Raw genomic sequence first — 46,346 nt, 5'->3', positions numbered from 1 at the left:
CGGCTAGCCCCCTCCACCGCCGTTCGGCGGTCCCCCTCCCCCAGAGGGGGAGGAAGGTGGAACTCAGAGCGCCAGCCTGTGGATAACTTTCGCGGCTCTTTCCCCGCCGCGCCCGGGGCGGCTAAGACTGCGGGCCATGGTTCAGTCCGCCGTCACCGCTTCGCCCACGCTCGCGTCCGCCGCGCCGCCCCTCGCCTCGCCCGCCCCGCGCACGCGGGCCGGCAAGCGGCTGTCGATCGTCGCGCCCTGCTTCAACGAGCAGGAGGTGCTGGACCTGTTCTTCGCGCGGATCGAGGACGAGCTGGCGGCGCTGGGGGTCGATTACGAGATCGTCTGCGTCAACGACGGCAGCCGCGACCACACCCTGGCGGTGCTGCTGAAGCACCATCAGCGGAACCCGCGCATCAAGATCATCAACCTGGCCCGCAACTTCGGCAAGGAGACCGCCCTGTCGGCGGGGCTGGACGCGGCGACCGGCGACATGGTCGTGCCGATCGACGTCGACTTGCAGGACCCGCCCGAGCTGATCGGCCAGTTCCTGGACGCCTGGGAGGCCGGGGCCGACGTGGCCTATGGGGTGCGGATCGACCGCAGCGCCGACTCGCCGCTGAAGCGGCTGACGGCCCAGGGCTTCTACAAGGCCTTCAACCGGATGTCGGACGTGGATTTGCCCTACAACGCCGGCGACTACCGGCTGATGGACCGGCGGGTGGTCGAGGTGATCCGCCAGCTGCCCGAGCGCAACCGGTTCATGAAGGGGCTGTTCGCCTGGGTCGGCTTCAACCAGGTGGCCGTGCCCTATGCGCGGCCCGAGCGGGCGGCGGGGAGCAGCTCGTTCCGCTATTGGAAGCTGTGGAACTTCGCCCTGGACGGCATCACCTCGTTCAGCACCGCCCCGATCCGGGTGTGGAGCTATGTCGGCCTGGTGGCCGGGGTGCTGGCGGTCGGGGTGGCCGGGATGATCGTGCTGCGCACCCTGCTGTTCGGCCGCGACGTGCCCGGCTATCCGTCGCTGATGGTGGTGATCCTGCTCAGCTTCGGCCTGCAGATGCTGGCCATCGGCTCGCTCGGCGAATACGTGGCCCGCATCTATCAGGAGGTGAAGGGCCGGCCGCTGTACGTGGTCATGGACCGCTACGGGTTCGACGCCCCCCAGACCCCTGGCCAGGCGCCAGGCCAGTGAGCGTGGCCGCCCTGCTGACCCCCGCGCGGCGGGAGCTGCTGCTCTCGGCGCTGCGCTATGGCCTGGCCGGGATCCTCAACACCCTGGTCGGGTTTTCGGTGATCGTCGGCCTGGACGTGGGGCTGCGCCTGTCGGCCCACCTGGCCAACGCCATCGGCTACGCGGTCGGGATCTGCGTCAGCTTCGCCCTGAGCAAGCTGTTCGTGTTCAAGGCCCGCCAGGCCAAGCCCCGCGCCTCGCTGCGCTATGGCGCGGCCGTGGCGGTGGCCTTCGCCGTCAATCAGGGGGTGCTGAGCCTGGCGCGGCTGGTCGCCCCGTCCGGCCCCGCCTGGGACGTCGCCGCCCAGGGCGCGGCCGTCGTCAGCTATACCGGAACCCTGTTCCTGCTGGCCCACTACTGGGTCTTCGCCCACCATCCGGACGCCGCGTCCGGCAAGGATACGCCTTCATGGACCGCCTGATCTACGACCGCATCCGTGAGCTGGAGAGCGACCACTGGTGGTTCGTGGGTCGCCGCAAGGTCCTGCGCCGGCTGCTGCGCCGCCTGGCCCCGCCGTCGGGGGCGCGGATCCTGGAAGTCGGCTGCGGGGCCGGCGGCAACGTGCCGCTGCTGCGCGAGTTCGGCGCGGTCGCGGCCCTGGAGCCGGACGACGAGTCGCGCGCCTATGCGTCCGAGCGCCTGGGCCTGGCCATCGACACCGGCCTGCTGCCCGACGGCCTGCCCTATGAACCGGAGAGCTTCGACCTGGTCTGCGCCTTCGACGTGGTCGAGCATGTCGACGACGACGTCGGCGCGGTGCGGGCCCTGGCGCGGCTGGTCAAGCCGGGCGGGGCGATCCTGACCACGGTGCCGGCCTATCCGTGGATGTGGAGCCACCACGACGTGCTGCACCACCACAAGCGCCGCTACCTGCTGCCGGCCTACCGCGCCCTGTTCGAAGAGGCCGGGCTGAAGGTCGAGAGCGCGAGCTATTTCAACACCCTGCTGTTCCCGCTGGCCGCCGTGCAGCGCACCGCCAAGCGGCTGCTGGGCGACAACAGCGCCGACGACGCCATGCCGCCGGCCTGGCTGAACAAGGCCCTGGCGGGGGTGTTCAGCCTTGAGGCCCCGCTGCTGGGGGCCGGCGCCGGCCTGCCGTTCGGCCTGTCGATCGCGGTGATCGCCCGGAAGGCTTAGGGCCCCTCTCCCCCTGCGGGAGAGGGTGGCCCGCCCCCGGGTCGCGCGAAGCGCGCGCCCGAGGATAAACTCCGCGGGTCGGGTGAGGGGGCGCGCCAACGGAAAACGCCGCGACTAGCCGAAAGGCCGGTCGCGGCGTTTGCTTTCTTCAACCCCTCATCCGGCCCTTACGGGCCACCTTCTCCCGCAAGGGGAGAAGGATGCTCGTCCCCTACGGCCGCAGGGCCAGCGGCGTCGGGATGATCCGCATCGCCTCCAGCCCCGCGCCCAGCAGTCGGGGGTCGGTCCCCAGGCCAAGCTCGGCCGGGGTCTTCGGATCCTTGATGTCGAAGACCACCCGCACCGACGCGCCCTTCAGCGCCGCGGGCGGCAGGGCCAGCAGGTAGTCGTGGCGGATCGCGTCCTGGCGATTGAAGGTGAAGGTCTCGGGCGGGCCGCCCGCCACCGACACCGCGACCGTGCGGCTGGGCGACTCGTCGGGCAGGAAGGCGAAGGCGGCGACCTGCAGGGTGGCGCTGGCCAGGGTGCGCTGGGCCGGCGAGATCGGCATGTCGACGATCGCCTGGCGGCCGTTCGACCAGACGCCGCCCGCTTCCGGCGCCGACCAGCCTTGAGTGAGATAGGGCACGCCGGCGCCCCCGGCCTTGAACAGCAGCGACGGCGGCTCGACACAGGCGCCGACCACGACCACCACGCCCCCGACCGGCGCGCCCGATCGGCAGCCCGGCTTGTCATAGAGGTCCCCGGGCCGGGTGACGATATAGGCCACGTCGCCCGGACGGTCGGGCCGGCCGTCGGCCATCAGGCTCAGCACATTGCCGCCGTGGGGCGCGCGCAGCATGGCGATGGTGGCCATGTAGGTGACGATCGGCGGGGTCTCGGCGGCCGAATACATCACCTGCTCGCCGGAGAGACCGCGGGTCAGGCGCACCTCGCGCACGTCGCGCAGCATGGCGGTGACCTTGGGCACGTCCATGACGCTGGGCCGCAGGAACAGGCAGGTCATCACGACCAGCTGCGCCACGAAGGCGGGCGCCGCCCCCAGTCCGCGGGTCCAGGCCGGCGGCGCGCCGAACGAGGCCGACCGCACGCCGAGCACCGTCATGCCCCACAGGGGCAGGATGAAGGCCAGCAGGCTGAATACGCCGAAGCTGTGCTTCATCACCGCATATTCCGACCCTTCGTGGCGCAGCATCCACATGGCGTACTGGGCCAGCATGGCGGCGGCGGCGGCGCCGCCGAGCGAGGCGAGCAGGACGGTCGAGGCGGTGGGCGCCTCGTCGTCCTCGACGGCGGCGGGCGCGCGGACCAGCTCGACCAGTAGCACCCAGGCCGACAGGGCCAGCAGCAGGCCGGCGGCGGCGGCCAGGCCGCTCAGCGGCAGGTCGGCCGCCAGGTGCAGGCTGCCGTTGTTGGTCGCCATCCAGCGCATGCGCCAGAAGTACGGGCTGCCCAGCACGCCGCCCAGGATGGCGAACAGGCCGACGAAGCTCACCACGTCGAAGCGGCGCGCGTGGATCAGGTCGCGCAGCCAGGCCAGGCCCAGCATGGCCATCAGGGCTCCGGCCAGCTTGAGCGTCGGCACCAGGTGGAAGCAGCCCGCCAGCAGCACGGCCGCCGCGGCGTAGGCCACGAACACCAGGCGCGAGCGGCGCAGCACCAGGCCGCCGCCCACCAGGGCCAGCATGGCCACGGCCTCGCCGACAATCTGGGGATAGAAGAAGTTGTCGATCAGCTCGGCCCCGAACGCCCCGCGCACGACATAGATATTGATCACCGTCAGCACGGCGCTGGTCGCCATGAAGCCCGCCGAAACGCGTCGCGCCTGGTCGAACAGGGTCAGCCAGACGACGGCGGCGGACAGGACGCCGACCATCAGCAGCGCGTTCAGCTCGCCCCATCCCAAGGTCGCCGCCAGCGCCGCCAGGCGGTGGCTCAGCTTGGGATAGATGACCATCTCGGCCATCCATTCGTGGCCCTGTTGCGGGATGACGAGCGCGTGGCGCACCACCTCCATCACCTGCAGGTGGTAGGAACTGTCCACCGACAGCGACAGCATGCGGTTGTTCGACAGCAGAGCCGCCAACAGAAGGCACCAGAACACCGCGCCGGCGCCCCAGGCCCAGGTCTTTTTCGTCCCCAACATTTCGCCCCAGTCTGATTCCGTCACGCCCGCCGCGTTGCGATTACTAGCAGCAAAGCGCGAGCGTGGAACCCCGCGCGCTGAGGTTGAACCTCCACGCCCGGCCGGGTGAGGAGGACGAGAAAGGCCAAGCCGAAGGACGCCGCTAAACCGGCGCCGTTTGGTTTTATACTTGTAATTTTCTACCCCGCGGCCGAACCTCCTTCCGAAGCGAACGAGGGGAAGGCGTGATGGCGGTCAAGGATTTCGGGACACGACGGACGCGGCGGCTGCTGGTCCCGCTGATCATCTCCGTCGTCGCCGTGGTCGGGATCCTGGGCGCCTTCCTGTTCACCGGCTTCGACCTGGCCCGGTTCGAGCGCGCCCAGGGCCTGCTGCCCTCGCCGTCCGCCGCACAGCAGGCCCGCTACCAGCCCTTGGCGCGAACCGAGTGGCGGATCGTGCGAGCCAATCTGGAGGCGCGGCTAAAGCAGACGAACCCGCTGGAACTGGGCGCGGTGTGGTCCACCCGCACCGGCCAGATCTGCGGCCTGGTCAACGGCCGCGGCAGCTTCGGCGGCCTGACCGCCATGACCCGCTTCTACACCGTCGACCAGCGGCCGGTGTTCCACCAGGACGCCGAGCACGTGCGCTTCCAGAAGGCCTGGTTCGAGTGCCGCCGCGACCAGTACGTGATGCTGCACCAGGGCACGGAGGAGCCGGGCTTCTGCGGGACGGAGCTCGGGCGGCGGCGGTGCTACCACGTGCGGAGTGGGGTCGCGGTGGATCGGCGGGACTGACGACAATCGACCAAACCTTGCCATACCCCTCACAAACAACTCATAGTTGCTCTGATTAAGAGCAATGATCCGGACCGATGAACTGGGAAATCCAGCAGACGCTCGTCTTCGAAGCGTGGCTGAAAGGGCTGAAAGATCTCGTCTCCAGGGCGATCATCGTGAAGCGCATCGAGCGCGTCGCCGCAGGCAATTTCGGGGACGTGAAAGCCGTGGGCGAGGGCGTCAATGAGCTGCGCGTGGACCACGGCCCTGGGTTTCGCGTCTATTTCGTCAGACGCGGGGAGACGCTGATCGTGCTATTATGTGGTGGCGATAAGGCCTCACAGGCGCGAGACATCGCCCGCGCCAAGGCCCTAGCGCAGGAGGTATGACTTGGAAACCCGGCCCTTCGATCCCGCCGACTACCTCGACAGCGAGGAAGCGATCGCAGCCTATCTGGCGGACGCGCGCGCCGGCGGCGCCGAGGAACTGGGGCGCGCCGTCGAGGTGGCTGCGCGAGCGCGGGCGCTGAACGAAGGCCGCATCGCGCGGCGACAGGCCGGAGGCCGATCTTAGGCTGTCCCTTCTCCCCTTGCGGGAGAAGGTGTCGTCCGAAGGATGACGGATGAGGGGTCGCGCTAACGAAAACCGCCGCGACGGCGGTGAGGCTGTCGCGGCGGATCCTGTCTTCAACCCCTCACCCGACCCGCGGAGTTTATCCTCGGGCGCGCGCTTCGCGCGACCCGGGGGCGGGCCACCCTCTCCCTCAAGGGGAGAGGGAAATCTTGAAGGCCTAGTAGCTCTGCAGCGGCCTCACGTCCAAGACCTCTTCGGGGGCCACGGCGATGGCTTGCGCCGCCGCCAGGGCGCCGGCCGAGGTGGTGTAGTAGGGCACCTTCATCATCAGGGCCGTGCGGCGGATCTCGAAGCTGTCTTCCAGCGCCTGCTTGCCCTCGGTGGTGTTGAACACCAGCTGGACGCCGCCGTTCTTCATCACGTCGACGATGTGCGGACGGCCCTCCAGGACCTTCTTCACATAGTCGACCTTGACGCCCTGGGTGGCCAGATAGGCCTGGGTGCCCTCGGTCGAGATCACCGTGAAGCCGGCCGCCTGCAGCAGCTTCACCGGTTCGACGATCCAGGGCTTGTCGCTTTCCTTGACCGAGACGAACGCCGCGCCCTTGGTCGGCAGCTTGACCCCGCCGCCGAGCTGGCTCTTGGCGAAGGCGCGGGCGAAGGCGGGACCCATGTCGGCCTCGCCGTCACGCTTCCAGTCCAGGCCCATGACCTCGCCGGTCGAGCGCATTTCCGGGCCCAGCACCGTGTCGACGCCGGCGAAGCGGGCGAACGGGAATACCGCTTCCTTGACCGCGATGTGGTCGTAGGGAACGTCCTTCAGGCCGAAGCTGGCCAGGCTCTCGCCGGCCATGATCTTGGCGGCGATGGCGGCGACCGGCTGGCCGATGGTCTTGGCCACGAACGGCACGGTGCGCGAGGCGCGCGGATTGACTTCCAGCACGTAGATGCGCGGGTTTTCCGAGTGCGGCTCCTCGATGGCGAACTGCACGTTCATCAGGCCACGGACGTTCAGGGCCAGGGCCATCTTGACGGTCTGGCGCTTCAGCTCCTCGACGGTCTCGGCCTTCAGCGAGAAGGGCGGCATCGAACACGCCGAGTCGCCCGAGTGGACGCCGGCTTCCTCGATGTGCTCCAGCACGCCGGCCACGAACACGTCCTTGCCGTCGCACAGGGCGTCGACGTCCACCTCGGTGGCGCGGCTCAGATAGTGGTCCAGCAGGATCGGGTGCTCGAACGAGATCTCGCCGGTGTTGGCGATGTAGCGTTCCAGGTGCTCGTGGTCGCGGATGATCTCCATGCCGCGGCCGCCCAGCACGTAGGACGGRCGCATCACGAACGGGAAGCCGATCTGCTCGCCGGCCGCGCGGGCCTCTTCCCAGGTGCGGGCGATGGCGTTCTCGGGCTGGGCGATGTCCAGGCCGTTCAGCAGCTGCTGGAAGCGCTCGCGGTCCTCGGCCAGGTCGATGGCGTCCGGGCTGGTGCCCAGGATCGGGATGCCGGCCTCTTCCAGGGCGTGGGCCAGCTTCAGCGGCGTCTGGCCGCCGAACTGGACGATGACGCCGGCCAGGGTCCCGTTGCGCATCTCGACATGCAGCAGCTCCAGCACGTCCTCGGCCGTCAGCGGCTCGAAGTACAGGCGGTCGGAGGTGTCGTAGTCGGTCGAGACGGTCTCGGGGTTGCAGTTGACCATGATCGACTCGATGCCAATGGCGTCGAGCGCGAAGGCCGCATGGCAGCAGCAGTAGTCGAACTCGATGCCCTGGCCGATCCGGTTGGGACCACCGCCCAGGATCACCGCCTTCTTGCGGTTCGAGGGCTCGCTCTCGCACTCGGGGACCTGGCCCAGGGCCCCGGTCTCATAGGTCGAGTACATGTAGGGCGTGCTGGCCAGGAACTCGCCGGCGCAGCTGTCGATGCGCTTGAACACCGGGCGGACGCTGAGCTCCTGGCGCAGGGCGCGGACCGCGCCTTCGTTGGAGCCGGTCAGCTTGGCCAGGCGGGCGTCGGAGAAGCCCTGGGCCTTGAGGGCGCGGAAGCCCTGGGCGTCCTTGGGCAGGCCGCCGGCCCGGACCCAGCCTTCCTGGCGGACCAGCTCGGCGATCTGGCGCAGGAACCAGGGCTCGTAGCTGCAGGCGGCGTTGACCTCTTCCACGGTCAGGCCGTGGCGGAAGGCCTGGGCGATGACGCGCAGGCGGTCCGGCGTGGGCGTGCCCAGGGCGCGGATCACCGCGGCCTTGCCGGTGTCGGGGTCGTCGGCGCCGTGGATCTCGACCTCATCGAAGCCCGACAGGCCGGTCTCCAGGCCGCGCAGGGCCTTTTGGACGCTTTCCTTGAACGTGCGGCCGATGGCCATGACCTCGCCGACCGACTTCATGGCCGTGGTCAGCAGGGGCTCCGAACCCGGATATTTCTCGAAGGCGAAGCGCGGGATCTTGGTGACGACGTAGTCGATCGAGGGCTCGAACGAGGCCGGGGTCGCGCCGCCGGTGATGTCGTTCTTCAGCTCGTCCAGCGTGTAGCCGACGGCCAGGCGGGCGGCGACCTTGGCGATCGGGAAGCCGGTGGCCTTCGAGGCCAGGGCCGACGAGCGCGACACCCGCGGGTTCATCTCGATGACGACCATGCGGCCGTCGGCCGGGTTCAGCGCGAACTGGACGTTCGAGCCGCCGGTCTCGACGCCGATCTCGCGCAGCACGGCGATCGAGGCCGCGCGCATCCACTGGTATTCCTTGTCGGTCAGGGTCWGGGCCGGGGCSACGGTGATCGAGTCGCCGGTGTGSACGCCCATCGGATCGATGTTCTCGATCGAGCAGACGATGATGCAGTTGTCCGCCGTGTCGCGGACCACTTCCATCTCGTATTCCTTCCAGCCCAGGACGCTCTCTTCGATCAGCACCTCGGTGGTCGGCGACAGGTCCAGACCCCGTTCGACGATCTCCTCGAACTCCTCGACATTGTAGGCGATGCCGCCGCCGGTCCCGGCCAGGGTGAACGACGGGCGGATGATCGCCGGCAGGCCGACGAACGCCAGACCCTCGCGGGCCTCGTCCATGTTGTGGGCGGCCTTGGACTTGGGGCTTTCCAGACCCAGCTTGTCCATGGCGTCGCGGAATTTCTGACGGTCCTCGGCCTTGTCGATGACCTCGGCCTTGGCGCCGATCATCTCGACATTGAACTTCTTCAGCGTGCCGTCGGCTTCCAGGGCCAGGGCGGTGTTCAGCGCGGTCTGGCCGCCCATGGTCGGCAGCAGGGCGTCGGGACGCTCTTTCTCGATGATCTTGGCGACCATCTCGGGGGTGATCGGCTCGATATAGGTCGCGTCCGCCACGTCCGGATCGGTCATGATCGTGGCCGGGTTCGAGTTGACCAGGATGATCCGGTAGCCCTCGGCCCGCAGCGCCTTACAGGCCTGAACGCCCGAATAATCGAACTCGCAGGCCTGACCGATGACGATCGGGCCGGCGCCGATGATCAGGATCGAGGAAAGGTCGGTTCTCTTGGGCATGGCTAACTCGCGCGAAGACACGGTCGCGCACATCCGCGCGCCCGCTGTCGACCATCTTGCTGGTTAAGCCGCCCGTTTAGAGACGGAGTCGGATCGGCGCAACCCCGGAAGCGAAGACCGTGGTTACCGCGCGTAAGGCGGGCCGGCTTGCGTGTCCTGCCCCGCTGAAATCGTGCCTCGGCGCTCGCTCAAAAGATGTGTCGGATTGTCGACTTATCCGCGCATCTATAGCAAAACACCGTTATGCGACCGCTTGCTCGCTAGGGGTGACGGCGGGCAGGCTTCGCTATTTCTGATGACACGGCCTCCGCCGCTTTCGAGCCAGAACGCTCAAGAGCCGCATGGCCGACGGGGTTCGTGGGGACAACCAGATGACTTACACCGCCAAGCAACTCGGCATGGCCTGGACGGCCGTCCACAACGGCGTCGAGCCGGATGCGGCGACCCTGGCCGAACTGCTGGTGCGGACCAACGCCTCGTTCAGCGACAAGGACGCCCTGGGCTACGTCATCAACAGCGGCGACAGCACGACGGCCCTGGCGGCGYTGAGCTATCAGTTCTTCACGGGCAAGAGCCCGACCAAGGCCGGCATGGACTACCTGGTCAATTCGCCGACCAACCCCAACGACCTGAACGACCCCTACTACGCCCGGTTCGGGCTGGAGAACCGCTACATCAACTTCGCCGCCAACCTGGGGGTCCAGGGCGAGGGCGCGGCGGCGTTCGCCAGCAAGTACGGCGCGATGACCTTCGCCGCCTATGTGGCGTCGATCTACGAGACCATCATCGGATCCTCGTACGCCAAGGCCGCCGGCCTGGATGCGGCCAAGGCCATCGCCGACATCACCAGCCGCCAGGCCGCCATCCTGGCCACCGCCCAGAGCGCGGGCATGATCACCCCGAACATGACCCAGGCCCAGATCGACCTGGCGGTGAAGGCCGCCACGGCCGGCTACCTGCTGGGCGAGGCGATCAAGGCGGACGTCGGCCTCTACGCGGCGGCGGCCAACAACTTCATGCTGGCCCTGGCCAAGGGCGAGGTGGTCTACAACACCGACCTCACCAAGACCTATGCGCCCACGGCCGGCTCCGGTTCGCAGGGCACGGGACACACGGTGGACATCGCGCCGGTCGCCACCGCCCTGCCCGGCCTGCCCGCCCCGCCCCCGACACCGCCCGAGCCGACGGCGATCAACCGGGCCCTGACCATCGGCGCCGACAAGTTCGACGGCGCCGATGACGACGACACCTTCACGGCCGACCACACGACGTTCGACGCCGGGGACCAGCTCAACGGCTACCAGGGCGTCGACACCCTGAAGCTCGTCGGGACCAAGGGTTCGACCTGGACCGTGCCCGGCGCCAGCGTGACCGGGTTCGAGATCGCCGAGCTCAGCAACAATGCCGGCCTGGTCGCCGACACCACGACCTGGACGGGCCTTACCACGCTGAAGACGACCAGCGTCGGCGCGACCACCTTGAAGGCGGCCACGACGACCGACGTCAGCACCACGGTAACCAGCCAGGCGGCCAACGCGATCACGCTGAACGGCGGCCACGACGTCACCCTCACCGCCACCGGCGCGACGACCGGAACCGTCAGCGTCGGCGGGACCACCGCGCCGACCGGCGCGGTGAGCGTCAGCCGGACCACGACCGGCGCGGTGAGCGCCGGCGCCATCGACGTCCACGGCGGCGCGACCATCAAGGTCACCCAGACGGCCGGCAACGCCGTCAACACCACCCAGACCAACGGCGCGGTCACCGTCACCGGCACGGCCCTGACCACCTCGGTGACGGTCAAGGCCAGCCCGGAGGCCACGGCCGACGTCTCCACGGCCGGGGTCGTCRCCAACACGGTGACCATCACCGACGTCAACGCCGGCGGTCCTGGCGCGGGAACGATCACCGCCATCGACGTCGACGGCTACAGCACGCTCACCGTCAACCACAGCAGCCTGAGCGTGCTGAAAGTGGCGCACGGCGGCGGCAACATCACGATCAACAACGCCGGCGCGACCAGCCCGGTCACCACCCTGAACCTGACGGTGAACGGCCTGACCGGCGGCGTGCTGGACGACGCCGACGTCTATACCACCCTGAACGTCACGACCGGGGCCCAGGCCTCGACCCTGTCCGACATCACCGACACCGCCCTGACGACGCTGAACGTCGGGGGCGTCAGTTCGCTGACCCTGAGCAGCATGGCGGGCATGACCAACCTGCAGACCGTGACCACCAGCGGCGCGGGCGGCCTCATCGCCGACTTGGCGCCCCTGACCACCCTCGCCTCGGTCAACACGACGGCCAGCACCGGCGCCAGCACCCTGACGATCGACCCGACCAAGACCACCTTCACCGGCGGCGCGGGCGGCGACACCGTCGCGCTGAGCGGAACCACCATCACCAAGGCCATCGACCTGGGCGCGGGCAACGACACCCTGGTCCTGGCCGACTTCACGGGCGTGCCCGGCGCGGCGATCAACGGGGGGGCCGGAACGGCGGACGTCCTTTCGATCTACGCCTGGGACGCCGTCACCCTCTCGGGTTCGGGCGCCTTCGCCGGCCAGGTGACCGGCTTCGAACGCCTCCTGGTCCGTGGGGGCAACATCCAGACGGTCGATGTCGCCCAACTGGGCGGCTACCACTACGTCACCAACGAGGGCGGCACGGGTACGATCATCAAGGGACTGGTCAGCGGCGACACCCTGGAAATCAAGGGCTTCGGCACGGCCACAAGAATCGACCCCACGACCTTTGGCGGCGCCACCGACACCCTGAACGTCGTGCTGACGGCCCCGAGCGCAAGCTTGGGGCACCTTCAGGGCACGGGGGTCGAGAACCTCGCGGTCAACCTCGTCGACGCCACCCATGGCGTCAGCACCTGGCGCGCGATGAACGTCGATGTGAAGACCGCCACGATCACCGGCGACGCGGGCCTCAATCTCACCCTGGACAGCAAGGCCCTGACCAGCGTCGACGCCAGCGGACTGACCGGCGCCTTCACGTTCACGACCAAGGCCCTCACCCAGGCGGCGACGATCAAGGGCTCGGCGACGGGCGCCAACACCGTCGATTTCAACGCCGCGACCGGCGGCGTGATCACCTACGAAGGCGGGGCCGGCAACGACACCGTCTCCGGCAGCAACGGCCTCTTCCAGAACGTCGTCCACCTGGGCGAAGGCACGAACTATTTCGACGGCTTCGCCGGCGGAGCGTCGGCGATCACGGCCGGGTCGGGCGACGACTACATCAAGATCACCAACGGCGCCGCCACGATCAATGCGGGCAACGGCGGCAACACCGTCATCGCGCTCGACCCCACCGGCTCGACCATCACCACCGGGACCGGCAACGACAACATCTTCGTCGGCGGGGGCGCCAATGTGGTCAATGTCGGCTCGGGCAATGACTATGTCGGGATCAGCGCCGCGACCGCCACATCGACCGACTACACGACGATCAACGGCATGGGCGCGGGCGACAAGATCGAGTTCTCCAACCTGACCTTCTCACAACCCACCGCCGGCGCGGCCGTGGCTACCCTAGGCTCGTACGCGGCCACCCTGGACGCCGCCCTCGCCGGCGACGGCTCGGCGACGCCGGTCCTCAAATGGTTCGTCTTCGGCGGCGACACCTACATCGTCGCGGACAACAGCGCGTCGACCACGTTCGACCCCGGTGTCGACTACGTGGTCAAGGTGACGGGCCTCCACGGCGCCGGCGCCGTCTCCACCTTCGCCGTGACCCTGACCTAGCAACAGGCCGCTCGCGCCTGACCGAACGCCGGTTGACAGGCCCGCGCCCTTCATTTAACAAGTCCGTTAATTAACACAGACGTTAAATGAATGACCGATCATCTCTCCACCACCTTCGCCGCCCTGGCCGACCCTACCCGCCGCGCCATCCTGGCCCGGCTGGCTGCCGGCGAGGCGTCGGTCAACGAGCTGGCCGAGCCGTTCGAGATCAGCCTGCCGGCCGTCTCCCGCCACCTGAAGGTGCTGGAAGGCGCGGGCCTGATCAGCCGCACCCGCGAGGCCCAACTGCGGCCCTGCAAGCTGGAGCCCGAAGCGTTGAAACAGGCGTTCTCATGGATGGAGACCTATCGCCGCTTTTGGGACGACAGCTTCGACCGCATGGCCGCCTATCTGGCCGAGCTGCAGACCCAGAGCGCCCAGACCGCCCAAACCAAGGCCTCGCAGCCCTCAAGTCTCAAGCCCCCCAAGCCCACGGAGCCCAAGGCATGACCGATGTCGCCTCCCCTACCCCCTCGCCGGCGACCTCGGTCGTGCAGGACGACGAACTGCTGATCGAGCGGATCTTCGACGCCCCGCGCGACCTGGTCTTCTCGGTCTGGACCCAGCCCGAACACCTGATGCGCTGGTGGGGGCCCAAGACCTTCACCGCGATCGGCATCGAGCAGGACTTCCGCGTCGGCGGCGCCTACCGCTTCGGGATGCGCAGCGAGGAAGGCCGCGAGATCTGGAAGTCGGGCGTCTACCAGGAGATCGTCCCCGGCGAGCGCATCGTCATGACCTTCAAGTGGGAGGACGGCGCCTGGGACGTCGACAACCTGGTCACCGTCACCTTCCTGCCGATGGCCAGCGGCCGGACGCTGCTGCGCTTCCACCAGACCCCCTTCAAGACCGTGGCCGCCCGCGATTCCCACATCGGCGGCTGGACCAGCCTGTTCGAGAAGCTCACCACCTATCTGGAGACCGTCCAATGAACGCCCAAATCTCCCTTGGGACCCAAAGCCCCCCCGTCGTTTCCGCCTTCGCCTGGGTGCCCGACTTCGCCCGCGGCCACGTGCGCGACCTCCGCGTCCGCTGGGCCCACGAAGAGGCCGGCCTGCCCTACGGCGTCCAGAAGCTGGCGACCGGCGAGAACGCCGGCGCCTATCGCGACCAACAGCCCTTCGGCCAGGTGCCGGCCTATCGCGACGGCGAGGTCGAGATGTTCGAGAGCGGCGCGATCGTGCTGCACATCGCCGAGCAGTCGGAAGTCCTGCTGCCGCGCGACCCGGCCGGCCGGGCCCGGGCCCTGACCTGGATGTTCTGCGCCCTGAACACCATGGAGATCCCGATCGGCAGCCTGGCCGACATCGACATCTTCAACACCGGCGCCGAGTGGACCAAAGAGCGTCGCCCGGCCGTCGAGGCCTGGGTCCGCAAGCGCCTGGCCGAGCTGGCCCTGCGCCTGGGCGACAACCTTTATCTGGACGGCGATAGCTTCACGGCTGGCGACCTGCTGATGACCGACGTGCTGCGCAACGCGCCCGCCGCCCTGCTGGCCGAGCAGCCCAAGCTGGCGGCCTATGTCGAGCGCTGCACGGCCCGCCCGGCCTTCCAGAAGGCCATGGCCGCCCAGCTCAGCGACTTCACCGGCGCGCCGCCGCCCGGGTGGAACTGAGGAGGCGAGGCCTTACCGGCTAGAGCTATTTTACGTGTCATCCCGGAAGCCTCGCAGAGGCTATCCGGGACCGCCGGAAGCGCTGAGCGTCTAGCGCTCCCGGCTCTCCGCTGCGCTGCGGCCGGGATGACAGGATATTTTGGATCGGCTTCGGGTGGCGCTCCGCCCAACCCGCACCCCCCAAACGAAAATAGGCCAGCGCGAGCGCTGGCCTATTCTTTTGGACCAAGGTCCAGATGCGAGGGTCGATTAGACCGCTTGCAGCTGGCCGGCCGAGGTCTTGCCGCTGCGGCGGTCTTGTTCCAGCTCGTACGAGACCTTTTGGCCTTCGTTCAGCGAGCCGAGGCCAGCGCGTTCAACGGCCGAGATGTGCACGAACACGTCAGCGCCGCCGTTGTCGGGTTGGATGAAGCCGAAGCCCTTGGTGCCGTTGAACCACTTCACGGTGCCGGTAGCCATGGATGAAATCCTTTTAGTCATAGGTGTTCGTCACCCGGGAACGTCCTGGCTGACGATCAAATTTCGTTGGAAGTTCGGGGGGCGCGTCCGGCGCTCCACAGGGGGAGCAAGGAATAGCAGGCCGAGCGGCAGCGAATTCGATGAGCCCATTTAGCCTCAACTTATTTTCGGAATCAAGAAGAATAATTTCGCCGACTTTTCGAGGATAGCCGCACCCAAAGCTCTGCTTCGCGCGTTTTCGTCTTGGGACGACCTTTTATGGCGGCGCCGGAGCTTTACCATGACCTTGATCGAGAAGATCCCCACGCTCAGTGACGCCGAGCTGAAGATTCTGCTGTCCAACGCCCGCCGGCTGGACGTCACCGGCACCCCGGCCCAGCGCAGCGAGGTCGCCATCGTGATCACGCCACTGGAACGCGAGGCCTCGCGCCGGCGCGCCCTGCGCGCGCCGCGCCGCTAGACGGCTCCCTCTTAGGCCTTGCGAGAGTCATAATTGCAATTCATTCTCAGGAGCATCATCGCGAAGGAGACGACGATGGTTCTGCGGATGACGGGCGCCAGTTGGCTGGCCACGATGATGCGATCCGAACGCGCGCCCGACGAACGGCCCGCGCCAGCGCCGGCTTGGCTGCTGGACGACGCCATCGAACCCGAGGTGCTCGAGGCGCTGGAGCGATTGGTGGCGGCCGACGCGCGGTGACCAAGATGCTCCCGCTCGCAGGAGAGGAGCTGGAAGGCGTTAGGTCAGCGCTTTGCGCGCCGCTTCCCAATATTGGGCGCCGGTGATCAGGGTGACCAGGGTGGCCAGCCACAGCAGGGCGTGGGCCACGATCGTGAAGCCGCCCATCAGGCTGGGCTCCGGCGGCAGGCCGAAGGCGCCCCACGACGCCAGGATCAGTTCGGCGCCGATGGCCACCAGCTGCAGGGTGGTCTTCCACTTGGCCAGCAGGGTCACCGGCAGCTTGACGCCCTTGCCGGCCCCGACCTCGCGCAGGGCGCTGACCGCGAATTCGCGGAACAGGATCAGGCCGGCGGGCAGCACGACCATGGCGTTGGGGCCCAGGGCCATCAGGCCCAGCAGGGCGCCGCAGACCAGGATCTTGTCGCCGATCGGGTCCAGGATCGCGCCCCAGACGCTGACCGCGTCCAGCTTGCGGGCCAGCCAGCCGTCGAAGAAGTCGGTCACCGAGGCGACGACGAAGGCGTAGAACGCCCACCGTTCCAGCCGCAGCTGGCTCTCCGCCGTCAGCTGGTCGCTCAGCCACGGCACGGCGCCGGCGGCAGCCGCCAGGGCGACAAACATGAACAGCGCCATCGCGAGGCGCGAGCCGGTCAGGATGTTGGGCAGGTTCTTCATGGCCGTCTCATAACGCACAACTCGCCGACACGGCTACGGCCCTGCTTGTTAACCGAGAGCGCCGATTTTTGGGACGCCGGCCGCGACTTGCTTCGCTATACAAGCTGGGAGAGCGACGGCGCTCTTGTCGCAGCGGGCGCGCCTAGCGCATGAAACGGCTCGGAGAGGGTGATTTCGGCGAGCGTCGCCGCATCGGTTCGGTGCGCGGCCGGCTCGTCCTCCTGACCGTCAGCCTGCTGGCGCCCGCCCTGATCTCGATGGGCTTCCTGCTGGCCGGAGCCGACCGGGAGTCGCGCGGACAGCTCTACCAGCAGCTGGTCACCACCGCCCGGGCCCTGTCCGGCGCCGTCGACCGCCAGGCCGCCACCGGCATCTCGATCGCCGAGACCCTGGCCACCGACCAGGCCCTGATCAACGGTGACTGGGCCGGCTTCCACGCCCGCGCCGAGCGCGCCACCGAGCGCCGTTCCGGCTGGATCGTGGTCGCCGACGCCGACGGCCAGCAGGTCGTCAACACCCTGAAGCCCTACGGGACGCCCCTACCCCGCATCAAGCGGCCGGCCTCCGAGGCCAGCGCCTATTCGGCTGGCCGCAGCAAGGTCTCGGACCTGATCGCCGGGCCCGTGGCCCGCAGGCCGGTGATCACCGTCGGCACGCCGATCATGGTCAAGGGCCGGCTGTACGTCCTGTCCTATGTCGTGGAGTCGGCCTCGTTCACCTCGGTGTTCCGCCAGCAGCGCGTGCCCGACCGCTGGGTCGCCACCCTGCTGGACAACAACCGCCACGTGATCGCCCGCTCGCGGCTGAACGAGAAGTTCACCGGCGCCCTGGCCTCCAAGGACATGGAGGAGAACCTCCGCCACTCGACCGAGGGGGTGAACAAGAGCGTGTCTCTGGAAGGCGTGCCGACCATGGTCGCCTACACCCGCTCGCCCCAGACCGGCTGGACCCTGGTGGTGTCGATCCCGCGCGAGGAGCTGACCAGCACGGTCAACCGCTCAGTCGCCCTGGGCAGCGGCGTCTTCCTGCTGCTGCTGATCATCGGCATCGGCCTGTCGCTGCTCTATGCCCGCCGCATCAATGACGAGATGCGCCAGCTGGTTCTGGACGCCAACGCCATCGGCCGCGCCGAGACCCTGCCGCCCGCCAATCCCGACGCCCTGGAAGAGATCGCCGCCGTCCACGCCGCCCTGCGCGCGGCCTCGCGCGAGCTGAAGGCCCGCGAGGAGCGCCAGGGGGTGATGATCAACGAGCTGAACCACCGGGTGAAGAACACCCTGGCCACCGTCCAGGCCCTGGCCCGCCAGACCTTCGCCAAGGTGAAGGGCGCGCCGGTCGAGGTGTTCACCGATCGGCTGATCGCCCTGTCCGGGGCCCACGACCTCTTGACCCGCACCGGCTGGCGCGAGGCCGAGATGGCCGCCCTGGTCGAGGTCAGCCTGGGCGCGCACGTCGACCGCGTCGATCGCGCCGGCCCCGACGTGGCCCTGGCCCCGCATACGGCCGTGGGCCTGTCGATGGTGTTCCACGAGCTGGCCACCAACAGCGCCAAGTACGGCGCCCTGTCGTCGCCAGAGGGCCGCGTCGAGGTGTTCTGGCGCGTCGATCCGGTGACCGACAAACTGGCCTTCACCTGGCGCGACATCGGCGGTCCGCCCGTCAGTCCGCCCAAGACCCCCGGCTTCGGCACCCGCCTGATCGAGAGCTCGATCCGCCGCGAGCAGAAGGGCCAGGCGCGGTTCGACTTCCGCCCCGACGGCCTGGTCTTCGAGGCCAGCCTGCCGCTGCCCGAGGCCGTGCGCTGGAGCAACGCCTTCTGATGGCCGACGAAGCCGCTTTGGTGGCGGCCTTCGCCCGCGACGAACGCCTGCCGCCGGCCTTCGCCGACCTCGCCGCCCGCCTGCATCGGCCGCTGGCCGCGCGGATCGCCGCGTGGGCGGCGAGACGCGAAAGCCCGCTGGTGGTCGGGATCTGCGGGCCGCAGGGCTCAGGCAAGTCGACCCTGACGGCGCTGGTCGCCTGGCTGCTGGACGCCCGCGGCCTCAAGACCGCCGTCCTGTCGATCGACGACCTCTACCTCCCCCGGCCCGAGCGCCTGCGGCTGGCCGACGAGATCCATCCGCTGCTGGCCACGCGCGGCGTCCCCGGGACCCACGATCCCGGCCTGGGCCTGGCCGTGCTGGACGCCCTCGCCCAGCCGGAGACTACCGCCCTGCCCCGCTTCGACAAGGCGCAGGACGACCGCGCGCCGCCGAGCGACTGGCCGTCGTTCGAGGGCCCGGCCGACGTGGTGCTGCTGGAAGGCTGGTGCGTCGGTACAAGGCCACAGCCGTCCGAGGCCCTGGCGGCGCCGGTCAACGCCCTGGAGCGCGACGAGGACCCTGACGGCGCCTGGCGCGGCTTCGCCAACGTCGCCCTGGCCGGATCGTACGCGGCCCTATTCGCCCGGCTCGACCGCCTGGTGCTGATGACCGCCCCCGACTTCGCCGTGGTTCGCCAGTGGCGCGGCGAGCAGGAGGCGCGGCTGCGCCAGCGTCTCGAAGCCCAAGGCCGCGACCCGGCCCTGGCCATGGACGAGGCCGCCCTTGACCGCTTCGTCGCCCACTACGAGCGCCTGACCCGCTGGATCGCCGACGACCTGCCCGCGGCCGCCGACGTGGTCGTGCGGCTGGACGCGCAACGGCGGCCGGCGGAAAGCCTGGCGCTTAACGCCTAGGTCGATCTCAAATCACTGCCTTCCTCGCCCTCGTGGCGAGGACCCATGGCGCGGCCGGGCTCAGCGGTCGCTAGCGGAGGCCGCCAGCGTGGACGCGCACGGCCTCACGCCCCGGCCGCTGAACGCTGGGCCCTAGGCACAAGGCCTAGGGAGGCAGGGTTTTGCTGGGCTAGGCACGGTCAAGCGCGCTCGCTAATCAGCGTTCCATGACCGCCTACACCAACGACGACATCGCCGCCTTGGCCGAGCGCCTGCTGGACCGCACCCTGCCCAAGGACCAGTGGACCCATGCGGCCCACCTGACGGCCACCCTGCGCCTGGTCCGCACGCGCGACGCGGGGCTGGAGCGCGACCTGCCGGGGATCATCCGCGCCTACAACGTCGCGGTCGGCGGGGTGAACGACGACCAGAACGGCTATCACGAGACCATCACCCAGGCCTATCTCGCCGCCATCCGCGCGTTCGTGGCCGGCCTGCCGGCCGAGATCGGCGACGCCGAGGCCGCGGCCCGGCTGCTGGCCACCCCGATGGGCGACAAGGCCTGGCCGCTGACCCACTGGTCGCGCGAGCGGCTGTTCTCGGTGGACGCGCGGCGCGGCTGGGTGGATCCGGACCTCAAGCCCTTGGACCACCCGCCCGAAGCATAGCTAAGGCGCGTAAGGCCCGACGCGCTCGTGCACGACCGCCTGACGATCGACATGGATCCGTCGCCAGGCGGGATTGGCGTCCAGGACCGCGACGGCCGGGTCATCGGGCGTGAAGATCGTCCAGGCGACACGATGGTCGCGGGCCAGCTTTTCCAGCGCGGCGGGGTCGGGGCTGACGGCGGCGAAATAGGCGGCGCTGAACGCGTCGCCGTACATGTCGGCGCGGCCGTCGATGAACGGCCGGACGCCCTTGTAGATCAGATAGCCGCCAAAGCCGTAGCCGTTCAGGACCGGCCGGGCCTTCAGCTCCGCCGGCACGCTGGCCAGCGCGGTGACCGGGCTGTTGAGGCCGTCGCCCCGCTGCAACGGCAGGGCCAGGCGCAGGCCGGCCAGGGCGAGACAGGCGACGCCGAAACCGACCAGCCAGGCCCGGGGCGTCCGGGTGCCTCGCGCCTCGTGCCCCAGCGCCTCGGCCAGCGGCCGCGCCAGCAGCAGCGGCGCGATCGCCACCAGCACCAGCTGGTGGCGGACGTGCTGCAAGGCCATGAACAGCAAGGCCAGCAGCAGCAACAGCCGGATCGGCGGAACCTTCACGCCTCGACCCAGGCAGACGAACAGGGTCGCCAGCAGAGCGGCCATGAACGGCGTGACGTGCGAGAAGTCCTGGGCTCGCCACTCCGTGATCTGGGGCAGCACGGTCATGGTCATCAGCTGGAACGGAAACAGCAGCGCCCGGGGCCCGTGCGGGGTGACCACCGCGCAGGCCAGGCTGACCAGGCCGAACAGGCCCCAGTCGCGCAGCACCTTCATCCGGTCGGCGCCCGGCGCGGTCAGGGCCTCCAGCCCGAACGCGCCGGCGACCACGAAGCCGAACACATAGCTGCCGTGCAGGTTGGCCCACAGCGTCATCAGCAGGGCGAAGGCCAGGCGCGGCGCCCGGTTCGCGTCGCGCGCCGCCAGCATCTCCAGGGTCCAGGCCAGCAGCAGCGGCAGCATGAACAGGTGCGGCCGGACCAGCAGGCTGCCGCCCATGCAGGCCAGGGACAGGGTCGTCGTCACGACCAGGGTCAGGCCGCCCAGGTCGCGCGACAGCCGCCGGGCCAGCAGCCAGGCCGAGCCGCCGGCGACGGCGGCGAACAGGACGACCACACCGCTCCATCCGGCGACGCGGGCGGCCAGGGCCATCAGCGCCTCGGACAGCCACTCGTGCGCCACCCAGGGATGGCCGGCCATTGTGTAGGAGAACACGTCGCGGTCGGGGACGCGGCCGTGGGCCAGGATCCACTCGCCGGTGGCCATGTGCCACCAGGTGTCGCCGTCGTTGAGCGCCTGGGGCGCGAACAGCACCACGGCCGCCATCACCAGCGCCGCCGCCAGCGGCGTGGCGAGGCGGGCGAGCGCGGTCTCGGACGGTTGGGTCACGGCGGCCTCCCCTTCGCCAAAAGGGCTAAACCCAAGGCCTGAACAGACCGTTGTCTGGCCCCCGGATCAGCGCGCGTCGGCGCCCTTAAGGGGATTTCTTGAACCGGCTGTACAAAAAACGGAAGGACCGCGCGACAGGCTCGGTCTATGTGCGATTTCCATGACCGATCGCCTCCACGCCTACCTGCGCGGCCCTCTCCTGCGCGGCAAAAGCCCCATCCGTCCGATCGACGCCCTGCGCGGCGGGGCCGGGGCCTTGCTGGGCCTGGTGTTCGCCGGGATCCTGGGACGCTTCGCTGTCGGAGGCGGCGACTGGCTGCATCCGCTGCTGGTGGCGCCGATCGGGGCCTCGGCGGTGCTGGTGTTCGCCGTGCCCGCTAGTCCGCTGGCCCAGCCGCGCGCGGTGCTGGGCGGCAACATCGTCTCGGCCCTGGTCGGGATCACCGTGGCCATGCTGTTTCCGCAGCAGCCTCTGGTCGCCGCGCCCCTGGCGGTCGGGACCGCGATCGGGATGATGATGCTGCTGGGGTGCCTGCACCCGCCCGGCGGGGCGGTGGCCCTGATCTGCGTGATCGGCGGGCCGGCGGTGACCAAGGCCGGCTATCTGTTCGCCTTCAATCCGGTGGCGGTGGACTCGCTGCTGCTGGTCGGCGCCGGGATGCTCTGGGGCAAGGCGACCCGGCACTCGTATCCGCACCGGGTCCCCGCACCCGCCAGTCCGCACCACACCCAGGACCCCGCCCCCGCCGCCCGCATCGGCTACAGCCCCGTCGACCTCGACCAGGCCCTGGCCCGCTACGGCGAGCTGCTGGACGTCAGCCGCGAGGACCTGGACGCCCTGTTCCGCGAGGTCGAGCTGTCGGCCGCCCAGCGCCTGCACGCCCAGATCCGCTGCGGCGACGTGATGTCGAGGGACGTGATCAGCCTGCACCACGACCAGTCGGCCGAAAGCGCTCTGGCCTATATGCGCGAGCACGAGCTGCGCGCCGCCCCCGTGGTCGACGCCGACGGCCGGGTCATCGGCATGGCCCGCCGCGCCGAGCTGCAAGCCAACCGCCGCCGGACGGTCGAGGCGGCGCTGGATCCGTTCGTGCACAAGGTCATGGAAAGCACGCCGATCGCGGCCCTGCTGCCGATCCTGTCCAGCGGCCACACCCACGAGGCCATGGTCGTCGACGGCGACCGCCGCCTGATCGGCGTGATCACCCAGACCGACCTGATCGCGGTGCTGTACCGCGCCCATATCGTCGAGGCGGTGGTGGGGGCTTAGGGTTTCATCCCAGCGCCCCCTCCGTCACGCCGCGTATTCGCGGCGCGCCACCTCCCCCGCTTCGCAAGGGAGGAGGAAACCGTCCCCCTCCTCACCCGTGAAACGGGGGAGGTGGATCGACGCCGAAGGCGGCGAGACGGAGGGGGCGTCGGGCCACGCCCGCCATGCATTTCCCACGCCAAGCCTTGCCGAACGCCGATCCGGCGACCATCGTTCGCGCGACAAAAAACAAAGCGGGAAGCGTCCGAATGATCGTCGTCCACCACCTCAACAACTCGCGCAGCCAGCGCGTCCTGTGGCTGCTGGAGGAGCTGGGCCTTCCCTACGAGATCAAGCCCTACCAGCGCGACGCCCAGACCATGCTGGCCCCACCCGAGCTGCGGGCCATCCATCCGCTGGGCAAATCACCGGTGGTCACCGACGGCGACAAGGTGATCGCCGAGACCGGGGCGATCGTCGAATATATCCTGGAGACCTATGGCCAGGGCCGGCTGATCCCGGCCGTCGGAACACCCGAACGCCTGCGCTACACCTACTGGCTGCACTATGCCGAGGGCTCGGCCATGACGCCGCTGCTGCTGAAGCTGGTGTTCACGGCCCTGCCCAACCGCGCGCCCGGCCTGCTGAAGGGCTTGGTCAAGGCGATCGCCGCCAAGGCCCAGGCCGGCTTCGTCGATCCGCAGCTGAAGGCCCATGTCGACTACTGGGAGGCCGAGCTTGCCAAGTCCGAATGGTTCGCCGGCGCCGAGATGACCGGGGCCGACATCATGATGAGCTTCCCGTTGGAAGCCGGCGCCGCCCGCGCCGGGGCGTCGAACCGACCGCGCGTCAAAGCGTTCCTGGACAAGATCCACGCCCGCCCCGCCTTCCAGCGCGCCCTCGAGCGCGGCGGGCCGTATGCCTACGCATAGAGGGTTGCTGCCAAAAACCATCATGCGCCCGCGCTAGCGTCCGGACTCAATTGAGCGACTACATGACTGAGAGACATCAAAGCTCTTAAACCTCGTCATCCCGGAAGCCTCGCAGAGGCTATCTGGGACCCAGGGGCCGACGCACTGCGGTGGCCCCTGGGTCCCGGCTCTCCGCGCGACGCGCTCCGGCCGGGATGACGAGGGGATGGGCGTTGTTCAATTGATCACGGACCCTAGCGTCCGCCACCCCACAAGGAGGACCTCATGAAGATCGTCACCAGCCTCAGCTTCAAGGGCGAATGCCGCCAAGCCTTTGATTTCTATGCCCAGGTTCTAGGCGGCAAGGTCACCGCCGCCTTCCCGTTCGGCGAGGGCCCGCCCGACATGCCGGTCGATCCCCAGTACAAGGATTGGCTGATGCACGCCTGGCTGGACGTCGGCGACCAGTCGATCATGGGCGCGGACATGCCGCCCGAGTTCGCCCCCAACATCGACAAGCCCAAGAACGGCTTCGACGTCACCTACCACACCGACGACCCGACCGAGGCCCGCCGGGTGTTCGACGCCCTGTCCGAGGGCGGCAAGGTCGGCATGGCTTTCGCCCCGACCTTCTGGTCGCCCGGCTATGGCAGCTTCACCGACAAGTTCGGCATCCCCTGGATGATCAACACGGTGCCGAAAGAGGGCTGAGGCTGTCGGCACTATCCCGCGACAACCGAGGGAACGGGGACAGCCGGGCGACGTTTAGCTTCGCCGACATCGCCCGGCGCTCGCCCCTATAGCCAAGCTCGCCCCTTGCTTATCGGGAACTGGGCGCCTATCCTCCCAGCCCCCGGTGGCGTGCGCCCGCGACCGGAAGTCTTTCCTCCCAAGGCGTCCGAGCTAAAATCCGCAATGGAAAAAGTGCCGATGACCGTCGCGGGGTATCAAACCCTCGACGAAGAACTGAAGCGTTTGAAGACCATCGAACGACCGGCCGTGATCGCCGCGATCTCGGAGGCGCGCCAGCATGGCGACCTGTCGGAAAACGCGGAGTATCACGCCGCGAAAGAACGTCAGGGCTGGATCGAAGGCCAGATCGCCGAGATCGAGGACAAGATCGCGCGCGCCCAGGTGATCGACGTGTCGAAACTGTCGGGAAAGCAGGTGAAGTTCGGCGCGACCGTGTCGGTGATCGACGAGGACACCGAGGACTCGGCTCGCTACCAGATCGTGGGCGAGCACGAGGCCGACGTGAAATCGGGCCGCATCTCCGTGTCCTCGCCGCTGTCGCGCGCGATGATCGGCAAGGAGGTCGGCGAGGTGGTCGAGGTCAACACCCCCGGCGGCACCAAGGCCTACGAGATCCTCAAGGTGGAGTGGCTGTAAGGCGGTCTTCCGCCCCAGCTGCGCCATAAATACGGTTCAATGGAGCGAGGCCGCTTTTCGAGCGGCCTTGTTTCGTTTGCGTGTCCAGGGTCGGTGATTTGACCGAAGCTCCCAAAACCGCGTCGAAGGCTCCGCCCCTCAAGATCTGGGCCGTGTCCGACGGACGCGCCGGCATCGAGGCCCAGGTCGTGGGCCTGTCGGAAGCGATCGCACGCCTGGTCCCCTGTGAGGTCGAGATCAAGCGCGTGGCCTGGAAGGGCCGCGTCGGTCGGCTGCCGTGGTGGCTGAACCTGCTGCCCAAGCGCTGGCTGACGCCCGAAAGCGGCATTCCCCAGAGCAAGGGGCCCCAGGACAAGGACGGCGAGTGGCCCGATCTGTGGATCGCCGCCGGCCGCGCCACCCTGCCCCTGTCGATCCGCGCCAAGCGCTGGTCCGGCGGCAAGACCTATGTGGTCCAGATCCAGGATCCTCGCGTGCCGGCCACCATGTTCGACCTGGTGATCCCGCCCAAGCACGACCGCATGTCGGGCGACAACATCCTGGCCATCACCGGCTCGCCGCACCGGGTGACGCCCCAGCGGCTCGCGGCCGAGTACGAAGCGTTCAAGGCCCTGATCGATCCCCTGCCCCGCCCGCGCGTGGCGGTGCTGGTCGGCGGCCGGTCCAAGGCCTTCGACCTGTCCAGCGAGCGCGCGGCCCAGATCGCCCACTCGATCCAGATCCCGCTGGAGCAGGAAGGCGGCTCGCTGCTGATGACCTTCTCGCGCCGCACGCCCGACGCGGCCCGAGCCCTGATGACCGCGCGCCTGCGCCACCTGCCCGGCATGATCTGGAATGGTGAAGGCGCGAACCCCTATTTCGCCTTCTTGGCGGCCGCCGACTACATCCTGGTCACCGAGGACTCGACCAACATGGCCACCGAGGCCGCCTCGACCGGCAAGCCGGTGTTCGTGCTGAAGATGGACGGCTCCAGCCTGAAGTTCCGGATGTTCCACGAGGAGCTGGAGAGCCAGGGCGCGGCGCGGCCCTACGGCGGCGCCTTCCATGGCTGGACCTACGAACCTGTCAACGAGACCGACCGCGCGGCGCGGGAAGTGCTGGCGCGGATCGGAGTGGCGATCCCGGAGGCGGCGATCCCCGAGGTGGCGATTGAGGCGCCGGTGGTCGAGGAGGTTCCGAAACCGAAGCGCAAGCCTCGGGCGAAGGTGATTGAGGCGGTCGTCGAGGCGCCCACGAAAAAGCCCGCGCCGAGGCCGAGGAAGCCCCGGGCGGCCAAGCCGAAAGCTTGATTTTTCCGGTTGCGAGGACGCGAATGTTCGCACAATGTTCTCGCCATGATTGAACTGCCGATCATACGCCCGCCAAGCAAGGCCGCCCGAAACGAGCAGCGCAAAGCGTTGGCGGCGACTTGTAATGCGGCAGCCGTGGCGCTTCTGGCTTCGGCGCTCCTCCAACCCCTGGTGTCAGGTCACGCCAATTCCTGGCTCGTCGCGGGCGCTCTGGTGGGCTTCATTGCCCTGCAAGGCGCTCTGCACTACATTCTGTATCGAGTGGAGGACTGAATGGATCCCGTCTTTCAATCGTTGCTGATCCTTCTGGTGTTCATCGGCTCCGCTTTCGGCGTCCATTGGTTCTTCATGCGCGGCTACTACCGCGAGCAGAAGAAACAGCGCGATCGAACGCTCTAGAAGCCGCCTTGTCCTGGTGTCCTTCCCCAGGCGATACCAGCGTATGATCCTCGCCATTCTTCAGGCCCGCATGAGCTCCACCCGCCTGCCGGGCAAGGTGCTGATGCCGATCGTGCGGCAGCCAATGATCGTGCGGCAGATCGAGCGCGTGGCGCGCGCCAAGCGCATCGACAAGCTGGTGGTGGCCACCTCCGACCGTCCCGAGGACGACGCTATCGAGGCCGCTGTCTGTCGCGAGGGGATCGCGGTGTTCCGAGGCTCATTGGACAACGTCCAGCAGCGCTTCATCGGGGCCCTGGACGCCCATCCGGCCGAGCACGTCGTGCGGCTGACCGCCGACTGCCCGTTGGCCGATCCCGACCTGATCGACGCGACCATTACGCTATGCCTGTCCAAGGCCGCCGACTACGCCAGCAACACGCCCGAAGGCCACGCCCACCCCAAGGGCACGGACGTCGAGGTGATGACCGCCGCCGCCTTGCGCCGCGCCGCCGCCGCCCCGACGCCGGAAGCCCGCGAGCACGTCACCTGGGACCTGAGACGTCAGTCCGGGAGCAGCGCCTGGCTGCCGTGCTTCCCCGACCAGGGCGCGGTGCGCTGGACCGTGGACCGGCCAGACGACTACGCCTTCGTGGCCTCGGTCTACGACACCCTCTATCCGAAGAACCGGGCCTTCACCTCGGACGACGTCCGGGCCTTCGTGCGCGGCCGTCCCGACCTGGCCGACTACGGCGGCGATCGGCGCGTATGACCAGGATCCTGTTCATCTGCGCCGCGGGCGCCAGCGTCGGCGGGGGGCACGTGATGCGCTCCCTGACCCTGGCCCGCGCCCTGGCCAAGCGCGGCGCGGTCTGCGCCTTCAAGGCCACGCCCGAGGTCGCCAAGGTCCTCGACGCCTTCGCTCCAGAGATGCCCCGCGCCGAGGACGACCAAGGCTTCGACGCCCTGGTGTTCGACAGCTACGCCCTCGCCGCCGACGACCACCGCGCCATGGCCAAGGGCCGGCCGACCCTGGTCATCGACGACCTGGCCGACCGCCCGCTGGCCGCAGAGCTGGTGCTGGACTCCGGCCCGGCGCGACGGGCGCAGGACTATGCCGGCCTGGTCGCCCCCGAGACGCGGCTGCTGCTCGGCCCCGCCTACGCCCCCGTGCGGCCGGCCTTCGCGGCGCTGCGCGAGGAGGCCCTGGCGCGGCGGGCCGGGACCCCGCCGGTGCGGCGGATCCTGGTGTCGCTGGGCCTGACCGACGTCGGCGGCATCACCGGCCGCGTGACGGCCCTGCTGGAGCCGATCGTCGGTGAGGTTGCCCTCGACCTCGTGCTGGGCGGCGGCGCGCCCAGCCTGCCGGCCCTGTGGGCCCTGGCGGCCGACGACCTGCGGCTGGAGCTTCATGTCGACACCCAGCACATGCCCGGCCTGCTGCTGGAGGCCGACCTGGCGATCGGGGCCGGCGGCTCCACGACCTGGGAGCGCTGCGTCCTGGCCCTGCCGACCCTGACCCTGATCCTGGCCGACAATCAGGTCGCCGCCGCCCGGGCGCTGGAGGCGGCGGGCGTGACGCCGTGCCTGGACGTCGCCGCGGCGGACTTCGACACCGCGTTTGTGACGGCCGTCGAGGGCCTGCTGGCCGACGGCCGCCAGCGCGCGGCCCTGTCGGCGGCCAGCGCGACGGTCTGCGACGGCCTGGGGGCCGACCGCGCGGCGGAGGCGTTCCTGGCCCTGGTCTAGGGCCAATCGACATTGATCTGAGGCAGGTACAAATCCCATCGCCTTCCTGGGCCCTGTGCCCAGGACCCATGTTCGAGGCCGGTGTGGACTCTTTGGGTTCGCGCCGCCGAAAGACCGTGAACTCAGCCTCAAATTCCGTTGAAGCTGAACCCTGGGTCCTGGGCACAAGGCCCAGGAAGGCGGGTAAATTCAACGCACAGTGAATGTCGATTGCCACCCCCCGCGAAAGCTCTAGCGAACGCCGTTCACTTACCGCATCCTCGCCCGCGACAATGGGAGGGCGGAAGATGGCGCGGGCGAAATCGGTGGTGGTCACGGGCGTGTCCACCGGCATCGGCTGGGGCGCGGTCAAGGTGCTGACGGCCCAGGGCTTCCACGTGTTCGGCAGCGTGCGCAAACAGGCCGACGCCGACCGGCTCTCGGCCGAATTCGGCGCGGCGTTCACGCCGCTGCTGTTCGACGTCACCGACGAGGCCGCCGTCCGCGCGGGCGCCCGCCAGGTCGAGGCGGCGCTGGAGGGCGAGACCCTGGCGGGCCTGGTCAACAACGCTGGGATCGCGGTGGCCGGACCGCTGCTGTACCTGTCCATCGACGACTGGCGCCAGCAGCTGGAGGTCAACCTGACCGGGGTGGTGATCGCCACCCAGGCCTTCGCGCCCCTGCTGGGCGCTGGAACCCGGGTGAAGGACCCCGGCCGGATCGTCAACATCTCGTCGGTCGGCGGCCGCAACGCCAACCCGTTCATGGCCCCCTACTGCACCAGCAAGTTCGGGCTGGAGGGGCTATCGGAATCCCTGCGCCGCGAGATGCTGCCGTTCGGGGTCGACGTGGTGGTGGTCGCGCCGGGCGCGGTGGCCACGCCGATCTGGGACAAGGCCGACCAGATCGACACCGCCCGCTATGCCAACACCGTCTACGGCCCGGCCCTGGAGCGGCTGCGCCAGTACATGCTGTCGATCGGCAAGTCCGGCCTGCCGCCCGAGCGGATCGGCGAGGCCATCGCCACGGCGCTGACGGCCCCGAACCCCAAGGTCCGCTACGTCGTCTCGCCCTCGCCCATGCAGGTGCTGATGACCGAGGTGCTGCCCAAGCGGACCCTGGACCGGATCACGGGCAAGCGGCTGGGCCTGCTGCCGGAATAATGGATTTAGCATTGTAATTCCACCTGAGCTGGCCCAGCATCGCGAGGTTGGCGTCGGGGGAATCAATGCCGAAGGATCGCATCGTCCTGCTGGACTCGCTGCGGGGTCTGGCGATCCTGGGCATCCTGCTCTGCAACATCCCGCTGGCGTTCGAGCCCGAGAGCGTGGCCGAGAGCGTGCCGTTCTGGCCGCATGGCCAGGCGCCCGCCAGCCTGGCGGTCTGGTGGATCACCCAGGTGTTCTTCCAGCAGAAGTTCTACACCCTGTTTGGCCTGCTGTTCGGGGCCTCGGTGCTGCTGGTCGGCGGCCCAACTGCGGGGGAAGGGGGCGGCGACCGCTCGCGAACCACCATGATCATCAAGCGGCTGCTGGCCTTGCTGGTGATCGGCTTCCTGCACGGCCTGTTCCTCTGGCAGGGCGACGTCCTGTCCTACTACGCCCTGATCGGCCTGGTCGTGCTGCTGGCCCGGAGCTGGTCGCCGCGCTGGCTGCTGACGGCGGGGATCGCGCTGCACCTGGTGGTCAACGGGCGGAAGCTGTGGCGGTCGCTCGGCCGCGCCGCGACCTTCGACAAGCCGATGCCGCCGGAGATGCTGGCCCGCATCGCCAAGGACACCCGGGAGCAGACCGCCGCCTACTCCGGCGACTTCGCCAGCTCCCTGGCCCAGAACGCCCACGGCTACTGGGACTTCTTCATCGGCTCGTGGAAATGGTTTCCGACTTGGCCGCTGATCGTGGTGGCCTTGATGCTGATGGGCATGGGCCTTTTCAAGATCGGCTGGCTGAAGGGTCAGGCCTCGCCGGCCGTGCACAAGGCGCTGGTGGCGATCGGCGCCTCGGCGATGGTGCTGGTGGCCGCCGTCGAGAGCTTCTACCTGGCGGTCCCCTCGCACCCGATGCTGTTGGGCGGCCTAGCCTATTGGATGCAGAGCTTCACCGCCCCGGCCGTCAGCCTGGGCTATCTGGGCCTCTTGGCGCTGGCGGCCAACGCCAAGATCTGGCGCGCCATCCCCGCCACGCTCGCCCCCGTCGGCCAGATGGCCTTCACCAACTATCTGATGCAGTCGGTGATCATGACCGTGCTGTCCTACGGCGGCCGAGGCCCGGCGCTGTACGGCAAGCTGGACCGTCCGGCCTTGGCTGGGATCGTCGTCGCCACCTGGATCGCCCAGATCCTCTGGTCGCACTGGTGGCTGAAGCGCTTCACCATGGGTCCGCTGGAGTGGGTCTGGCGTCTGGCCTATCGCGGGCGGACGCCGCTGCGGCTGCCGGCGGAATCCGTATCGTAGCGCGACACGAACCCTTGCGATTTGTGTCGCGCTACGATACAGCTCCACTCGGAGGCGTCGATGGCTATCCAGAGCTTCAGGGACGCGCGAGCAAAGGCGATCTTTGACGGGATTGATCCCGGCAAGGGCTTCCCGTCCGATCTCATCCGCGCCGCGAAGCGCAAACTCGCGATGCTGAAAGACGCCACCACGTTGAACGATTTGCGTTTTCCACCTGGAAACCGTCTCGAAGCCTTATCCGGCGACCGACAGGGTCAGCACTCGATCCGGGTGAATGATCAGTTTCGACTGGTCTTTACATGGACGGATGCCGGTCCGGCGGACGTGGAGTTCGTGGATTATCATTGAGCGTGCCAGCGCTCGACCGAGAGGAAAAAAGCGATGGAAGCCCACATCGCCGACCCCAGCGATCCCCTCGCCCCCGTGCATCCGGGTGAGATCCTGCTGGAGGAGTTCATGAAGCCATACGGCCTGACCGCTGGCCGTGTCGCCGCGCGATTAAACATAGCGCGGCCACGGATCGAAAAGCTGGTGCGTGGCCAAACCCCGATCACCATCGATACGGCGTTGCGCCTGGAGCGCTTGTTCGGCTCCAGTGCTCAGTTCTGGCTGAATCTGCAGAACAGCTACGACCTGGACATGGCCAAACGTGGCACGGCGCCGGACATCGCCAGCATCGAGCCGTTCGCCGCCTAGCCCACCATCGACCAGTCCAGCGGCTCGCCACGCGCGATGTCCCGGGTGGCGGCTCGGCCCAGGACGTTGTCCAGCTCGGCGGGCGGCAGGCCGTTGCCGGGGCGGACCGAGCGGATGTTGGCGCGGGTCAGGGGCTCGCCGGCCTTGACGTCGGCGGTCACGTATAGCGAGCGGCGGAACAGCAAGGAGGCCTGCTCGGCGCCCAGCACGTCGTAATGCGCCGCGCCCAGGGCGGCCCAGGCGTTCTTGGTGTCGTCGACCAGGGCCTTGAACTCAGGCGGCTCCAGGCTGAAGGCCGCGTCGGGACCGCCGTCGGCGCGGGCCAGGGTGAAGTGCTTCTCGACGCAGCAGGCCCCCAAGGTCACCGCCGCCACCGAGGCGGCCGTGCCCGGTGTGTGGTCCGACAGGCCGATCGGGCAGCCGAAGCGGGCGGCCATGTCCGGGATCGTGCGAACGTTGGCGTCGGCGAAGGTGGCCGGATAGCTCGACACGCAGTGCAGCAGCAGCACGCCCGCCGCGCCGGCGCCCAACGCGGTGTCGAGCGCGGTCTGCATCTCCTGCAGGTTGGCCATGCCGGTCGAGATGATCAGCGGCTTGCCCTTGGACGCGGCGTATTTGATCAGCGGTAGGTCGACCGCCTCGAACGAGGCGATCTTGAAGGCCGGGGCGTCCAGGCTGTCCAGCAGGTCGACGGCGGTCTCGTCGAACGGGCTGGAGAAGATCGTCACGCCGCGTGCGCGGGCCCGCTCGAAGATGGCCGCGTGCCACTCGAACGGGGTCTGGGCCTCCTGGTAGAGCTCGTACAGGGTGCGCCCGTCCCACAGGCCGCCGTGGATCTTGAACTCGGGCCGGTCGACGTCCAGCGTGATGGTGTCGGCGGTGTAGGTCTGGATCTTGATGGCGTCGCAGCCGGTCTCGGCCGCCGCGTCGACCATCTGGAGACACCGCTCCAGGCTGCCGTTGTGATTGCCCGACAGCTCGCAGATCACATAGGGCGAGAAATCAGCGCCGATCTTGCGGCCATTTATCTCTATGAAAGGAGGGATCTCGATGAAGGGGGCGGACATGGACGGATGACCCGGAAACGTGGTTGCCGGCAGTTTAACCCCTCAAAAGTGGATGAGGCGTCAATCGCCGCCGCCACCGCCGCCGCCGTCACCGCAGCTTCCACCGCCGTCCGAGGATCCGCAGTCGCTCGACGCGTCCGCAGAACCGCTCGTGTCGCCGAAGAACGTCCCGCCATCGCCGCCGCCCTGGGCCTTCTTGGCCGACTGGACATGCAGCGCCGTGCCGATCCCCGCGCCCATCGCCACTCCGACGCCGAGGCCCACGGCCAGATTGCCGACCGCCAGCCCGAACGCCGTCCCCAGGGCGACGCCCACGCCAATCCCGATTGGAAGTCCGGCTTTCATCGTCCCACCTCGATCACGGTCACGTCGGCGATCATGCCGGTACTTTCTCCGTTCACCAAAAACCCAACCTCCGACCTCCCCGGCGAAAGCCGGGGTCCAGATACAGCCTGAGCGGTTTGGGTTTTCGCGCTTGAATACCGAGACCGGACCGTAGGCGCCCGTGGGTTCGATCTGGACCCCGGCTTTCGCCGGGGAGGTCGGAGTAGAATGGCTTAGAGCTTAAGCCGCATAGGCCAAGGCCGCGCGGACGTCATCGGCCTCGAGATAAGGATAGTCTTCGAGGATCTCCGCTGTGGTCATGCCATTGGCCAGCATTTCCAGGACGTCCTGCACACGGATCCGCAGGCCGCGGATGCAAGGCCGCCCTCCGACCTTGCCGGGTTCGATGGTAATGCGTTCCAGCAACGGGTTCATAACCGTATCATAACGTCGATGGCCGATGGCCGCCACCAGGCCGATAGAAGCTCGACGCGGCATGAGTTTTTCACCCTCCCCAGGGCATCGCCTCCGAACGGAATCGACACTATATCTGCGACCATGTCCACGACCGCTCCCCGCCACACCCGCTGCCTGATCATTGGTTCGGGCCCCGCCGGCTATACCGCCGCCATCTACGCCGCCCGCGCGCTGCTCAAGCCCGTGCTAATCGCCGGCATCCAGCCCGGCGGCCAGCTGACCATCACGACCGACGTCGAGAACTATCCCGGCTTCGCCGACGTCATCCAGGGCCCCTGGCTGATGGACCAGATGCGCGCCCAGGCCGAGCATGTCGGCACCGAGTTCGTCGGCGACATCGTCACCTCGGTCGACCTGTCCAAGCGTCCGTTCGCGGTCAAGACCGACAGCGGCCAGGACTGGATCGCCGAGACGATCATCATCGCCACCGGCGCCCAGGCCAAGTGGCTGGGCCTGGACAGCGAGAGCCGCTTCCAGGGCTTCGGCGTCAGCGCCTGCGCCACCTGCGACGGCTTCTTCTATCGCAACAAAGAGGTGATCGTGGTCGGCGGCGGCAACACCGCCGTCGAGGAGGCCCTGTTCCTGACCAGCTTCGCCAGCAAGGTCACCCTGGTCCACCGCAAGGACGAGCTGCGGGCCGAAAAGATCCTGCAGGAGCGCCTGCTGGCCCATCCGAAGATCGAGGTGGTCTGGGACAGCGTCATCGACGAGGTCCTGGGCCAGACCGATCCCATGGGCGTCACCGGCGCCCGCCTGAAGAACATCAAGACCGGCGAGACCACCGAGCTATCCGCGGACGGCGTGTTCGTCGCCATCGGCCACGCCCCGTCGTCGGAACTGTTCGCCGGCCAACTGGAAACCGGCCCCGGCGGCTATCTGAAGGTCAAGCCGGGCAGCGCCTCGACCGCGATCGAGGGCGTCTACGCCGCCGGCGACGTCACCGACGATGTCTATCGCCAGGCGGTCACGGCGGCCGGCATGGGCTGCATGGCGGCGCTGGAGGCGGTGCGCTTCCTGGCCGAGGAAGACCACAAGGCCGCCCACCACCCCATCAGCCACGCCGAGGCGAACAAGATCGGGGTCTGGTGAGGGCTCGATAGCTCTCCTCCCCCTCTGGGGGAGGGGGACCGGCGAACGCCGGTGGAGGGGCCCTGTGAGAGGGCCGACGCACGACCGCTTCGCGGACCCCCTCCGTCTCGATGCGTATTCGCATCGATCCACCTCCCCCTAATGGGGAGGAGAACCGATCAGTTCAACGGGTTCAGCAAACTCGGCGGCCGGGGCTTGGGTTTCGGCGGCGGGGGCGGCGGCGCGGCGGGGGCGGCGACGACGGCGGGCGGCGGTTCCGACACGGCCTCCAGGGCCTTGTTGATCTTGGCGATCTCGTCGGCCGTCGGGATCCGGCGGCCGGCCACCGTGCCCTGGGCGGTGTAGCGCTCGCCGGTCGGGGAATTGGGATCGGCGACGATCACCATCTTGGCGTCGGGCAGAACCAGGTTCGAGACCCCCAGCATCTGAGCCATCGCGCCCGTCGGCATCTGCGTCGTCGAGACGGTCTGGGCGGCCAGAACCTCGGGCGGGGCGGCCTCCAGGGTGCGCGGATCGGCGGCCATCAGGATCTCGGCCGAGACCGTCTCGTTGCCGGAATAGCGGCCGGTGAAGGCCTTCAGCGCCCCGGACGGGCCGGTCCAGCGATAGAAGATGTGCTGTCCGAACTGCCTCAGCTTGACCAGGGTCGGCGCCCAGTACGGCGAGACATAGTCGGCGTGATAGTGGGTGGCCGTGCCCACCGGCTTGAACACGAAGCCGGCGAGGGCCCGCTTGGCCACGGCCTGGGCGTTGGCCCACAGGGCCGGCACCGGCACGCGGGCCAGCGAGCCGTCGCAGGCGAAGCTGAACTGGCAGCCCGTCGTCCGCGCCGCGCCCTCGTAGATCACGCCGCAGATCGACTTGGGATAGCCCGGATGGCGCATCCGGTTGATCACCGTCTGGGCCACGGCCATCTGGCCCTCGCCCGGCTCGAACCCGGCCTCGTAATAGACCGCCTGGGCCAGGCAGTTCAGCGCCCGGGCGCGGGCGTCGGTCGAGCCGGTCAGCACGAACGGCTTGGCGGCCTCCAGGTCGTCCGGAGCGACGGGCCGCAGCGCGTTGATGATCCGCGCCTCGTCGAAGTCGGGCGCGCGGTCGCCGATGCGCGGAATGTCCTTGAGGTTGATCACCTCCCAGCCCTCGACGCGGCCCCAATAGTCCTTGTGCGGGCGCGGATCGTGACGCTTGGCCAGGGCCAGCATGGCCGGATCCATGTCGGCGACATAGTGCCGCAGGCCGCGCTCGCTGAAGGTGGAGGTGATGCGCATCAGGCCGCCCTCGCGACCCGTCCCGGCCGGCACGTAATAGGTCGCGCACGCCGAAAGCCCGCCGACGACCAGCACGGTCGCGGCGGCCCTCCAGGCCAGGTTCGTGGTCAGGGTCCCCACCCCTCCCCCGGGCGCGATTATTTGCTACCGAGGGTAGAGCGGATCATCCAGGCGTGTTTCTCGTGGGCCTGGAGGCGCTGGGTCAGAAGGTCGGCCGTGGCTTCGTCGCCGGCGTCGTCGGCGACCGGGAAGGCGTCGCGCAGAGTGCGGATAACCGTTTCGTTGTCGGCCTTCAGCTCGCTCAGCATGGCCTCCCACTCGTTCTCGGGATTGCCGTCCTTGATGCTGGAGAGGTTGCCGAAGGCGGCGTAGCCCTGCGGCGCCAACTCGCCCAGAGCGCGAATGCGTTCGGCGATATCGTCCAGCGCCGCCCACTCTTCCTGGTACTGGCCTTCGAGCAACACGTGCAAGGATTGGAAGTTCGGGCCGCGAACATTCCAGTGATAACCGTGCGTCTTCAGATAGAGCGCGTAGCTATCGGCGAGCACCTTGTTCAGCGACGCGGCGATCTCGGCGCGCTGCTTGGCGGTCAGTCCGGTATTGAGGGCGTCGGCCATCAATGATCTCCCGTGTTGCGTGCTCTAGGTAAGCGTGTCCATGCTCTTGGCAAGACATCTTTGCGGGGAGCGGAGATGCAGAACAAAGACGCCCCATCCATGATCGCCGACGAGCGCGGACGAATTCATGGCCTGATTAGCGCTTGGCTGATCCCTCCGGTTCCGCCGCCGGCCTGGCGATGCGCAGCCGCGGTGCTGATCGGCGTGGCGATGGCCGTGCTGATGCGGGTCGCGCTGCTGGGCTTGCACGGCGGCGTGGGCGCCACCCAGACCTTCTTTCCGGCGATCATGATGGTCACTCTGTTCGCCGGCTGGCGCTGGGGGATCGCCCCGATCGTCGCGGGCGCGGTCTTCGCCTGGTGGCTGTGGAGCGGCCAAGGCGCCGATCCGCTGACCGAGGACGAGCTGGCCACCATGGTCATCTACCTGATCTGCGCGGTCACGGTGCTGGCCGTCGCCGAAGGCCTGTGCGGCGCGATGCGCAGCCTGGCCAAGGCGCGGGAGGAGCGGGCCACGGTCGAGGCCCGGCTGCAGGTGACCCAAACCGCCGCTGGCGTCGGTCCCTGGGACGCCGACCTGAAGACCGGCCAGCTCTACCTGTCGCCGGGGGCGCGGCGGAACCTGGGCCTGTCCGAAGACGCGCCGGTGGATCCAACCAATCTGGTCCAGCATGTCCATCCCGACGACCGCGAGATGGTCCGCGAGCGCCTGCGCCGCGCGCTGAAGGCGCAGGAGGACTACGAGGTCGAATACCGCCTGGCCGACACCAGCCGCGGCGAGCGCTGGGTGCATGGCCGCGGTGAGGTGATCCACGACGAGGCCGGCCGCGCCGTGCGGATGATCGGGCTGAACTTCGACGTCACCAACCGCCGCCGCTCCGAGGAGCAGGTGCGCGAAAGCGAGGCGCGGTTCCGGAACCTGGCCGACAGCGCTCCGGCCTTGATGTGGGTCTCGCGGCCTGGCGGCATCCGCGAATTCGTCAACCGCGCCTATGTCGAGTTCGCCGGGCTCGACTATGACGGGGCGCTGACCATGGACTGGCGCACGCGCCTGTTTCCCGACGACCTGCCCGACATCCTCAAGGCCCAGGTCCAGGGCGAGGCCTCGCGCAGGCCGTTCAGCCTGGAGGGCCGCTATCGCCGCGCCGACGGCGAGTGGCGATGGCTGAAGTCGTTCTCCCAGCCGCGCTTCGGCCCCGACGGCGCCTTCATCGGCTTCATCGGCATCGCCTTCGACACCACCGACGCCAAGCAGGCCGAGGCCAATCTGACCGGCGTCAACGAACTGCTCGAGGAGCGGGTCTCGGCCGCCGTGGCCGAACGCGACGCGGCCCAGGCGGCCCTGCTGCAATCGCAGAAGCTGGAGGCGATCGGCCAGTTGACCGGCGGGGTGGCCCACGACTTCAACAACCTGCTGACCGTGATCATCGGCGCCCTGGACGTGGTCGAGCGCCATCCGGAGGACGAGCAGCGCCGCGACCGGATGATCGGCGCCGCCCTGGCCGCCGCCAGGCGCGGCGAGAAACTGACCCAGCACCTGCTGGCCTTCGCCCGCCGCCAGCCGCTGAAGCCCGAGATCTGCCGCGTCGACCGCCTGATCGCCGAGTGCGAGAGCCTGCTGAAGCGCGCTCTGGGCGACGCCTACACCTTCCACCTGCGCCTGGGCGCCGGCGTGCGCAGCGCCCGCATCGACGCCGGCCAGTTCGAGGCGGCCCTGCTGAACCTGGTGGTCAACGCCCGCGACGCCACCCCGCCCGGCGGCGAGGTCACCATCGAGTCCCGCCCCGTCACCCTGACCCGCAAGCAGGGCGAGCTGGAGCCGGGCCGCTATCTGCGCGTCGCCGTCCGCGACACCGGCATGGGCATGGACGCGGCCACCATCGCCCGGGCCGTGGAGCCCTTCTTCACCACCAAGGGCCCCGGCGAGGGCACCGGCCTGGGCCTGTCCCAGGTCTATGGCTTCGTCCGCCAGAGCGGCGGTTCGGTCGACATCGAGAGCAAGCCCGGCCACGGCGCGACCATCGCCCTGCTGCTGCCGGTGGTCGAGGGCGACACCGCCATCCATGTCGGCCCCAAGGTCGACCACGTCCAGGCCCAGGTCCCTTCACGCGTGCTGCTGGTCGAGGACGACCCGCAGGTGGCCGAGCTGGTCGACGCCATGCTGCACGATCTTGGACACTCGGTCGTGCGGGCCGGCGGGGTCGAGGAGGCCCTGGATCGCCTGGCGCACGACGACGCCATCCAGCTGGTCCTGAGCGACGTGATCATGCCCGGCGGCAAGAGCGGCGTGGACCTGGCCGAACAGCTGGCCACCGACCGTCCCGGCCTGCCGGTGGTGCTGTGCTCGGGCTATACCGGCGGCGATCAGGGACGCGCCCGCGCCGGCGACTGGCCGTTCATCAGCAAGCCCTTCTCGCTGGAGACCTTGGCCCAGGCGTTGGCGCAGGCAAGGCCGCACTAAGGGGCGTTCGCTTCAGGTTGAATCGCGCACCTCAAAATCTCCGTCTCCCCGGCGAAGGCCGGGGCCCAGGTGAAACCCACGAGCCGCTCAGGATGAATCTGGGTCCCGGCCTTCGCCGGGAAGACGGAAGAAAAAGCGAGCACGCCTCGATCTAAAATCAACGCGCTCTAGAGAACCGCGAGGCTTCGCCAGTTACGACTTAAAGGATATTAAAGGTCCTGAGGTTGTGACCCAGGAGCCTGGCCATGCGACGCGCCCTCGCGCCCATCGTAATGTCGAACGCCTTCGCGCTGGTGTCCCTCTCGGAGGGACAGGCGCAAGAACGCGCGCTCGACAGGATGACGATCGACGGCGTTCAAGGCGGAAGGATCGCGCTCGCCAAGGTTTGCCTGCCGGCGATCCTTGGCGCGCGATCGATCGAAGCGCTGGCCATCGCCCAAGGCATGCTTCCCGCCTCGGCGAACGAGGTTGGCGGCGGAAAGACCGACAAAGCCTGGCGGCTGGGGCTGGTCGAGCCCGCCTATGCGGTGGCCTGGAGCGACGGGGGTTGCACGGCCCTGGTCGAGAAAGGCTCCCGCGAAACCCTCCGCGCGATGGCCGAGAGCGAGATCCTTGGTCGCCCTGAAGGCTTCAAGCGCGGCTCGGTGGCGGTGGTTGAGGACGGGCGCTTGGAGCGAAGCCTCTATTGCGCACAGGTCCCGGGCGGCTGGGCGTTGGTCAGCATTACGGTCGCTGGACCGAAGCGCGTATCGCGGACCCGCGCCCTGTCTTCGACCGTCTATCTCAGGCCGACCCCTTCGGCCCTTTGCACGCCCGGCTGAGCTTCGCCGCCCACGGTCGAGATCTCCAAGTAAGAAAAACCTTCACCGAACCGACATGGAACCAGCCTATAGCGCGTACGCGCTAGGGCGCGGGACGGGACGAATCGCGCCCTGTCCGCTAGGTCCGGCGCATCTCCAGACGGCCACAAGGCCGCGAACAAGGTGTCTCTCCCCATGCGAACTGCCCCCTCGAAACTCGCCCTGCTGTTGGGCGCGGCCGCCGCGAGCCTGAGCTTCGCCGCCGCCGCCCACGCCCAGCAGGCCCCGGCCGATACGACCAGCGCCACCGCCCTGGACGCCATCGTCGTCACCGCCGAGCGCCGCTCGGAAAACCTGCAGAAGGTGCCGCTGTCGGTGGCCGCCGTCTCGGGCGACCAGCTGCGCGCCGTCACCGCCGACGGCGGCGACATCCTGGCGCTGTCGGGCAAGGTGCCCAGCTTCTACGCCGAGACCACCACGGGCCGGATCTTCCCGCGCTTCTACATCCGCGGCCTCGGCAATATCGACTTCTACCTCGGCGCCTCGCAGCCGGTGTCGATCATCCAGGACGACGTGGTGCTGGAACACGTGGTGCTGAAGTCGAACCCGGTGTTCGACGTCCAGCAGGTTGAAGTGCTGCGCGGCCCGCAAGGCTCGCTGTTCGGCCGCAACACCACCGCCGGCATCGTCAAGTTCGACACCCTCAAGCCGACCGACACCTATCAGGGCCGCTTCTCGGCCTCGTACGGCAGCTACGGCACGACCACGTTCGACGGCGGCGTCGGCGGCCCGCTGGCCGACGGCCTGATGTTCCGCGCCTCGGTCCTGTACCAGCACCGCGACGACTGGGTGGACAATACCTATGCCGGCGCCAGCGCCGACGGCACGATGTCGGCGAAGAAGAACGCCATGGGCGGCTTCACCGAAAAGGACGCCCGCCTGCAGATCCTGGCCAGGCCGAACGACAAGCTGTCGTTCCTGGTCTCGGCCCACGCGCGCAACTACGAAGGCACCTCGACCCTGTTCATGCGCCAGGCGCTGACCAAGGGCTCGAACACGCCGAACGCGCCGCGTGACAGCGTCGCGCTCGACGAGGCCAACAACAACCCGCAGGCCTACGACACCCAGGGCATCTCGGCCCATGTCGACTACGACTTCGGCCCGGTCACCCTGACCTCGATCAGCGCCTACGAGCACACCTCGGGCTACAGCCGGGGCGACACCGACGGCGGCGCGGCGGCCAACTTCCCGGTCGGCGGCGTGCCGAACGGCTTTGGCCAATCGCAAGGCCAGGTCCGCGACCTGGACCAGCTGACCCAGGAAATCCGCCTGGCCAGCAACGGCGACGGCCGCCTGAAGTGGCAGGTCGGCGGCATGTACTTCGACTCGCGCGACACCACCGACTTCTACCAGCGCGGCTATTTCCTGCTGCCCACCTCGGCCGGCTACAACCCCAACAACTGGGTGCGGTTGAACAACCTGAACACCTCGTGGGCGGTGTTCGGCCAGGCCAGCTACCAGCTGACCGACGCCCTGACCGTCACGGCCGGCCTGCGCGACACCTATGACGCCAAGAAGACCATCCTGGCCAAGACCTCGGCCAACGCCGCCGGCGTCTCGACCTATGGCGGCCGCCGCTATGTGCGCCTGGCCGACGAGCAGGTCAGCTGGGATCTCTCGGCCAACTACCAGGTCAATCCCGACGTCAGCCTGTACGCCCGCACGGCAAAGGGTTTCCGCGGCCCGACCATCCAGGGTCGCTCGGCGGTGTTCAACGCCGACTTCACCACGGCGGATTCGGAAACGATCCAGTCGTATGAAGTCGGCTTCAAGAGCTTCCTGCTCGACAACACCCTGCGCTTCAACGCCTCGGCCTTCACCTACGAGGTCAAGGACATCCAGCTGAACGGCAACGACAGCAACGGCAACGGCGTGCTGTTCAACGCCGACAAGGCCAAGGCCTACGGCGTCGAGGCCGACCTCGAATGGCGTCCCGTCCAGAACCTGCTGCTGACGGCCGGCGCCAGCTACCTGCACAGCGAGATCCAGGACAAGCGCGTCTACGCCCAGGTCTGCGCCCTGAACGGCGTGGTGGTCTGCACGGTCGAGAACCCCACCATCAAGGTGGGCGCCAACACCTTCGCCCAGATCGACGGCCAGCCGCTGCCGAACGCCCCGAAGTACAACCTGAACTTCACGGCCCGTTACAACGTGCCGGTGGGTGAGGCCGGCCGCCTGTTCGCGGCCACCGACTGGAACGTCCAGGGCTACACCAACTTCGTGCTCTACAAGACCCGCGAGTTCTACTCGAAGGGCAGCTTCGAGGGCGGGCTGAAGCTGGGCTACGAGAACCTGGACAAGGGCTACGAGGTCGCCGTGTTCGGTCGCAACATCACCAATGAGAAGAACCTCAAGGGCGTGATCGAGAACTACATGGCCGCGGTCTACAACGAGCCGCGCATCATCGGCGTCTCGCTGAGCGCCAAGCTGAAGTAAGGCGTTTTCGGCTTTTGCCGGAAGACATGGCCGCCCCGGAGCCCCGCGCTCCGGGGCGGTTTTGTTTGGGCGGAGACCTGCAGGGCCGGCCGCCGAACGACGTTCAGGCGCCGTTCACACAGCCAAGCTCTAACCTCTTGGCCAGCACAACCCTGGGGAGCGGTTCAAATGCGTGATCTTCCGATGCGAGGCCTGGTCGCCGGCGCGGTCTTCGTCGCCGCCGCGATCGTGACGGCCAGTTGCGCGACCATCAGCAAGGAACAGTGCCTGCAGGGCGACTGGCGCTCGGTCGGCTATGGCGATGGCGTTGACGGCCGGGCGATGAGCCGGCTGGACGAGCACGGCAAGGCCTGCGCCAAGGTCGGCGTGGCGCCCGATCCCGTCCTTTATAGCCTAGGCCGGACCGAGGGCCTGACGCGGTACTGCACCGAGATGAACGGCTTCCGGGTCGGTCGCGAGGGCGAGTACTACGCCAATGTCTGCCCCGCGCCGGTCGAGGCCGAGTTCCTGGGCGGCTACGCTGACGGCGAGCGGGTCCATGCCGCCACGCAGCGGCTGGAGACGGCCAGGCAAGACCTGAGCTCCGCCGACCAGCGCGCGGACAAGCGCGCCCGCCAGGCCGACGGCGTCGAGGACGAACTTCGCAATCCCAAGCTCACCGAGGAACAGATCCGCGAGCTGCGCGACCGCCTCGCCCGTCTGCGCCGCGAGCGCCGCGAGGCCATCGAGGACGGCCGCCGGGCCGATGCGGCGATCCGCGACGCCGAGCGTGAGGTCGACGATCTGAGGAACCGCTTCGCCCCGCACTACGGCGGGTGGTGAAAGGGCATAAAGAAAGGGCCGGCTCCTTTCGGAACCGGCCCCCTCGACGCACCCGAAGGTAGGTCGACTAGTACTCGAAGCGCACGCCCACCTTGAACGTACGGCCGACCAGGCCGGCGTAGTGGTAGGTGGTCAGGAAGTTCGGAGCCGAGGCGTAGGCGCCCGGCGCGATCGGAGCGCGCTTGTCAAACACGTTGCCGACGTTGGCGTACAGTTGCACGCCGTCCTTCACTTCCGCCGTGGCGTTCATGTCCACGTTGATGAACTTCTTGATGTTGCAGAACTTGCCGGCGATCGCGGCGTTGCCGGTGGCGTACGGGTTACCCGCCGTGCACTCGGTGCTGCCGTTGGTGTCGGCGGCGACCGACTTGATGCTGCCGACATAGTAGGCGGTGGCCGACAGCGTGTACTTCTCGCCGAAGGCCAGCGTGTTCTGCCAGTTGCCCTTCCAGTCCGGCGTGCCGTTACCCGACGACAGGTCGTACGGGCCCAGCGTGCCGGCGTACTTCTGCACTTCCGTGGCGGTGTGCAGGTCGTACTTCAGCAGGTGGGTGACTTCCACGCGGCTGGTCAGACGCAGGTTTTCGGTCAAGTTGAACTTGCCGGTGGCCGCGACGTCGACGCCCGAGGTGATCGCGTAGTTGGCGTTCACGTACGGGACGTTGATGATCAGGACGCGCGGTTGAGCGGTCGGGAACAGCGGGTCGGGCGCGTCGACGACGTTACAGGAGTAACCAGCGCCCACGGCGGCGACGGCGGCGCAACCAGCGGTTTGCGAGCCGGCGGCGTAGTACGCGGCCACGGCCTTGGAGATGTCCGGGCCCGAGGTGATCAGGTCCGACTTCTTCACGTTGTAGTAGTCGACGGTCAGGCTGAGCCAACGGGTCGGCTCGGCGATGACGCCGGCGGTGAAGCTACGCGACTTTTCCGGCTTCAGGTCCGGGTTGCCGGCCACGCCGCGACCCAGGCTGTAGGCCTGAGCGTACGGGTTGGTCGAACCACCGTGAGCGGCTTGGAAGGCCGTCGGCGGCGTGGTGGTCACGAAGCCGGCGTACTGCGAGCGCGGGCCCGATTCAGCGAAGGTCGGAGCGCGGAAGCCCTTCGAATAGGTGCCGCGGAACGCCAGTTGCTTGATCGGGGTGAACTTCGCGCCGAACTTCGGCGAGAAGTGGCTGAAGCCTTCCGAATAGTCATCGAAGCGGCCCGACACGTTCAGTTCGAGGGTGTCGAGGACCGGCGCGGCGACTTCGAAGAAGGCGGCCTTGACGGTGTGCTTGCCGAACGCCGAGGCGGTCGACAGGGTCCAGGTGTCCAGACGGGCGTTCTGGTTGTTGTTGACCAGGACTTCCTTGCGGATCTGACCGCCGACGGCCAGCTGCATGTCGCCGCCCGGCAGGGCCCACAGCGACTTGGTGATCGAGCCGTCCAACGACATCACCGACGAGTGCGACGGCGTGACCATGTCCGGCGAGACCGATTGACGGACCGCTTCGCTGTTCTTCGACGGATCGACGAAGTTGTACGAGCCGGTGTTGATGGCCTTCAGCGTGTTGGCGATGTTCAGATAGCCGTACTGGGTCAGCTTCAGGTTATCGCGCGCGCCGACGCCTTCGATGCGCCAGTTCCAGTCGTCGCCGAACGAACCGTTGAACCCGAAGGTGCCGCGGATGACTTCGTTCTGACGGTTGCTGCCCGAGTGGATGTCACCGAACAGATAGTAGATGCGAGCCGCGCCGTTGGCCGGATCAGCCGCGAACGCCGAGGCGAACGGGTTGTTCGGGTTCAGCGTGTGGGTCGGGTCGGTGGCGCAGTTGACGCCCGCCGCGCAGATCCACACCGGCAGCACGATGCCCGGGTTCGACGAAGCCAGCGACGGCGCGCCGCCGAAGGGCTGCGTGGCGCGCAGGGCGCGCGGGGCGCTCTTGATGTCGACTTCCGACTTCGAATAGCTGCCCGTCGCGTAGGCTTCGATGTTTTCGCTCAGACGGGCGCTGATGCGGCCGTTGAAGGCGTAACGCTTCTGCTTCGGCGCGATCTGGCTATAGGCGTCGACCAGGTTCCACTTACAACCCGTGCCGTTGGCCGAGGCCGACACTTGCGTGTAGGTGCCGTTGGTGCAGTTCAGGTTCAGCGACTGGTAGTTCGGGGTCAGCGGCGCGCCGACCTTGCCCGCGAGCGGGTTGTTCAGGTCCGACTGGCTGACGCGGGTCACGACGGCGTTCGGCGTGGCGCTGGTCAGGGCCTGGTCGGCGGTGTTGTTGTCCAGGCCGCCGATCGAGCTCAGGTCCTGGGTGTTGTACGGGAAGCCGCGGCTGTGGCTCGAGACCCGGCCGTTCGTCTGATATTCGGCGTTGACGTAGACGTTCCAGCCGCTCTCGGCGTAGTCGCCGTAGCCCAGGGTGATGTCGGCGCGGCGGTGCTCGGCGTCGCCGCGATCGCTTTCGCCGGCTTCCATGCTGCCCTTAACGCCGACGAATTGCTTCTTCAGCTTCAGGTTCACCACGCCGCCGATGGCGTCGGCGCCGTACGACGACGAGGCGCCGTCCTTCAGGACTTCAATGCGGTCGATCAGGCTGAACGGGATCGAGTTCAGGTCGACATAGGCGTTGTGGCCGTCGTCGTTGATCGGGAAGTTGGTCGAGCGCAGGCCGTCGACCAGAACCAGGGTCGACGAGACGCCCAGGCCGCGCAGCGAGACGGCCGAGCCGCCGGCGCTGAAGCCGCTCTGGAAGCCGGTGCCGATCGAGCCGGCGCCGTCGGCCGAGATCGAGCGGATGGCGTCGGCGGCGGTGCTGATGCCGGCGTGTTGCAGGTTTTCCGACGTCAGCACGGTGACCGGCGACGGCGTTTCGGTGTCGGTGCGGCGGAACAGCGAACCGGTGACGACAATTTCCTCAACTTGCGTCTGGTCAGCGGCCGGAGCGGCGGTTTGCGCGGCGGCTTGGCTGGCGCYCAGCACGGCCACGGCGGCGCCGCAGATCATGGTGGAAGCGAGCAAGCGCTCCCGGATGGTCTTGGTATTCAAGGTAAACTCCCCAGCGTCTCTGCGTGCGCATGCGGACATGCGCGATCCGGACTCACGGTGTGGAGTCCAGCTGGCCGGGAGCTACGAGCTTAATCGATCTGAGGTCAACGAACATTGCGAGCGTGAAATGCGACGCCAAACGGTTGTCTCATTAAAGTCACATCCCCGTCGAACGGCAATGTGAAGACCTAATCGGTCTCTGATAATAGCTTCGAAGAGCAGTTTACTACTTCTGATAATAAAAATCACCACTCATCGATGGAAAATGATGCACTACCGGGATCACCTTTTACTTGTATATAAAATACTGTACATTTGAATTGTCGTTTAACGCACATACGTTTCCGCGTATCCGCCCCAGTGACGGAATTTTTCTTCCACATTACGGATATGTAAGACGGAAACCTGACGAACCCGTCGCAGGTCTTGGCAAGGACGCACCGCTCAAACG

44 protein-coding genes and 1 pseudogene are annotated in these 46,346 nt (G+C 68.2%); 33 read left to right on the top strand and 12 right to left on the bottom strand.

The window, feature by feature from the left end; genetic code table 11:
- The 4 genes from AC1DSO_RS12800 to AC1DSO_RS12785 all read left to right on the top strand — a co-directional run.
- A partial coding sequence (locus tag AC1DSO_RS12800) for a hypothetical protein (RefSeq protein WP_477069177.1) occupies positions 1 to 86 on the top strand: 86 nt, incomplete at its 5' end.
- Between the two features lie 50 nt (positions 87 to 136).
- Positions 137 to 1,183 carry a glycosyltransferase family 2 protein gene (locus AC1DSO_RS12795; RefSeq protein ID WP_477069176.1) on the top strand — a complete coding sequence of 349 codons (1,047 nt, stop codon included), beginning with the start codon at positions 137 to 139 and terminating at the stop codon, positions 1,181 to 1,183.
- A complete protein-coding gene (locus AC1DSO_RS12790; RefSeq protein ID WP_477069175.1) occupies positions 1,180 to 1,644 on the top strand; it encodes a GtrA family protein in 465 nt (154 codons plus the stop codon). The genes AC1DSO_RS12795 and AC1DSO_RS12790 overlap by 4 nt, the downstream gene beginning before the upstream one ends.
- On the top strand, positions 1,632 to 2,360 hold the full coding sequence (locus tag AC1DSO_RS12785; protein WP_477069174.1) for a class I SAM-dependent methyltransferase: 729 nt from the start codon (positions 1,632 to 1,634) through the stop codon (positions 2,358 to 2,360). The genes AC1DSO_RS12790 and AC1DSO_RS12785 overlap by 13 nt, the downstream gene beginning before the upstream one ends.
- A 211-nt stretch (positions 2,361 to 2,571) precedes the next feature.
- Here the strand turns inward: AC1DSO_RS12785 and AC1DSO_RS12780 are convergent, their stop codons facing one another.
- Complete coding sequence (locus AC1DSO_RS12780) at positions 2,572 to 4,506, bottom strand: hypothetical protein (protein WP_477069173.1); 1,935 nt, start codon at positions 4,504 to 4,506, stop codon at positions 2,572 to 2,574.
- 227 nt (positions 4,507 to 4,733) lie between these two features.
- On the opposite strand from AC1DSO_RS12780, the gene AC1DSO_RS12775 reads away from it, so the two are divergent.
- The 3 genes from AC1DSO_RS12775 (at position 4,734) to AC1DSO_RS12765 (ending at position 5,837) form a co-directional block, all read left to right on the top strand.
- A complete protein-coding gene (locus tag AC1DSO_RS12775; RefSeq protein ID WP_477069172.1) occupies positions 4,734 to 5,282 on the top strand; it encodes a hypothetical protein in 549 nt (182 codons plus the stop codon).
- Between the two features lie 77 nt (positions 5,283 to 5,359).
- The gene (locus AC1DSO_RS12770) at positions 5,360 to 5,653 is read left to right on the top strand and encodes a type II toxin-antitoxin system RelE/ParE family toxin (protein ID WP_477069171.1); all 294 of its coding nucleotides are present in this window, start codon (positions 5,360 to 5,362) and stop codon (positions 5,651 to 5,653) included.
- A gap of 1 nt (position 5,654) precedes the next feature.
- Positions 5,655 to 5,837, top strand: coding sequence for a hypothetical protein (locus tag AC1DSO_RS12765; protein WP_477069170.1), 183 nt, complete (start codon positions 5,655 to 5,657; stop codon positions 5,835 to 5,837).
- Between the two features lie 217 nt (positions 5,838 to 6,054).
- Here AC1DSO_RS12765 and carB read toward each other — a convergent pair whose 3' ends face one another.
- Entirely contained in the window at positions 6,055 to 9,345 is a 3,291-nt protein-coding gene (gene carB, locus AC1DSO_RS12760) for a carbamoyl-phosphate synthase large subunit (protein WP_477069169.1), read from the bottom strand.
- Positions 9,346 to 9,716: 371 nt separating this feature from the next.
- Here carB and AC1DSO_RS12755 point away from each other — a divergent pair, with 371 nt between their 5' ends.
- The 4 genes from AC1DSO_RS12755 to AC1DSO_RS12740 all read left to right on the top strand — a co-directional run bounded on the left by AC1DSO_RS12755 (position 9,717) and on the right by AC1DSO_RS12740 (position 14,757).
- A complete protein-coding gene (locus AC1DSO_RS12755) occupies positions 9,717 to 13,103 on the top strand; it encodes a hypothetical protein (protein ID WP_477069168.1) in 3,387 nt (1,128 codons plus the stop codon).
- A gap of 90 nt (positions 13,104 to 13,193) precedes the next feature.
- Complete coding sequence (locus AC1DSO_RS12750) at positions 13,194 to 13,592, top strand: ArsR/SmtB family transcription factor (RefSeq protein ID WP_477069167.1); 399 nt, start codon at positions 13,194 to 13,196, stop codon at positions 13,590 to 13,592.
- Positions 13,589 to 14,074 (top strand): SRPBCC domain-containing protein, encoded by a 486-nt coding sequence (locus AC1DSO_RS12745; RefSeq protein ID WP_477069166.1) that lies wholly within the window; start codon positions 13,589 to 13,591, stop codon positions 14,072 to 14,074. Before AC1DSO_RS12750 ends, AC1DSO_RS12745 begins: the two co-directional genes overlap by 4 nt.
- The gene (locus tag AC1DSO_RS12740; RefSeq protein ID WP_477069165.1) at positions 14,071 to 14,757 is read left to right on the top strand and encodes a glutathione S-transferase family protein; all 687 of its coding nucleotides are present in this window, start codon (positions 14,071 to 14,073) and stop codon (positions 14,755 to 14,757) included. The genes AC1DSO_RS12745 and AC1DSO_RS12740 overlap by 4 nt, the downstream gene beginning before the upstream one ends.
- A gap of 249 nt (positions 14,758 to 15,006) precedes the next feature.
- Here AC1DSO_RS12740 and AC1DSO_RS12735 read toward each other — a convergent pair whose 3' ends face one another.
- Positions 15,007 to 15,216: a cold-shock protein gene (locus AC1DSO_RS12735; protein ID WP_047407565.1), complete on the bottom strand. Its 210-nt coding sequence runs from the start codon at positions 15,214 to 15,216 to the stop codon at positions 15,007 to 15,009.
- 280 nt (positions 15,217 to 15,496) lie between these two features.
- Here AC1DSO_RS12735 and AC1DSO_RS12730 point away from each other — a divergent pair, with 280 nt between their 5' ends.
- Entirely contained in the window at positions 15,497 to 15,676 is a 180-nt protein-coding gene (locus AC1DSO_RS12730; RefSeq protein WP_477069164.1) for a hypothetical protein, read from the top strand.
- A 75-nt stretch (positions 15,677 to 15,751) separates the two neighbouring features.
- Entirely contained in the window at positions 15,752 to 15,916 is a 165-nt protein-coding gene (locus AC1DSO_RS12725; protein ID WP_477069163.1) for a hypothetical protein, read from the top strand.
- A 39-nt stretch (positions 15,917 to 15,955) separates the two neighbouring features.
- Here the strand turns inward: AC1DSO_RS12725 and pgsA are convergent, their stop codons facing one another.
- Positions 15,956 to 16,573: a CDP-diacylglycerol--glycerol-3-phosphate 3-phosphatidyltransferase gene (gene pgsA, locus AC1DSO_RS12720; RefSeq protein ID WP_477069162.1), complete on the bottom strand. Its 618-nt coding sequence runs from the start codon at positions 16,571 to 16,573 to the stop codon at positions 15,956 to 15,958.
- Positions 16,574 to 16,722: 149 nt separating this feature from the next.
- Here pgsA and AC1DSO_RS12715 point away from each other — a divergent pair, with 149 nt between their 5' ends.
- The 3 genes from AC1DSO_RS12715 (at position 16,723) to AC1DSO_RS12705 (ending at position 19,936) form a co-directional block, all read left to right on the top strand.
- Entirely contained in the window at positions 16,723 to 18,393 is a 1,671-nt protein-coding gene (locus tag AC1DSO_RS12715; RefSeq protein WP_477069161.1) for a sensor histidine kinase, read from the top strand.
- A complete protein-coding gene (locus AC1DSO_RS12710) occupies positions 18,393 to 19,289 on the top strand; it encodes a kinase (RefSeq protein ID WP_477069160.1) in 897 nt (298 codons plus the stop codon). The genes AC1DSO_RS12715 and AC1DSO_RS12710 overlap by 1 nt, the downstream gene beginning before the upstream one ends.
- Positions 19,290 to 19,495: 206 nt before the next feature.
- A complete protein-coding gene (locus AC1DSO_RS12705) occupies positions 19,496 to 19,936 on the top strand; it encodes a hypothetical protein (RefSeq protein WP_477069159.1) in 441 nt (146 codons plus the stop codon).
- Here AC1DSO_RS12705 and AC1DSO_RS12700 read toward each other — a convergent pair whose 3' ends face one another.
- Positions 19,937 to 21,358: a hypothetical protein gene (locus AC1DSO_RS12700; RefSeq protein WP_477069158.1), complete on the bottom strand. Its 1,422-nt coding sequence runs from the start codon at positions 21,356 to 21,358 to the stop codon at positions 19,937 to 19,939.
- Positions 21,359 to 21,518: 160 nt separating this feature from the next.
- Between AC1DSO_RS12700 and AC1DSO_RS12695 the strand changes: the two genes are divergently transcribed.
- Positions 21,519 to 22,628 carry an HPP family protein gene (locus AC1DSO_RS12695; protein WP_477069157.1) on the top strand — a complete coding sequence of 370 codons (1,110 nt, stop codon included), beginning with the start codon at positions 21,519 to 21,521 and terminating at the stop codon, positions 22,626 to 22,628.
- Positions 22,629 to 22,876: 248 nt separating this feature from the next.
- Positions 22,877 to 23,539 carry a glutathione S-transferase family protein gene (locus AC1DSO_RS12690; protein WP_477069156.1) on the top strand — a complete coding sequence of 221 codons (663 nt, stop codon included), beginning with the start codon at positions 22,877 to 22,879 and terminating at the stop codon, positions 23,537 to 23,539.
- Between the two features lie 121 nt (positions 23,540 to 23,660).
- On the opposite strand, the pseudogene AC1DSO_RS12685 reads toward AC1DSO_RS12690, so the two are convergent.
- A pseudogene (locus AC1DSO_RS12685) lies at positions 23,661 to 23,726 on the bottom strand (hypothetical protein); the annotation flags it as partial.
- A 77-nt stretch (positions 23,727 to 23,803) separates the two neighbouring features.
- Here AC1DSO_RS12685 and AC1DSO_RS12680 point away from each other — a divergent pair.
- The 10 genes from AC1DSO_RS12680 (at position 23,804) to AC1DSO_RS12635 (ending at position 31,450) form a co-directional block, all read left to right on the top strand.
- Positions 23,804 to 24,229, top strand: coding sequence for a VOC family protein (locus AC1DSO_RS12680; protein WP_477069155.1), 426 nt, complete (start codon positions 23,804 to 23,806; stop codon positions 24,227 to 24,229).
- Positions 24,230 to 24,433: 204 nt separating this feature from the next.
- Positions 24,434 to 24,907, top strand: coding sequence for a transcription elongation factor GreA (greA, locus tag AC1DSO_RS12675; protein WP_477069154.1), 474 nt, complete (start codon positions 24,434 to 24,436; stop codon positions 24,905 to 24,907).
- A 98-nt stretch (positions 24,908 to 25,005) separates the two neighbouring features.
- On the top strand, positions 25,006 to 26,196 hold the full coding sequence (locus AC1DSO_RS12670) for a mitochondrial fission ELM1 family protein (RefSeq protein ID WP_477069153.1): 1,191 nt from the start codon (positions 25,006 to 25,008) through the stop codon (positions 26,194 to 26,196).
- Between the two features lie 273 nt (positions 26,197 to 26,469).
- Positions 26,470 to 26,595: a hypothetical protein gene (locus AC1DSO_RS12665; RefSeq protein WP_477069152.1), complete on the top strand. Its 126-nt coding sequence runs from the start codon at positions 26,470 to 26,472 to the stop codon at positions 26,593 to 26,595.
- 43 nt (positions 26,596 to 26,638) lie between these two features.
- Positions 26,639 to 27,346, top strand: coding sequence for a cytidylyltransferase domain-containing protein (locus AC1DSO_RS12660; protein ID WP_477069151.1), 708 nt, complete (start codon positions 26,639 to 26,641; stop codon positions 27,344 to 27,346).
- Complete coding sequence (pseG, locus tag AC1DSO_RS12655) at positions 27,343 to 28,323, top strand: UDP-2,4-diacetamido-2,4,6-trideoxy-beta-L-altropyranose hydrolase (RefSeq protein ID WP_477069150.1); 981 nt, start codon at positions 27,343 to 27,345, stop codon at positions 28,321 to 28,323. Before AC1DSO_RS12660 ends, pseG begins: the two co-directional genes overlap by 4 nt.
- Positions 28,324 to 28,610: 287 nt before the next feature.
- Positions 28,611 to 29,465: an SDR family NAD(P)-dependent oxidoreductase gene (locus AC1DSO_RS12650; RefSeq protein ID WP_477069149.1), complete on the top strand. Its 855-nt coding sequence runs from the start codon at positions 28,611 to 28,613 to the stop codon at positions 29,463 to 29,465.
- A 65-nt stretch (positions 29,466 to 29,530) separates the two neighbouring features.
- Positions 29,531 to 30,754 carry a DUF418 domain-containing protein gene (locus tag AC1DSO_RS12645; protein WP_477069148.1) on the top strand — a complete coding sequence of 408 codons (1,224 nt, stop codon included), beginning with the start codon at positions 29,531 to 29,533 and terminating at the stop codon, positions 30,752 to 30,754.
- 60 nt (positions 30,755 to 30,814) lie between these two features.
- A complete protein-coding gene (locus tag AC1DSO_RS12640; protein WP_477069147.1) occupies positions 30,815 to 31,102 on the top strand; it encodes a type II toxin-antitoxin system RelE/ParE family toxin in 288 nt (95 codons plus the stop codon).
- 33 nt (positions 31,103 to 31,135) lie between these two features.
- Entirely contained in the window at positions 31,136 to 31,450 is a 315-nt protein-coding gene (locus tag AC1DSO_RS12635; RefSeq protein ID WP_477069146.1) for a HigA family addiction module antitoxin, read from the top strand.
- Here the strand turns inward: AC1DSO_RS12635 and pseI are convergent.
- The 3 genes from pseI to AC1DSO_RS12620 all read right to left on the bottom strand — a co-directional run bounded on the left by pseI (position 31,447) and on the right by AC1DSO_RS12620 (position 33,276).
- Positions 31,447 to 32,517 carry a pseudaminic acid synthase gene (pseI, locus tag AC1DSO_RS12630; protein WP_477069145.1) on the bottom strand — a complete coding sequence of 357 codons (1,071 nt, stop codon included), beginning with the start codon at positions 32,515 to 32,517 and terminating at the stop codon, positions 31,447 to 31,449. The genes AC1DSO_RS12635 and pseI overlap by 4 nt on opposite strands.
- 60 nt (positions 32,518 to 32,577) lie before the next feature.
- Positions 32,578 to 32,862, bottom strand: coding sequence for a hypothetical protein (locus AC1DSO_RS12625; protein ID WP_477069144.1), 285 nt, complete (start codon positions 32,860 to 32,862; stop codon positions 32,578 to 32,580).
- Positions 32,863 to 33,081: 219 nt separating this feature from the next.
- Entirely contained in the window at positions 33,082 to 33,276 is a 195-nt protein-coding gene (locus AC1DSO_RS12620; RefSeq protein WP_477069143.1) for a DUF433 domain-containing protein, read from the bottom strand.
- 123 nt (positions 33,277 to 33,399) lie between these two features.
- On the opposite strand from AC1DSO_RS12620, the gene trxB reads away from it, so the two are divergent.
- Positions 33,400 to 34,407 carry a thioredoxin-disulfide reductase gene (gene trxB, locus AC1DSO_RS12615; protein ID WP_047407604.1) on the top strand — a complete coding sequence of 336 codons (1,008 nt, stop codon included), beginning with the start codon at positions 33,400 to 33,402 and terminating at the stop codon, positions 34,405 to 34,407.
- A gap of 158 nt (positions 34,408 to 34,565) precedes the next feature.
- On the opposite strand, the gene AC1DSO_RS12610 is transcribed toward trxB, so the two are convergent.
- Together AC1DSO_RS12610 and AC1DSO_RS12605 are read right to left on the bottom strand one after the other, a co-directional pair.
- Positions 34,566 to 35,795: a cell wall hydrolase gene (locus AC1DSO_RS12610; RefSeq protein ID WP_477069142.1), complete on the bottom strand. Its 1,230-nt coding sequence runs from the start codon at positions 35,793 to 35,795 to the stop codon at positions 34,566 to 34,568.
- Between the two features lie 17 nt (positions 35,796 to 35,812).
- On the bottom strand, positions 35,813 to 36,292 hold the full coding sequence (locus AC1DSO_RS12605; protein ID WP_477069141.1) for a Dps family protein: 480 nt from the start codon (positions 36,290 to 36,292) through the stop codon (positions 35,813 to 35,815).
- A 60-nt stretch (positions 36,293 to 36,352) separates the two neighbouring features.
- Here AC1DSO_RS12605 and AC1DSO_RS12600 point away from each other — a divergent pair, with 60 nt between their 5' ends.
- From AC1DSO_RS12600 to AC1DSO_RS12585, 4 genes are all read left to right on the top strand, one after another.
- Complete coding sequence (locus AC1DSO_RS12600; RefSeq protein ID WP_477069140.1) at positions 36,353 to 38,752, top strand: hybrid sensor histidine kinase/response regulator; 2,400 nt, start codon at positions 36,353 to 36,355, stop codon at positions 38,750 to 38,752.
- A gap of 245 nt (positions 38,753 to 38,997) precedes the next feature.
- Positions 38,998 to 39,573: a hypothetical protein gene (locus AC1DSO_RS12595; RefSeq protein WP_477069139.1), complete on the top strand. Its 576-nt coding sequence runs from the start codon at positions 38,998 to 39,000 to the stop codon at positions 39,571 to 39,573.
- Positions 39,574 to 39,747: 174 nt separating this feature from the next.
- A complete protein-coding gene (locus AC1DSO_RS12590) occupies positions 39,748 to 42,048 on the top strand; it encodes a TonB-dependent receptor (RefSeq protein ID WP_477069138.1) in 2,301 nt (766 codons plus the stop codon).
- Between the two features lie 168 nt (positions 42,049 to 42,216).
- Positions 42,217 to 42,870, top strand: coding sequence for a DUF2799 domain-containing protein (locus AC1DSO_RS12585; RefSeq protein ID WP_477069137.1), 654 nt, complete (start codon positions 42,217 to 42,219; stop codon positions 42,868 to 42,870).
- 67 nt (positions 42,871 to 42,937) lie between these two features.
- Here AC1DSO_RS12585 and AC1DSO_RS12580 read toward each other — a convergent pair whose 3' ends face one another.
- Positions 42,938 to 45,895: a TonB-dependent receptor plug domain-containing protein gene (locus tag AC1DSO_RS12580; RefSeq protein ID WP_477069136.1), complete on the bottom strand. Its 2,958-nt coding sequence runs from the start codon at positions 45,893 to 45,895 to the stop codon at positions 42,938 to 42,940.
- Between the last annotated feature and the right edge of the window lie 451 nt (positions 45,896 to 46,346).

Source organism: Caulobacter sp. P4_E5 (genome assembly GCF_056401555.1).
Note: the sequence above shows the minus strand (reverse complement) of the source record. Positions and strands in the feature narration are given on the sequence as shown.

Bases quoted from the DNA above. Each gene is read 5' to 3' on its own strand.
- pgsA (WP_477069162.1), bottom strand. From the start codon at position 16,573: ATGAAGAACCTGCCCAACATCCTGACCGGCTCGCGCCTCGCGATGGCG.
- AC1DSO_RS12705 (WP_477069159.1), top strand. From the start codon at position 19,496: ATGACCGCCTACACCAACGACGACATCGCCGCCTTGGCCGAGCGCCTG.
- AC1DSO_RS12775 (WP_477069172.1), top strand. From the start codon at position 4,734: ATGGCGGTCAAGGATTTCGGGACACGACGGACGCGGCGGCTGCTGGTC.
- AC1DSO_RS12770 (WP_477069171.1), top strand. From the start codon at position 5,360: ATGAACTGGGAAATCCAGCAGACGCTCGTCTTCGAAGCGTGGCTGAAA.
- AC1DSO_RS12690 (WP_477069156.1), top strand. From the start codon at position 22,877: ATGATCGTCGTCCACCACCTCAACAACTCGCGCAGCCAGCGCGTCCTG.
- AC1DSO_RS12660 (WP_477069151.1), top strand. From the start codon at position 26,639: ATGATCCTCGCCATTCTTCAGGCCCGCATGAGCTCCACCCGCCTGCCG.
- AC1DSO_RS12735 (WP_047407565.1), bottom strand. From the start codon at position 15,216: ATGGCTACCGGCACCGTGAAGTGGTTCAACGGCACCAAGGGCTTCGGC.
- AC1DSO_RS12680 (WP_477069155.1), top strand. From the start codon at position 23,804: ATGAAGATCGTCACCAGCCTCAGCTTCAAGGGCGAATGCCGCCAAGCC.
- AC1DSO_RS12750 (WP_477069167.1), top strand. From the start codon at position 13,194: ATGACCGATCATCTCTCCACCACCTTCGCCGCCCTGGCCGACCCTACC.
- AC1DSO_RS12740 (WP_477069165.1), top strand. From the start codon at position 14,071: ATGAACGCCCAAATCTCCCTTGGGACCCAAAGCCCCCCCGTCGTTTCC.
- AC1DSO_RS12780 (WP_477069173.1), bottom strand. From the start codon at position 4,506: ATGTTGGGGACGAAAAAGACCTGGGCCTGGGGCGCCGGCGCGGTGTTC.
- AC1DSO_RS12730 (WP_477069164.1), top strand. From the start codon at position 15,497: ATGACCTTGATCGAGAAGATCCCCACGCTCAGTGACGCCGAGCTGAAG.
- greA (WP_477069154.1), top strand. From the start codon at position 24,434: ATGGAAAAAGTGCCGATGACCGTCGCGGGGTATCAAACCCTCGACGAA.
- AC1DSO_RS12795 (WP_477069176.1), top strand. From the start codon at position 137: ATGGTTCAGTCCGCCGTCACCGCTTCGCCCACGCTCGCGTCCGCCGCG.
- trxB (WP_047407604.1), top strand. From the start codon at position 33,400: ATGTCCACGACCGCTCCCCGCCACACCCGCTGCCTGATCATTGGTTCG.
- pseG (WP_477069150.1), top strand. From the start codon at position 27,343: ATGACCAGGATCCTGTTCATCTGCGCCGCGGGCGCCAGCGTCGGCGGG.
- AC1DSO_RS12635 (WP_477069146.1), top strand. From the start codon at position 31,136: ATGGAAGCCCACATCGCCGACCCCAGCGATCCCCTCGCCCCCGTGCAT.
- AC1DSO_RS12715 (WP_477069161.1), top strand. From the start codon at position 16,723: ATGAAACGGCTCGGAGAGGGTGATTTCGGCGAGCGTCGCCGCATCGGT.
- AC1DSO_RS12710 (WP_477069160.1), top strand. From the start codon at position 18,393: ATGGCCGACGAAGCCGCTTTGGTGGCGGCCTTCGCCCGCGACGAACGC.
- AC1DSO_RS12665 (WP_477069152.1), top strand. From the start codon at position 26,470: ATGGATCCCGTCTTTCAATCGTTGCTGATCCTTCTGGTGTTCATCGGC.
- AC1DSO_RS12620 (WP_477069143.1), bottom strand. From the start codon at position 33,276: ATGAACCCGTTGCTGGAACGCATTACCATCGAACCCGGCAAGGTCGGA.
- AC1DSO_RS12695 (WP_477069157.1), top strand. From the start codon at position 21,519: ATGACCGATCGCCTCCACGCCTACCTGCGCGGCCCTCTCCTGCGCGGC.
- AC1DSO_RS12725 (WP_477069163.1), top strand. From the start codon at position 15,752: ATGGTTCTGCGGATGACGGGCGCCAGTTGGCTGGCCACGATGATGCGA.
- AC1DSO_RS12625 (WP_477069144.1), bottom strand. From the start codon at position 32,862: ATGAAAGCCGGACTTCCAATCGGGATTGGCGTGGGCGTCGCCCTGGGG.
- AC1DSO_RS12645 (WP_477069148.1), top strand. From the start codon at position 29,531: ATGCCGAAGGATCGCATCGTCCTGCTGGACTCGCTGCGGGGTCTGGCG.
- AC1DSO_RS12585 (WP_477069137.1), top strand. From the start codon at position 42,217: ATGCGTGATCTTCCGATGCGAGGCCTGGTCGCCGGCGCGGTCTTCGTC.
- pseI (WP_477069145.1), bottom strand. From the start codon at position 32,517: ATGTCCGCCCCCTTCATCGAGATCCCTCCTTTCATAGAGATAAATGGC.
- AC1DSO_RS12745 (WP_477069166.1), top strand. From the start codon at position 13,589: ATGACCGATGTCGCCTCCCCTACCCCCTCGCCGGCGACCTCGGTCGTG.
- AC1DSO_RS12605 (WP_477069141.1), bottom strand. From the start codon at position 36,292: ATGGCCGACGCCCTCAATACCGGACTGACCGCCAAGCAGCGCGCCGAG.
- AC1DSO_RS12590 (WP_477069138.1), top strand. From the start codon at position 39,748: ATGCGAACTGCCCCCTCGAAACTCGCCCTGCTGTTGGGCGCGGCCGCC.
- AC1DSO_RS12650 (WP_477069149.1), top strand. From the start codon at position 28,611: ATGGCGCGGGCGAAATCGGTGGTGGTCACGGGCGTGTCCACCGGCATC.
- AC1DSO_RS12595 (WP_477069139.1), top strand. From the start codon at position 38,998: ATGCGACGCGCCCTCGCGCCCATCGTAATGTCGAACGCCTTCGCGCTG.
- AC1DSO_RS12785 (WP_477069174.1), top strand. From the start codon at position 1,632: ATGGACCGCCTGATCTACGACCGCATCCGTGAGCTGGAGAGCGACCAC.
- AC1DSO_RS12640 (WP_477069147.1), top strand. From the start codon at position 30,815: ATGGCTATCCAGAGCTTCAGGGACGCGCGAGCAAAGGCGATCTTTGAC.